The following is a 57,671-nucleotide window of genomic DNA, read 5'->3' on the forward strand; positions in this document are numbered from 1 at the left end:
CCAAGGATGCGACAGCAACCGCAACTGTAACGAACACTTATACCCAGGATAAGGGAAGCCTGACGGTAGCCAAGGCAGTTGCAGGATATACCTTTGATTCCAGCAAGACATTCACGATCTATGTAACAAACGCAAGTGGTGAATATGTTCTTGCAGATGGAAGCATAAGCGCAACCAAGACAGGAATCAGCGTACCGGCAAACGGAAGCGTAACAATCAATGACATCCCGGTAGGCACATATAACGTAAGCGAAGAGCAAACCGGAACAGCAATTACGAACTATGATCTGGTAGTTAGTGGTGAGGGTGATGTAAATGTAACAAAGGATACAGTTGTCAATGCAACCGTAACAAATACATATACATACCTGACTACATCCGTAACTGTTAAGAAAGAATGGAACGATAATAACAACAAGGCCAATAAGAGACCTGGATTTGTAACGGTACAGCTTTATGCCGGAACAACTATATCAGGAATTCCGGTACAGCTTGATGAAAGCAATGGTTGGACAAAGACTTGGGATAATCTTCCGAAATATGATGCAAACGGATTAATCCAGTATACGGTCAAGGAAGTAAATGTACCTAAGGAATATACCGACAGCATAACAACAGATCCTGCAACAGGTGAGATTACAATTACAAATACAAGAACCAGCACAAAGGGTAAACTTGTATTAACAAAGACCGTTGTTGGTGATGTCGATAAGGCAGAAGCTGAAAATGTGATCAAGTTCAAGATTACAGACGAAGCAGGTAATTCCGAGACATATGCACTGACTGATTTCCAGTATGATGTATCGACAAAGAAATATACATTAGAACTGGATAAGCCGGCTGTAACTTATACCATTGAAGAAATACAGTATGATATTGATGGATATGAAACAAGCAGCATCAAATACGTAGTAGGAACAGGCCTTCAGAAGGATGGTAAGTCAGCAGAAGCAACAGTAGTTGTAGATGAAACAGTAAATGTTGCATTTGTCGATACATATGATAAGACAACTACAACAGAGAATACGACAGAAGTTACAACTACAACGGAAGATACAACAGAGATTACAACCACGACGGAAGATACAACAGAGATCACAACCACGACGGAAGATACAACAGAGATTACAACCACGACGGAAGATACAACAGAGGTTACAACCACAACGGAAGATACAACAGAGGTCACAACTGAAACAGAAGATACAACTGAGACAGAAGGCACTACGGAGATCACGACAACGGAAGACAAACCTTCCACTCCACCGGATACACCAAAAACCGGCGATGATGCTCCACTTATGCCACTTGTAATCCTGTTTATGCTCAGTGCAGCAGGAGTTGTAACAGTGATTGTTGTAAAAAAGAAAAATGATCGTGCAGATCGTAAATAAAAAGAATCTATAAAAACAACAAGTAAAGGTCAGGCACTCTGGTATGCAGAAATGCATATCAGGGTGCTTTTTCCTGTTATTTATGTCGAAATATAGCGAATGAATTCTAACTGAAAAAAGAAATAGTTGCACAATGTCGAAATATCGGTTATAGTAATTGCAATGCTAGAGAGATCTTGATGGAAGAAAATCAGATAAGGTCTTTCGAAAAACGGAAAAAAGAAAAAGGGGGGACGGTCTCGAAGGTGAGACTATAAACGTATGAGTAAGATAACATATGTCAGAACGCAACGGGATAAAAAAGTTGCATTTCTATTATTTCTATTTAGTGCTATTCTGATAGCGCTTATTATCTGGGGTGGGAATGTATTTTCCAAATTTGAACAATATGTTGATATATCCAGTAAGAATACGATCGCAGCAATGATGGAACAGGTAGAACATTCCTATCAAATGCAGATTAATTCAATGTATGAAGAAACAGAACGTCTTGAGAACTATCTGTTTGATGGCAAAACGAGGTCTGTTGTACTGGCAGATTATGAAGATTATTTTATAGCTATGGAGAATGATTCTGTACGGGATATCGTATTCGTTGATCATACCGGAAAATATATCTGTGATGATGGCAAAACAGGAACATTGGATTTGGGTGATACAAAGGGCACTCTGTTTGATGTTGGCGGTCAGTCTGTCCAATATTGTACCTGGAGAAACGGAGAAGAAATATTTGTTGTAGCAAAAAAATATGAAGCGTTCTATGTAAATGAAAATGAATATGAAGTCATAGCGTTTATTTATAATACAAATAGGGTAAATGATCTGTTTATTGATTCCGCATACGGGGGACAGGCAAAACTCTATGTGACAAATGCAGACAGCATGGTAACATATGCGGATCTGGATAATAACGAGGGTATTGTGCGCAATTATAATATCCTTGATCACTATCTGGATGAGTCGGTGATCGGAGAGGAACAATATGCACAGATCACAGAGGATTTCAGCGAAGGCAGACAGAATTGTGTTACCCTATATAAAGGAAAAAATGCAGAATATTTCTATTACCAGCCATTAGAAGGAACGGAGTTCTTTCTCGTATTTCAGGCGCCGTGTGCAGTGGTACAGAGTGTATTGACGGATTATCAGAAGAAGGTGTCACGTTCATGGATGGTTACGGTTGTGATCATTGCATGTATCATGTTAGTGCTGGCAGTAGGTACGGTCGGAGCGATCCATATGAGGACCTGGTATGAATATGAGCGACAGACGGCTGATATGCACCGGGAAAATAATGTACAGTTGCGGCGTATGAATGCAGTGATGGAGGAAACCGTCCGGGAGTACCGGTTAGCACAGGAAGGGGCTTTGGAAGAAGAAACCGAAGAGGAAGCGGCTGAAAGAGCGGCGGAGGAAGAACGGGAAAAAGAAAGACAGATCCGTGAAGCACTTCCAAGGGTCGCATTCGTAGGCGAACGTTTTCTGCTGGTCGATGATAATGATATGGAAGGACTGCTTTTGCAGGAGGCATTGACCAAAAGAGGAGCGGAATGTACCATAGCAAAGAGCGGAGAGCAGGCATTGAAGATGTTTAAACGTTCAAAGCATGAAAAGTTCCAGTATATATTGATGGACGCTGATATGCCGGATATGGATGGCTATCAGGCAGCCAGAAGAATCCGGCTGATGGATCATCCGCAGGCAAAAACGATACCGATTCTGGCAATGACTTATCACGCAACACCAGAGGCTATGCGGATGGCAGCTATAACAGGTATGTCCGGTCAGGTTGAGAAGCCGGTTAAAATGCAGACGCTTGCTCTGATCATAACTAAACTGAAGAGTAAGAACAGGGTTCATCCAGGATATGATTATGACAGAAAATAGCAAGAAACCGAAAAAACAGTATTTGTATTTTCTGTTGAAGTGTAATGAAAAAACTATTATTTACATTTTCTATTGAGATGTTATACTAATGCTATATGCAGTTAGAGATGGATGATGTTTTATAGGACATATGATATTACGCTGCATATATTGATATTAGGAAACGAAATGGAGTAAGACTGGAATGGAATTTGAAAATGATGTAAAAGCAGTCGTTGCAGAAATGGCTGAGGCATTAAATAAGAATTATTCGGATCAGAAATTATTTGATCTGTCACTCGGAGAGCGACTTCCGCAAAAGGATGAGATCATTGATTTTGTGGATGAATTGCGGAAAGTAACATTTCCGGGTTTCTTCGGGAGAGAGAATATGGCATATGCTAATAAGGAGTATTTTGCAGGGCATAAGCTGTCATTGATATATGATAAATTATTCCGTCAGATCAAGGTGGCATTGAGCTATAAAAATGATGCTAAGAGCTATCAGGAGATTACAGAGGAAGCACAGGAGAAAGCTCTGGGCTTTATCCGTTGTATACCGGAGGTTCAGGCACTTCTTTGCAAAGACGTAGAAGCAGAATATAACGGAGATCCGGCCGCAAACAGCCGTGAAGAGATCATCTTCTCCTATCCGGGGTTATTTGCGATATTTGTATACCGATATGCACATGTGCTCTATCAGATGAAGGTGCCGTTTATTCCAAGGATCATGACAGAATATGCACATGGTGAGACAGGAATTGATATCAATCCGGGTGCCAATATTGGTGAATATTTCTTTATTGACCATGGAACCGGAATCGTTATCGGTGAAACAACCGATATTGGAAATAATGTAAAAATCTATCAGGGGGTTACCCTTGGTGCGCTGTCGACCAGAAAGGGCCAGCAGTTGTCCGGTGTCAAACGTCATCCAACCATAGAGGACAATGTAGTTATCTATGCGAACACAACCATTCTTGGTGGCGAGACCATTATTGGTGCAAATTCCGTAGTAGCGGGAAATACTTTCGTGACGAAGTCCATCCCTGCAAACACCAAGGTTGCCTCTACCATGCCGGAACTTGAAATCAAGACCTCAAACTAAATAGTTATAACAGACAAAACAGGTGGACGCTCTCTAACAGCCTGACTATAATTGACTCGCATAATTTCTATTCGCTGCACATGCCTGATTCGTAAATACTCCTGTGCCAACTCGTCCTTCGGACTCAAACAGGCACCCGTATTTACTGGCACTGTGCATCTCATTACGAAATTCTCGCTAATGTCAATGTATAGTCAGGCTATTGTAGATAGTCCACCTGTTTTTGTCTTGCATACAGATATAAAGTCTGCGTATCTGGCTGCTATATAATAAACAATGACATTCATGTAGTTTCGTGATGAGATACACTCTAGCTGTCAGCACCAAGCCCATGTCTGAACCCGTAAGGGTGAGTTTGGGCGACTGCTGACAAATGGACGAGTGTATCGAGTAGAAACGAAATGAGTCATGTGTTTATATAGCAACCGGGTATGCAGACTTTATATCGTCATGAAAGACATTACAAATAGCGGAACATTTCTTTGGCGTCCTCTTTTTTAGTGGAGTCGGCAATCATCGTTACCTCGACTTTGACGGTCTTGTTGCCGAAGCCGATCTCGATAACGTCGCCGACCTTCACATCAGTGGATGCCTTGGCAACCTTGTCGTTTATCATAACACGTCCGGCATCGCAGGCTTCATTTGCGATGGTTCTTCTTTTGATCAGTCGTGAAACCTTTAAATATTTGTCTAATCTCATTTGTATATCTCCTTTTGTATTTTAAATGATAGTGTTCCATATAGTCGTAAGAGTATTTTGTTGGAAGGCTTATGCCATTCCATTTACTGTTTTGTATTTGAAGAGCATTTCGGCGTGATTCTGCTCTTCGACCTGGATGTCAGCTAGAAGCTTACGGATCGCACTGTCACCAAATATGAATACATCACTGTTATATTCAGAGGATGCGAGCTTTTCGCTGGTGATACAGTCTGTTGCAAGAAAGGCATCATCCTTCTTATCCTGAGACTGTCCGAGCTGACTGTAGGTAGCTTTTGGGTCGTAGTCTCTGCCATCACTGTCATTGCAGTTGCAGCTTGGTACGGTTCCAGTCAGAACCTGCTCCAGACTGTCATAGTGCTTCTGTTCATTTCCCTTCAGCGTGGTAAATAATTCCTGTAACACAGGATCCTTTGCCTGGGCTGCATATTTGTCGTATTTGTCAATGCAGGCCTGTTCCAGTGTCTGAAGATCCTTGATCGCCTGTTTTTCCTTTTCTTTTAAGACCATAGTTATTGCCTCCTGCTTATTTAATGAATTGATACATATAACAGGTATGCAGGAACAACCGGCAGTACGCTGTTTTTGCATCTACCAGGAGTATTGCCAGAAGACAGTCGGGTTATTCCGCAAATAATCATATCATGCAAGACCGCGGTCAGATTATTCCGGAAAACAGACGGACTATTCCAGAAAATAGAAAAGCAAAAGGGATGCTGATTTATACGATGCAGCATCCCTTAAGTACTTGATTCGTTCTATAAAAACTAGTTAAGTGAATCCTTTAAAGCCTTACCAGCTTTGAATTTTGGAGACTTAGAAGCAGCGATTGTCATTGTTTCGCCTGTTCTTGGGTTTCTACCTTCTCTTGCTTCTCTTTCAGCAACTTCGAATGTACCGAAACCAACTAACTGAACCTTCTCACCCTTCTTTAATTCTTCAGCTACAACGTCTGTAAAAGCCTTTAAAGCCTTCTCAGCATCTTTCTTTGATAATTCTGTCTTTTCTGCCATAGCAGCAACTAATTCAGTCTTGTTCATCGAAAAAATCCTCCTAAAATACTCATAATATATTATCCTGGTGAGCTAAACCGGATAACTCCTGGCGTAAGTCACGCCCCAACATGTATATTTATACCTAAAATGCCAGTATTTGTCAAGGTTAGAACGCCATTTTGCCTTGAAAAACCTTGATTTTTCGCCATTTCTCAAGGCAAATGACATAGAATTAGTTCTCCATCTGTTTTCCGAGAAAATTAGCAGCAATGATCGCGGTTTTCTGTTCAGTTTCCCCGAAACGCATTTTGTCATCTTTGCTCAATACAATGACCGCTCCGATCGCGTCACCTTCACAGATGATCGTCTGGATCACCTGTCCGGCATAGTCAGTGTCATCGGAAGTGATGTTGACATATTTTGTATCACCGCGGCGGGCAATTATAGCTTCCCGGTCATTGATGACATCCTCCAGATCCTTGTGGATGGATTTGCCGACCAACTCTTTCTTTGGCATGCCGGCTACTGCAATGATCTGATCGCGGTCAGTGACGCATACCGGACAGCCGAGGATCTGTGAAATGGAATCTACATATTGCTGTGCAAAGGTTCCGAGCTCGCCGAGCGGGGAATATTTTTTTATGATAACTTCGCCGTCTTTTCCGGTAAAGATCTCAAGGGGATCACCTTCCCGGATCCGAAGCACACGCCGGATCTCTTTCGGAACAACGATCCTGCCCAGATCGTCGATACGTCTGACAATTCCTGTGGGTCTCATACTTATTTTTCCTCCAATACCCATATTTTGTAAGAATGTTTTTTGTAATAAAAAATACATCCTTTTTTGCTAGGTTTTAGCTTTAGAATTAGTATGTGGCAAATGTGGGGAATTATACTCTTACAAATACGAATGAATATAAATTTATGGCTAAGAGATAGTAAAGAACAAAAAATAAAAATCAGTCAAAACTGATCAATATCGGCAAGCTGGAAGAATTGTTTGTTGAGATATGGGATTGAGAACAGGTTCTACTGCAGGTATAAGCTTCATATACTGTTCTAACAGACTTAAGAAAGCTTCTGAAGGCTTTTTGGAAAAGGGGAATACATGGAGAAGGTACAGAGCACAGGAAATTCCGATGGACATAAACTGATCATGGATGCCAGAAAGGAAGCAAAGATAACCGGAGTGGAAAAGGTAATCTCGTTTGAACCGGATCTGGTATATCTTCTCACAAAGGCCGGAAAGATGAAGCTGACCGGAAAAGATATGCATATGACGAATCTGGATATTGACAAGGGCGTTCTTGACATGAATGGAAAGGTTGACTGTATTTGTTATATGACAGATAAAGAGGACAGAACATTTTCGCTTAAGAGGTTGTTTAAATAATGACGGAAATGATGGAACAACAGTCAACCGCGTTTGCCGTATGTGTGCTATGCGGCGTAATCATTGGTTTTCTGATAAGTTGTTTTTATGCTTTGAAAAAAGCGATAAAGATGCATGACGTCTGGATCGGTATTTTTGATCTGACGTTTTGGCTTGCATTATGTGCAATGGTTATTCTGGTGATGTTTTATTATAATAGCGGAGAGATTCGGCTGTATATTTTTTTAGGATTTTTTTCGGGAGCCGGGGTGTATTTTGCTACTATAAATTGGGTTGTTTCCAGACTGCTGGACTACATATTGTATGGGATAAAAATGGGGTTGAGAAAAGTGATTTTAAAGGCAAAAATGCTTGTTGACATAATTTGTTCGAGAAGGTAAAATTATGTCAATACACTTTGAAAGAACTGTTTTTATAGCAGAACAGGTCTGTTCGAAAAGAAGCAGGAAACAGGGGAAATGGACCATGGGTAGAAGCAATACCGGAAGAAAACAATCGAAGATCAGTACCGCTATTATTCTGATCACTCTTCTTTTACTGGTTGTTGTCGTGTTGGTGAAGTCGATTCAGTTAAGGGAGAAGAAGGCAGAGCTGCAGGTACAGGCAGCAGAGATTACTGCCCAGATTGAAGATGCACAGAACGAGCATAAGAAACTGGAAGAAAAAGAAGACTATATGAAGACGAAGAAATACGTTGAGGATGTTGCAAGAAATCAGCTTGGGCTGGTATATCCTGACGAAATAGTGATTCGCCCTGAAGAATAAACACAGAATTAAGAAAGAAATATAAAAAAGAGTCAAAGAAAAGTGATAGCTGTTTTCAGCTTTCGCTTTTTTTTTACGTTCAGTCTCCGTATAATGTCTGACACTTAAGGCAAAAAGGGAGGACATATATATGAAAGAAAAAAAGGTGAATCGGGTTTTGTTGTATCTGCTGGGCTTTCTGTGTGGCCATTCTGCGGTTGTTGGAATGCATCCGTTTATGGTTCCGATGCTGGCAGCAGTTTACAGCATCAGACAAAGTACGTTTGGGCTGTTTGCAGCCATGCTATTTGGCGGAACAGTTATGTATGGAATCGGCGGTTGGAATGCAGGAAGCTTTTTTCAGATGGGACCATATGTAATGGGGGAACAGCAGCTTCCGGTTACATATTTTCTGTTAAAATATAGTTTGATCCTGATCGGTGTTCTGGTCGGTCTGAACCTGACGGAGGGAGTTCGGAGAAACCTGTCCGAACACACAGACAGAAGTGGAAAAAAGACAAAACGAAAAGGTGTGAAACAATCATATGGAACCAATATCCGGTGGATTCTGGCTGGCATATGTGCCATACTTGTCTTTGGAATCAGTACGGTCTGTGGTCTGATGGTCGAACCGGTGCAGAATGCCCTGCCGGCTGCCGGCTGCGAGGCGGTGATCTCGACAGGATTGATTCCTGCATTCCGCAAAGGTCTGGAGGTTATCCTGCTGCATAAGAGGGAACGGGATCATTATAATGAAGAATTGCTTGGAATACTGATAGTAGTTACAGTATGTATATGGGGAATGCCATATAAAATAGGCGGAGTTGTTACCTGGCTGCTGATGACCGGTCTGTATCTGTCCTGGTATACGTTGCATCGGTTTGGGGCCGGATATGGAATGGCGGTAACGGGTGTATGTGGTCTGATCACAGCGATCAAAAGCGGACAAGCAGAATTTGTCGGAAGTTTTTTTATCTGTGCGATCCTGGTGCTTGCGGGCAGAGCACTGTCGGATAAGAAGAAAACAGGCACTATTGTGTCAGTGCTGCTTGCATGTGTATTGATCGGACTTACTTACGATCCGTATTTTCTGACACCTGAGGGGATAAAAAGTGCTGGCAGTGCCGTGCTGTTATTTGCAGCGACACCAAAATGGATGCTTACCGTCAGGGATGGATGGATCCAGTCGCAGTATAATTTTCAGACAGCAACGGAAATCAACCGGATAACGGCAGAGAAAATACGGGAATTATCCGGGGCATTTAAACGGATCGAATATACGCTTGCCGGATGTGGCCCGGCGGCTGCCAAGGTAGATCTGGGTGAGATCGGAGATATGATCGGAAGATTTTCCGATAATCTGGAAACGGCAGAACCGGTTCCGTTTAACCGGGAGGAGCAGTTGCGGACGCGCTTTCTGGAACAGGGGGTGATCATGACGCACCTTTCTTCGATGAAGAATGAAATGGATCATGTACAGTATTATATAACAGCCAGAACAAAGAATCAGAAAATCATGTTGTCAAAGGATGCAGCAGACATTCTTTCAGAGGTTTTTGATAAGCCGATCCGGGCATCCGAGGATACTTCAGCGATCATATCTGAAAATGACCGTGTGATCACATTTGAGGAATGTGCGAGGTATCGCTGCAGTTATTTTGTCAGAAGGATCAAGAAATATGGTTCCAATGTATCGGGAGACAATTTTTCGGTGAAGGAGCATGAGGATGGCAGACTTGTAATGATGATCTCGGATGGGATGGGAAGCGGGAGCCTTGCATCCTGCGAGAGTACGTTGATGATTGACACGATGGAAGAACTGCTGGATGCTGGCTTTGACCCTTCTTATGGAATTGCATTTTCCAATAATTGCATTTCCGAAAAAAACAGCGGACGGTGTTTTACAACCTTTGATATGGGAATCGTAGACCTGTACAACGGGGAGCTGACACAGTATAAGCAGGGGGCAGCACCGACATATATTATACATTCAGAGGGAATCGAGGTTCTTTGTGGGGCTTCACTTCCGATCGGAGTTCTGCCGGAGGCAGAATGTGATGTGATCCATCAGGAGCTGGAACCGGAGGATCGACTGGTGATGGTGAGCGATGGAGCATTTGGGGATGAAGAGGATATGTGTGAGATCCTGGAGAAACTGGATACGGAGGACTGCAAGGAAACGCTGGAGTATATCATTTCACAGGTGCTTCTGCGTTGTGAAGGCAGATTGGAGGATGATGTGACGGTGATCGTGGCAAAATTGGAAATAGCATAAACTTTCCGGGTTGTTACTTGAAATTTATAGCAGGCTTGTATTAAGATAACGAAGAAATGTATATGACAGATGTAAAATAACGAAGCTGCATATATCGGTGGATGCAGGATTTTAAAGAAACGTATATACAATATGCATACAAAGATACAGGTAATGAATATAGATGATCGAATATCCGAATCATAGAAGACGGACAGGTGTGGAAAACAGATGACAGAAAATACATTAGAAGAACAGATTTATCAATTTATAAAAGAAAAAAATTTGCTTAAAGCAGGAGATGTCTGCATCGTTGGTGTGTCCGGCGGAGCGGATTCCATCTGTCTGCTGACGGTTCTGGCAGGGCTTCGGGAGAAAATGGAGCTCAAGCTGTATGCTGTCCATGTTAATCATATGATCCGCGGAACAGAGGCAGATGCAGATGAATCTTATGTGGCAGAGTATTGTAAGAAGCTTGGAATACCATGTGACTGTTACCATATTGATGTGCCGCAGCTTGCAAAGGAACAGAAGCTGACGGAGGAAGAAGCGGGAAGAAATGCCCGGTATGAGGCATTTGCCCGGGCAGCGGACAAGTATGGCATCACTGATTATAAGGTGGCAGTTGCTCATAACAAAAATGATGTAGCAGAGACGGTACTGCTCAACATGGTAAGGGGAACGGGGATCGCCGGAATGGCCGGAATACCGGTAAAGCGAGACCGGATCGTGCGTCCGTTACTTTCATGTACCAGACAGGAGATTGAGGCTTATCTGGAACAGCAGGAGATACAGTATTGTACGGATTCCACAAATCTGGAAAATGATTATGCCAGAAATAAGATCCGTAATCAGGTGATTCCGGCACTTAATGAGATAAACACACAAGCAGCGGCACATATCAGTCAGGCAGCAGCCTATGCGGCTATGTATGATACCTATGTGACGAAGCAGGTAGGATATTTTCTGGATGAACATATGGAGATACGGAAACAGACCGGAAAAACAGATGCATATGTATTGGAAATCAGGAAGCTGCGGGAACAGGATGAACTGATCGAGGATCTTGTGATCTTAGAATTGATTGGCAGAGTCAGCGGCGGAAGAAAGGATGTCGGTCAGAACCATGTAAGAGAAGTGAAGAAGCTGTATCAGGCAGCTGCGGGAAGTCGGATCATGCTTCCGCATGATGGAATGGTATATCAGAATTATGGATACCTGTGTTTTGAGAAGACAGCAGAGGGCGCACGCGATGTCGACTGGCAGGAGATAGTTATAAAAGGTGCAGGTGAATATATCCTGCCCGGAATGGGAAGGATGAAGATTGAAATATTTGAGAAATCTGTTCATTTAGATTTAACAAAAAAAGAGTATACGAAGTTTGCAGATTATGATAGAATACAGAATGGCATTACTATCAGGAAATATATGGAAAATGACTATATGGTGATCGCATCAGACGGCTCAACGAAGAAGATAAACCGGTTATTTTCATCTTGCAAGATACCGGTGGCAGAGCGTTTGCAGATACCGCTTGTAGCTTCCGGACATGACATCATCTGGGCAGTGGGCGTCCGGTTGAGTGAGAAGTACAAGGTACGGCCTGATACAAAAAGAGTGATATGTTTAGAATATATACCAGAAGGAGAAAATGAAGATGAAAGAGCAGATCAAAGTCATGATATCTGAAACTGAAGTAGATAACAGAATCTCAGAGATGGCAGCAGCTATTGATAAAGCATATGCAGGAAAGACCGTTCATCTGATCGGAATATTAAAAGGAAGTGTATTCTTCATGTGTGAGCTGGCGAAGAAGATCACGGTTCCTGTAACCATGGATTTTATGTCAGTCAGCAGTTATGGAGATGATACGAAATCATCAGGAATTGTGAAGTTGAATAAGGATCTGGACGAATCAATAGAAGGAAAAGATGTGATCGTAGTTGAAGATATTCTCGATTCAGGAAGAACGCTGTCGTATCTGATCAAATTATTAAATAACAGAAAGCCGGCGAGCATGCAGGTAATAACTCTGCTTGATAAGCCGGAGAGACGTGTGATTCCGGTTGAATTATATATGACAGGATTTACGATCCCGGATCGTTTTGTAGTAGGATATGGACTTGATTGTGCACAGAAGTATAGGAACCTTCCATATATCGGAGTGATTGAACAGTAAATATCAGACTGTTTATATAAAAAGACAGACCAAGATGAAGGAGTAGACAATGAATAAGAAGAGAGCAAGAAGTGCTGTTGTGATCTATGCGATCATCCTTATTGTCGGATTCCTGCTGATCAACAAATGGCTGGGTGGCAGCAGTAATGTTGCGACCAATTACAGCTATACGGAATTTTCGGCAGATCTGAACGCGGGAAACATCGCAACGGTAGATATTACACAGAATACAAATGTGCCGACAGCAACCGTAGATGTGGAGTTTGTTTCCGGAAAACAGCTTACATTCTATGCGGCAGATGTTAATGAGATTATTAAGATCTATAATGACTATGAAGCAGCAGTTGATAAGAAGAATGCGACAGCTTCTGCAGAGGATCAGGTAAAACTGGCAAAGTATAATCTGTATGATGTGCAGAAGGAAAGCATGCTTGGCATGTGGATCCCATATCTGATCATTATGATCATTATGGTCATTATCATGACATTCATGATCGGACGAATCCAGGGTGGTGGATCCGGCGGACAGATGATGAACTTCGGAAAGAGTCGTGCCAAGAAGAATGAAGATATCGGAAAGACGGTTACATTTAAAGATGTAGCAGGGCTGGATGAGGAGAAAGAAGATCTGGAAGAGATCGTCAGCTTCCTTAAGAATCCGGGAAGATTCGTAAAGGTTGGAGCTAGAATCCCTAAGGGTGTTCTGTTAGTAGGACCTCCGGGAACCGGTAAGACATTGATGGCAAAGGCGGTTGCAGGTGAAGCCGGGGTACCGTTCTTCAGCATTTCGGGATCTGATTTCGTGGAAATGTTTGTCGGTGTCGGTGCTTCTCGTGTAAGAGATCTGTTTGACGAAGCAAAGAAGAATGCTCCATGTATTATTTTCATCGATGAGATCGATGCTGTTGCAAGACAGCGTGGTACCGGACTTGGCGGTGGACATGATGAGAGAGAGCAGACCTTGAACCAGTTACTTGTTGAGATGGATGGTTTTGGTGTAAATGAAGGAATTATCGTTCTTGCAGCAACCAACCGTGTGGATATTCTTGACCATGCGATCTTAAGACCGGGTCGTTTTGACCGTAAGGTATTCGTAAATCGTCCGGATGTCAAGGGCAGAGAAGAGATCCTGAAGGTTCATACAAAGAATAAGCCACTTGCAGAAGATGTAAATCTGAATGATATTGCAAGAACAACGGCAGGTTTTGCAGGTGCTGATCTGGAGAACCTGATGAACGAAGCTGCGATTTGTGCAGCGAAGGATAACCGTGCTTATATTGTAAAAGAAGATGTAGATAAATCATTTATCAAAGTAGGGATCGGTGGAGAGAAGAAGAGTCGTCTGGTACCGGAGAGTGAGCGCAGAATCACCGCTTATCATGAATCCGGTCATGCGATCCTGTTTCATCTGCTTCCTCATGTGGGACCGGTTTATACCGTATCTATCATCCCGACCGGAACCGGTGCAGGTGGATATACGATGCCGCTTCCTGAAAATGACAACGTATTCATGACAAAGGCAAAGATGTTAGAGGATATCAAGGTAAGCCTTGGTGGACGTATCGCGGAAGAACTGATCCTTGAGGATATCACAACAGGTGCTTCGCAGGATATCAAACAGGCAAGCCAGTATGCCAGAGCAATGGTTACCAAGTATGGTATGTCTGAGAAGCTTGGACTGATCAATTATGAAAGCGATGATCAGGAAGAAGTGTTCCTTGGACGTGATCTTGGTCACGCGAAGAATTACAGTGAGAAGGTTGCCGGAGCGATCGATAAGGAAGTTAAGCGCATCATCGATGAATGTTACGCAGATGCCAGAGCAATCCTTGAAGCACATGAAGACATCCTTCATAAATGTGCAGCGCTTCTCCTTGAGAAAGAGAGAATCGACCGGGCTGAGTTTGAAGCATTGTTTGATGATGTTCCAAATGCAAACTCTACTGCAAACGCAGAGCCTTCAACAATATAGACAATAGTAACACGAACAAATTGATTGAAAACCAATAAAAATTTATACATGTTGCACAAAAACGGCGTTTTTTGAATAATTTCAAAAAACGCCGCTCTCTGTTTTGCACAATAAAATTTTTAAAATAAAAAAATGTTTGGGCAGACTTTTAGAAGCATTTGTATATAATAATACTTGTAACCCCCCAATACATTATATAGTTTTGGCTACACCCCATAAGTAACAAAATACCTTCTCCAAAAGAGGCAGTCGTGCGTTGACTGTCTCTTTTATTTTTATGGCGGGCACTACTCATTCATCCTGACGGTCTGGGACTGCCTGTCTATCTGCATTATAAATAACTTTCTGCGGTTTCTGTTCACTGCACATGTCTGATTCGTAAATGCTCCTGTGCAACTCGCCCTTCGGGCTCAGACAAGCACCCGCATTTACTGACAATGTGCAGTAAACGATGAAATCCTCAAAAACATTATATTATAATACAGATAGACAGGCAGCGCCAGACCTATATGTCTTATCTTTTGCCTAGACAATTTTCATGGCAATAGTCCGTATAAAAAGCCCCACAGCATCCTCCACCGCTCCCCGGGGGCCTGCCCCTGTTATAAATACCATTGCGAGGCTTTCGTTATTGTTGAATCAGAGTAAGCTACACTAACCTCAAACTACGCTAGCGCTTGTTTTCGCTAAGTGTACTTACATGGCACGCACTAACCTCAGACTTCGCTTTAACGCTCGTCTTCACTAAGTGCTCCGCTCAGCCGAAGGCGAGTTAGCACAGGAGTATTTACGAATCAGACATGTGCAGTGAATAGAAAACGTAGCAAGGTATTTATAACAGGGGCAGGCCCCCGGGGAGCGGCGGAGGATGCTGTGGGGCTTAGTTTTTGCCATTGGTTGTCAGCATAAAAAGGTTGTCTATTTATTAAAAAAGTATTAGAATGAAAAGGCATAAACGAAAGGGAGAGTTTTGAATGTCCGACAAATACACGAACGCAGAAAGAATTCATGATTATATATATGATCTGAAGCCGGTTATCAATGTAGGGGGATTGTTTTCCGATGGTTCTGAATACTACAGAATACCGCAGGAGCCTGGAATCAATGACCAGGTGAAGGTTAGATTTCGAACATGTGCAGATAATGCCGATGAAGTTTATTTGATCTACAATGGCGAGCAACTCGTCATGTCTGTTGAAGAATCCGATGATTTATTTGATTACTATACGGCGGTGATCCCCGCCGGAGAGAAATATATATCCTATTATTTTGAGGTCCATTCGGGCTGTGTGACCTGTTATTATAATAGGATCGGTGTACAGAAGAATGTGAATCCGGACTATAACTTTGAAATCTGTCCGGGCTTTGATGTACCGGATTGGGCAAAGGGAGCTGTCTTTTATCAGATCTATGTGGATCGTTTCTGTAATGGAGATCCATCGAACGATGTACTAGACAACGAATACTGCTACATCGACAGTCCTACCAGACAGGTGAAGGACTGGTATGAATATCCGGCAAATATGGATGTCGGACGTTTCTATGGCGGAGATCTTCAGGGTGTTAAGGATAAGTTAGATTATCTGCAGGATCTGGGCGTAGATGTTATCTATTTTAATCCGTTATTTGTATCACCATCCAACCACAAATACGATATTCAGGATTATGATTATATTGATCCGCATTTCGGAAAGATTGTTGTGGACGAGGGCGAATGCCTGCCGGATGGCGTAAAAGAGAATAAAAGAGCAACAAAATATATCAGCCGTGTAACCGACAAACGGAATCTGGAAGCCAGCAATCAGTTTTTTGCAGAACTGGTGGAGGAGATTCACAGCCGTGGTATGCGTGTTATCTTAGATGGTGTATTTAACCATTGCGGTTCCTTCAACAAATGGATGGATCGTGAGTGTATCTATGAGAATCAGGAAGGCTACGAGAAGGGAGCATATGTATCCTGGAGCAGTCCGTATAAGTCATTCTTTAAGTTTTATAACGAAGAGGTATGGCCGTATAATACCACCTACGATGGTTGGTGGGGGCATGATACACTTCCAAAGCTGAACTATGAAGATTCCCCAAAACTGGTGGAATATATTTTGAATATAGCAAAGAAATGGGTGTCCCCTCCATATAACGTGGATGGCTGGCGACTGGATGTTGCAGCAGATCTCGGACATTCGGAGGAATATAATCACAAGTTCTGGAGAATGTTCCGTAACGCAGTCAAAGAGGCAAATCCAAATGCAATTGTACTGGCAGAGCATTATGGAGATCCAAAGCCTTGGTTAAAGGGCGATCAGTGGGATACCGTTATGAACTATGATGCATTTATGGAGCCGATTACCTGGTTTCTGACTGGTGTTGAGAAACACAGTGATGAGTTCCGTGGTGATCTGTTGGGTAATCCGGATACATTTATGGGAGCCATGAATTATCATATGGCGAGATTCCAGCGTCCATCCCTTGAGATTGCAATGAATGAATTATCAAACCACGATCATTCCAGATTCTTAACCCGTACAAACCGGAGAGTCGGACGTACGCATACGATGGGGCCGCAGGCGGCAAATGAGGGTATCGATAAGAGTATATTCCGTCAGGGCGTTGTATTCCAGATGACCTGGCCGGGAGCTCCGACGATCTACTATGGAGATGAAGCAGGACTTTGTGGCTGGACTGACCCGGATAACCGTAGAACGTATCCGTGGGGCAGAGAAGATATGGAACTGATCCGGTTCCATAAAGACATGATCTGTATCCATAAGAACTATGAGGCTCTGATCCGTGGCTCGGTTATGTTCTTGCATGGAGCACATAAGATTATCGCATATGGACGGTTCACAGATACGGAGCAACTGGTTGTGATCCTGAATACAAATTATGAAGACATCGATGTGAAGCTGCATGTCAGACGGATTGGGGTCAAGAATCATGAGATTATGCGTAGAGTGATGCTTACAAATGAAGAAGGCTACAGTCTGGAAACCTGTGACTACAAAGTAGAGCATAATATGCTTTATATGAAGGTGCCGAAGATGTCAGCTATGGTTCTTGTAAATGTGGGAAGAGATGTTTAAAAGAGGAAACTAAAGTCTTGAAAAGTGATTTTGAGAGAAAACGGTTCATACAACGATTTGCGATCCTGGCTGTAATATTGCTGGCAGTGGTTGGAATCGGTATACGGTTCCTGTTCAGTGGCGATGAAAAGAGAATTGCAGTTATTTTGCTGATGTTAGCGGTTGGGCTTGTAATTCTGTTTTTCATCAGTTATCGGGAGATCGACCATACTTATCGGGAGATTGAGCATGTGTCGGATGAGATGCTTCGTGTGCTTCAGGGAGAAGATGAGCTGCCGGAGGAAGAATACATGCAGGGCACGATCGGAATCTTATATACGAACTTTTATAAGATGGTGACATTTTTAAAAGAAAGCAAAGAGCGGGAAATGTCAGAGAAAGTATTCTTACGTGATATCATGTCAGATATCTCTCATCAGCTTAAGACACCGCTGGCATCCTTAAATGTATTCATCGATCTGCTGTTAGATGATTCCTTTACAGATGAAGAAAAACGGATGCGGGTGCTTAACGAATCAAAAAATCAGCTTACCAGAATGGAATGGATGGTATTATCTCTTTTAAAGCTTGCCCGGATCGAGGCGGGAGCAATCCAGTTTGACCGAAAAGAATGTGATCTGAAGCTGTTATTATTACAGGCAAGAGACAGCGTAACCTATCTGACGGAGAGCAGGGAACAGGAGGTTCATGTAATCTGTGAGGATGGCAGGAAGCTGGTCTGTGACGGAGACTGGCTCGTAGAGGCGATCATCAATCTTTTGAAGAATGCATCAGACTACTCACCGGAGAAGACAGAGATCACGGTTGAGGTAGAACACAATCCGGTCTTTACCAGGATCTATGTCAAGGATCATGGAATGGGAATCGCAGAGAAGGATCTCGGAAATATATTTAAACGATTCTACCGTGTACACCATGATGTGAATCCGAACAGTGTCGGAATCGGCTTATCCCTTACAAAATCTATCGTAGAAGGAATGGGCGGCAAGATCACGGTGCGGAGTGAAGAAGGAGCATATACCTGGTTTATCATTACATTTGTACATGTAGATTAAGCTGATTCTAAAAAGAATTCTAAAGAAATTAATGTGAAGCAATAACAGAAAATACTATGGTGATGGGAATTGATGTAGGAAATTATCTCTTTCTTACAATATTGTAAGAAAAGAATACACAGATATTCACGGGAATGTAAGATAGAAGTGAGAAGATAGATACAACGAAGAGGTATCTATCTTTTTTTTATATATATCACGGGGAGGTAATGAATGACAGATTATAAAAAACTTGCACTTTATTATCTAAAAGCAGGTAAAAGGCGATGTATCGTTACGATCGTTGGGGTGATGATCACAGTGGCGGTGCTATATACAGCATTGAATTTTGGATATTCGTATGTGCTTCAGACACGGCAGGAAGTGAGGAAAGAAGCAGATTATGAGATTGTTTTTTTGTCAGAAGATACAGACAGATTAGCGCAGATCGCAGCAGATGACCGTGTACTTCAGGCATATAGCGGGGCGTATTCCGGTGAAGAATATGTCAGCGATGAAGAAAGATTTGTAGAAGTAAATTATAAAAATGCTTTATATGCGAATATCAGACATCCTTATCGGATGGAGTCGGTCATGGAGGCCATGAAAGCGGATTACGGAGTGGATGCAAGGCTGAATAATGAATTGGCTGTGTTATATCTTCAGGATTCAGATGGTCTGCTTGGTGTTGTATTGATCCTTGTTCTGTTGGTTGCTTATATCTTTGCAATCTTTGCTGTCGGAATGATCAGAAATACGGTGCAGATGTTCACGTTAGAGCAGGTAAAGGATTATGGAATCCTGCGGTGCATCGGAGCAACCAAAGGACAGTTGAACCGGATCATATACAGGATGGGAGCGGGCATGGAACTGACAGGCATTGCAGCCGGTGTACTGCTCGGAACATTCGTCAGTGTGATCCTTGGCTTTTTAAAGAATGTAGATGTTGGATTCCATATCGGACCGGTTATTCCGATCCTGATCGCATATCTCGGGGATCTGTATTTTGTAATGCAGGAGTGTTCAAAGATTGTAACGAAGATGTCGCCGGTCAGTGCAGTCCGTGGAGAGTACCGGATCAAAAAGGAGAAGATCAAGGTCCGTGGCAATGGTCTGATGGGATGGCTGTTCGGTATGGAAGGAGCCTATGCAAGGAAAAGCGTATTGCGGAACAGCGGGCGGTTTGCAAAGACGGTAACTGCTATGATGCTCAGCATAACGGCGATCATTATATGCTTAAGTACCTGGGGTATGGTTCATGATACGAAAAAGAATGTTGATGATATGTATGGCAGGTATCTCGAAGAAGAAAGATGTCCTGTTAGTATATTTGGTGATGTGGAATCGATACAGAGTGATTATTTGTTCTCTGCCGAAGCAATCAAAGAAAAAGCTTTGCATTACTATGTAACAGAAGCCAAACTGATATATAGTGCCACAGGGAATCTGGTAGATCCGGAAACCTATTATGGCAAACTGAATCAGGACTATATAGAAGAGACAAGTAATGGAACCAATATTGAGATTACAATGCAGAAATGGAGGGAAAGGGATACAGAGGAATATCGTGATGGAACTGATGTAGAGTATAAAAAAGCAATTTTCAATCTGAATAGTTCATCTATAAGCATTGACGGCTGTGATCAGAACGATCTGGATTATCTGTCAGAGTTTATAAAGAGTGGAACAGCAGATCTGGATGACGATGGTATCCTGGTTATCGGTGGAGGAAGTGTAATGGATTATTCCTGGACGGGTGATGAAAAGCTGACATTGTATGATCTGGGAAAACATTTTGATACATATGATCTTCAGGTAGGAGATACGATCCAACTGGTCGATTACAGGGAATATAAAAAACGATATCAGGACGCTTATGAAAAAATGATGGCGGAAAGTGTTTTGGTCAGTTCTGAGAAAGATGCAGATGGTGAATATGTTTCGGAAGAACGGGCAACAAAAGAGGGAAGATCGACCGGACTGGAACAGTATGTGATCGCTGAACGCATCCGGCAGGAACTCATTGCGGAAGGATATTATCGGACTTATACGGTTCAGGGTGTTCTGGATTTTGGAGATCAGATAATTCCGGAATGGGCTGATATCTATATGAAAAGAGATTCTTATTTCGATCTGACCGGATTTGATGAACAGGATATGACGGGAGTAAAGTATGCGATCGATCTTGACAGTGTTCCGATATCCTATTTTGACATGCTATCGTCCGATCTTACGGATGTTTTGTATGGATATGCCTATGCCAGAAATGTAATGCGGTATGCGTTGGCGTTTGCTGCCTTTGTATTTATATTAAGTTCAGTGAATATCATTAATACCACAGCAGGAAATCTGCATATGAGGCGAAAAGAACTGGCGCAGCTCCGGGTACTTGGAATGTCCAGAAAGAGGTTGATCCATACGGTCATGTTAGAGGGAGTGATGGCAACTGCCTTATCGAATATTCTTGGATTTTTATTCGGTACGATATTTACAATATATATCTATGAATATCTCAGCATGCTTTTATATATAAAACCGACCATTGCCTGGTGGGCGTTTGGAGTCGGGCTTGCCGCATCTGCATTGGTAATCTGTGGAAGCATCTATGCATCACTTAAGGATCTTCCGGTTGATATTGTGGATGACCTGAAGCTTGAGGAATAAAAATTGATAATGATGAAGAGAGACCAAAGTTATCGGTGTGAAATAAAAAGGAGAGGTGAGAAATGACAGACTATAAGAAACTTGCAGCATATTATCTGAAAGCTAACAAAAAACGGTGTGTGATCACGATCATCGGTGTAATGATCACAGTAATAGTGTTGTATGCGGGACTGAACATTTTCTATTCTTATATGCTGCAGCAGCAAAAGGATGTAAGAAAGGAAGCGGACTATGAGATCGTGTTCCTGACGGATGATCAGGAAACCTTATCACAGATCGCGTCGGATGATCGTGTCACACAGGCATACACGGGAAAGTATGTGGTGAGTGAGTGGGAGACAATTAACGGAACGGATGGCAAATATGTAGAAAAGGTATATGACAATGCATTGTATGTAAATACCGGACATCCTTACAGGATGGCTAAGATCATGAATGAGATGATAGAAGATTATGGGGTGGATGCAGAACTCAACTGGGATCTGTCCACCTGGTATCTGCAGGATATGGAGGAAGGATTTGCTGTTATATTGATCGTGGTTCTGTTAGTTGCATATATATTTGCAATCTTTGCAGTCGGAGTTATTAGAAATACGATCCAGATGTTCACATTAGAGCAGGTGAAAGACTATGGAATCTTACGATGTATCGGAGCGACGAAAGGACAGTTAAGCGGCATCATCTATCGGATGGGAGCCATGCTTGAGATAGCCGGACTGCTTGCCGGCATTGTGATGGGCGGAATCGTCAGCATGATCCTTGGATTTATATTTAAGATCAGCGCAGGCTTCCATATCATTCTGATGATACCAATCCTGATCACTTATCTGGGAGATATGTATTTCGTAATGCGTGAGAATGCCAAGCTGGTAACGAAGATGACACCGGTCAGTGCGGTCCGTGGTGAATACAGGATCAAGAAAGAAAAGCTTCGTCGTCATGGCGGCGGACTGATGGGAAAGATATTTGGAATCGAAGGCGCATATGCCAGAAAGAGTGTCCTTCGAAATAAAGGAAGATTTATAAAGACAGTAACAGCCATGGTATTCAGTATATCAGCGATCGTACTGATATGCAGCTGTTGGGGACAGCTCAGAAAATACTGGAAGGATACAGATGAAAAATATGGGGAATATCAGTTTAATCTGACTTCGTATTCGTCTGCTACAACGAGTCTGGAAGAAGCGCAGAGCACTTTGCCGTCTGCGGAGGCATTCCGGGATCTGTCACGAAATAACAGTGTGGAGGCAGCAAAGAAAGTGTATGCCTGCAGGGCCGATCTGGTAGATGCGGATTCTTATACAGGAAAGATCACGGATGAATTCCGGACAAAGGTAACGCTGGGACATTATTATAGCCTTTATATGGATAAATTGAATGGCATAGGAGATACATCGGAAGATAAGGATCCGGAAGCTACCAGAGGTGTAGCGGAAAGCATGGTAAACAGTGCAGATGTGATCGGATGTGATGATTCTGATCTGAATGATCTGACGAAATATCTGAAAGCAGGAACAACGGAATTGCCAGAGAACGGTATTCTGGTTGTGGCAGGAGGAAGCTTTAACAGCTGGGATCTGGACGGAGATGCATATGGGGATGAGTTTGATACCTTATATGATAAGACCTACCATTTTGACACGTATCATTTTGAACTGGGCGATACGGTTCAGTTAGTTGATTTTGCTTTATACCAGAAGGAATGTCTGAAAGCAAAGGAGAAGATCGATCAGGAATATGAAAAGCTTCAGGAGACAGCGGTAATGGCAGAAGATGGAGACAGTGAAGGTAGTGCGATAAGAAATGAGGAAGACTGGACTTCCGTACGACAGGAATATGCAGAATATAAGAAGATCAAGGATAAGCTGATAGCAGAGGGACACTACAAGACCTATAAGGTAGAAGGTATTCTGGATCTTGGAACCCAGGTGTTTGGTGAGACCGGTGATCGTCAGATCTATATGCGTCAGAATGATTATTTTGACCTGACAGGATACGGAGAAAATGATATCGCCGGCATGAAATACAAGATCGATCTGGATCGTGTATCTGCCGGTTCTATAGTAGAATTGCTTGCCTATAACACTGATTCCTTATATGGAGAGTCTATGCAGATCTGTGTATACCTGAAAAGCTTTGTCCGGTATGCAGTTGCGGCAGTACTGTTTATCTTCGTATTAAGCTCGGTAAACATCGTGAATACGACAGCCGGAAACCTGCATCTGAGACGAAAAGAATTCGCACAACTCCGTGTGATCGGAATGTCCAGAAAACGCCTGCTAAAAACCGTTATGTTAGAGGGCGTTATGACCACGGTTGTAGCGAATGTATTCGGTTTTATTATAGGCGTTGGGTTATCATATGGTGTCTTTTACTATCTTAATATGGTGATCGAGGCAGGAAAGTCCATTGCCTGGTGGGCATTTGGAGTCGGGCTTGTGGCATCCGGTCTGATCATCTGCGGAAGCATCTGGTTGGGGATCAGAGATCTTCCGGTAGCCATGGTAGAAGATCTGAAGCTTGAAGAGTAGGCGTGAAAGGTAAGTTTGATACAGCAGATGAAAGGTGAAACGGAGTTGCTGTATTACAAGGTTAAAAAACAGAAATGCAATAAATATATAGATAAAAATTATAGATAGAAAGATCTGCGGGAAAGGCAGAGGAAAGAGGGTACACTATGGAAATCGTAAAAATGGAACATGTAACAAAGATATATGGAGAAGGAAATACCAGAGTATGGGCGCTTGATGATGTGAACCTGACAGTGAATAAGGGCGAGATCGTGGCGGTTGTCGGTGCATCCGGTTCCGGTAAATCCACCCTGCTTCATGTTATGGGTGGTGTGGATACTCCAAATGAGGGAAATGTCATCGTAGACGGAAAGGATATTACAAGACTGACCGATGAGGAGATGTCAGTCTTCCGTAGAAGAAAGATCGGATTTGTATTTCAGGCATATCATCTGATCCCGGTACTGACAGTAGAGGAAAATATCAAGATGCCGATCCTGCTTGATCACAGAAAGCCGGATCGCGATTACATCGATCATATCATAGAGATGTTAGGTCTGAAGGACAGACGGAAGCATCTTCCAAACCAGTTATCTGGTGGACAGCAGCAGCGTGCAGCGATCGCAAGAGCACTGGCAAATCGCCCGGCATTGATTCTTGCCGATGAGCCTACCGGAGCACTTGACTCCAAAAACGGAAATGAAGTTATCACTCTGCTTCAGGATTCTGTTAAGAAGCTGGATCAGACACTGGTACTTATCACACATAATATCGATCTGGCGAGAGAGGCAGACCGTATCGTGAGGATCACGGATGGAAAGATATCAGAAGGAGAGGAGATGTAGAGATGAAACGAATACTAACAATCTGTATGGCATGTGTACTTGGATTCCTTGCTGTATTTGGATATAAGGACACGATGGCTTTTGTATCAGCAGCGGAGCCAAAGGTTATGGTAACCGATTATAAGATCAAAGAGAATGAAGTGGTGGCAGGCGGAACCTTTACACTTGAGGTTACGATCAAGAATACCGCAGATAAAAAGATCAGTAATCTGAAAATGACAGTCGCTTCCGAGGGAGGCGAACTGATTCCGGCATCCGGAGCCGGAACCGGATATCTGGCAAGTCTGGAAGGCGGAGAGACTTATACATTTGAGTTCCCGATGCAGGCAGCAGCCAATCTGGAAGAAAAGGCTTATAAGCTGACAGTGACAGATGAGTATGAAGACCGCTATGGCAATCCATATACCGTGACAGATACGATCTATCTGCCGGTTACGATCAAACAGCGCGGTGAGATCACAGGCGTATATGCAGAGTCAGATGTGACACTCGGAGATTCTATCGAGATCATGGGAAGTGTCAGCAATCTGGGGGCATCTACTCTTTATAATGTAAAGGCAAAGATCGATACAAGATTTACATCTGAAGGTGATGTCTATATCGGCAATATCGAACCGGGTAAGAATGGCTCGATCGATATACTTGCAAACACAACGAAGACGACAGGCACCGGCGGTGAGATGGGAAAGCTGATCGTTACATATGAAGATAAGTCAGGAAATGTAACAACACTGGAAGAAAATTTCTCAATCAGCGTAAATGCACCTGTCTATACAGATATTGAAAAGGTAAAGGATGTACAGAAGAAAGATTACAGTAAGATGATCATAGAGATCGTTGTTGCTGTGGTTGTTGCAGCACTTATTGTTATCTGGATTATCCGCAGAAGAAAGAGGAAGAAAGAGATATTGGAGGAGTTCTAAATGGGTTGGATCAGTCATTTATGTTTGATGAATATGAAAAGACGAAAAACCAGAACCTTTCTAACCATACTTGGAGTTGTGATTGGTGTGATCTCTGTTGTGACCCTGCTTGCAGTTGGTATCGGCGTACGACAGGAAATGATCAATACCATGGTGGATAGTGAAAGTATTTGCCGGATTCAGGTGACCGGAGCAACCGGCGGCAAGCACAAAGACCGGATGATCATGGATCAGACCGTGAAAACTTTTCAGGAGCTTGAATATGTCAGTTCCGTATATCCGACCTATGAGATGTATGTGACCATCACAAATGGAAAATATTCTTATGATGGTGCGATTACCGGTATTCCACAGTCGGAGCTTGCGAAGCTTAAGTATACAAAGACGTCAAAGCAGACAACATCGAGCGTGAAGCCGGTGCTTATTATGGGAAATAAGGTCACATCCTTATTCTATAATCCGGAAACGGAGCAGACCTATGATGTGACAGAGAAGAAAAAAGCAGAGACATGGATCGGAAAAAAAGTGGATCTGTCCTTCTGGGATTCACAGGAGATGACACCGGTGAAGATAGAAGTCGGAGCGGTTATTGACAGTGGAGAAGATACATATAACAGAGACTCACAGAGCATTTACTGCGATCTGGATATGTTAAAGAGCTTTTTAGGCAGAGTATCCAGTGGGGGAACGCTGCCGGGACAGCCGCTTGATGCAAATGGAAATCCGTACAAGGATTTCGTATATTCCGGAGCGGTTGTGACTGTTGATAATATCGATCATGTCGATTCTACCGTGAAGAAGCTTCAGGATATGGGGTATACGACGGAAAATGAGAAAGAGTATCTGGATACGATACAGAAATATTTGAAGATGGTACAGCTTTTACTGGGTGGTATCGGAGCGATTGCACTGATCGTAGCGGTGATCGGAATCAGCAATACGATGACAACATCTGTATTTGACCGGATCAATGAGATCGGAGTATTAAAGGTGCTTGGCTGTGATCCGGATGAGCTGCAGATTCTGTTTCTGACAGAAGCAGGCATTATCGGGGCAGCAGGTGGTGTGGCAGGCGTTCTTCTGTCTTACGGGTTTAAAGGAATCGTGGATAAGATTGCTGTCAAAATGTTCGATCTGGCAAAGGGAACGCAGATTGCAATGATCCCATGGGAGCTTGCAGCCGGAGCCGTTGTCGGAGCCATTCTGCTTGCGATATGTGCCGGATATTTTCCTGCGAGATTTGCATCGAAACTGCAGCCGTTAGATGCTGTCAGAAACAGATAGAAAAAAAGGAAAAAAACGGAACAGTATTTTGTTGACTTTACTGTATCCATGCGTTATATTATAATCGTCCGCGGGGCAGTGAGATAAACATTTACTATATTTAGGAGGAATTATTAATATGTTCGATAAGGTAAAAGCTATTTTCGAAGAGCAGTTAGGAGTATCACAGGATGAGATGCAGCTCGATACTAACTTCAAAGATGATTTAGGAGTAGATTCATTAGATTTATATGAGATAGTAATGAAGATGGAAGATGAATTCGACGTTGAGATCCCTGCTGAGGAGCTTGAAGACGTTGCTACATTCGAAGACGTACTTAACTATCTTAAGAGCAAAGGTGTAGAAGAATAATTCACATCAGAAGCAGACAAGAGGCAGCGAAGATGTCTATATACCAGATTTGCCCAGCGCAGGTTGGTGGATGACAGACTGGCTGCTTCTTTTAGTATAGAGGAACAGACGATGACGACAGTCAAAGAGTGAATGATGTTCGGCCGTTGTCAGTAAATATAAAGAATAGACAGGTGAAAAGAATGGGTAAAACAGCAGTGATTTTTCCTGGCCAGGGTGCTCAGTATGTAGGCATGGCTAAGGATTTTTATGACAATTTTGAAGACAGTAAGGCAGTGATCGATACAGCAGACAGTGTACTTGACATTGATCTGAAGAAAATCTGCTTTGAGGAAAATGAAGATATCAACAAGACAGAATATACACAGCCTGCGATGGTGGCAGCAGAGCTTGCTATCTATGAGCATGTAAAGAATGCAGGATTGAAGGCAGATGTATTCGCAGGTCTGTCGCTTGGTGAGTACAGCGCACTGACAGCCTGTGGTGCGATGAAGCTTTCGGATGCGATCAAGACCGTAAGACAGCGTGGTATCCTGATGCAGAATGAAGTTCCGCTTGGTCAGGGTGCTATGGCAGCCGTTATTGCTACAGATGCAGAAGTGATCGCAAAGGTCTGTGAGGAGACTCCGGGCAATGTCCAGATTGCAAATTATAACTGTCCGGGACAGATCGTTATTTCTGGTGAGACAGAAGCCCTTGACAAAGCATGTGAAGCCCTTCAGGCAGCAGGAGCCAAGAGAGTGATCAAGTTAAATGTCAGCGGCCCATTCCATTCCAAGATGCTGGAACCGGCCGGTGAAAAGTTATATGCATACTTAAGAGATGTAGAGATCGCAGAAGATTTCCTTCCATATGTATGTAATGCCGATGCATGTTATGTAACAGATGCTTCAGAGGTTAAGACTTTACTGATGCGTCAGGTATATTCATCTGTCAGATGGCAGCAGAGTATCGAAGCTATGATCGCAGACGGCGTAGATACATTTGTAGAGGTTGGACCTGGAAAGACTCTGTCCGGCTTCATGAGAAAGATCAACAAGGAAATGAAATGCATCAACATCGCAACGGTTGATGATCTGAAGAAATTGGAGGAACTGAATGCTTAAGGATAAAGTAGCAGTCGTAACAGGTGCCGGACGTGGTATCGGCAGAGCCATTGCAAAGACATTTGCAGGATATGGCGCAAAGGTAGTTGTCAATTATAATGGCTCAGAGGAGCGTGCAAACAGTCTCGTAGCAGAGATCAAGGAAGCTGGCGGAGAAGCAGTTGCTTATAAGGCAAATGTAGCTGATTTTGCAGAAGCAGAGGGACTTATCAAGTTCGCACTAGAGCAGTATGGCAGAGTTGATATCCTCGTAAACAATGCCGGTATTACAAGAGATAATATCATGCTCGGTATGAAGGAAGAAGACTTCGATCAGGTTATCAATATCAACCTGAAGGGTGCATTTAACTGTATCAAGCATGTGTACAGACCGATGATGAAGCAGAAGTACGGCAGGATCATCAACATGTCATCCGTAGTCGGCATTGAGGGAAATGCAGGACAGATCAACTATGCTGCATCCAAAGCCGGAATCATCGGCATGACGAAGTCTGTAGCAAAGGAGCTTGGCAGCCGTGGCGTAACAGCAAATGCGATCGCGCCGGGATTCATCAAGACAGATATGACAGACGCAATGTCAGATAAGATGAAGGATGCGATGCTCGATCATATCACAGTTAAGAGACTGGGTGAGGTGTCAGATATCGCTGAGACAGCAGCATTCCTTGCATCCGACAAGGCATCTTACATTACAGGACAGGTTATCCGTGTAGACGGTGGCATGAGCCTGTAAGACGAAATAGAATATAGATAAAAGTAGACAATGCCGGATACAATTTTATATGTATCCGGCGTTGCCTCGTTATAGCATTTTTATTTTTCAAAATTTATCTTGCTTTTGTAATGGAATTATCATTAATATTGTTTTTTTATATTTGATATTGTAATATAAACATATAAAAGCAATACAATATATTGATATATCAATACAAATACAATACAACAGCAAGAATGAAGGAGGCACTATATGGCAAGTACAATTCAGGTTAGAGTAGACGATGAATTAAAAAGAAAATCAGATAGTTTGTTCAAGGATTTGGGAACAGATACTACGACAGCGATAAGAATCTTTTTGACACAGGCAGTAGCCGCAAATGGATTTCCATTTGAGATTAAAAGAAGTAACAACATATATCAAAGTATGTCCGAAGAAGATGTACTGAAAAGACTGGAAGATGCGAGGGAACACGCAGGGCAGGGAGCATGTATAGACGCAGATGCATTTGTGGCAGATATGAGGACAAAATATGGCATATAAGATTTTTATGACGATTGATGCAGCAGAGGAGTTGGAGAAGATTATTCAATATTTGATTGAAAAAAAGAGGAATCCACAGGCTGCGGCAAGTTTATTAAATGATTTTGCGAAATATTGATAAATAATTATAAACTTGTTTTCCTTTCTGATATCCGTTACAATCAAACTTGGAGAGACGGAGGCAATATACAAAGCTAAAATATGCATGTTATTCTGTTTTATCGGGAAAGGAGTTGAAATATGGATAACGAAATTGTATATTCCTCCAAGGCTACTGATCAGAAAGCACAGTATGATGCCAGTGCCAAGCGCTTGCTTGGACAGAAGATCATATTGGCGCATATACTGATCAGGGTAGTAGAAGAATTTAAAGGTATGGATGCAGATACGGTTGCATCATTGATTGAAGGTGAACCGTATATCAGCCAGGTTCCGGTAGAACCGGGATTAACGAACAAAGAAACGGTGGATGCCAGAACCGGTGAACGGATTGTCGGACTGAATACAGAAAGTTCCGAAATTGATGAGGGAAAGATATATTTTGATATTATCTTCTATGTACGGATGCGGGATGGACTGGCGAAAATGATCATCAATCTGGAAGCCCAGAAGAATGAACCGACGAAGTATCATATCTTAAATCGGGCAATCTTCTATACGGCAAGACTGGTGTCATCCCAGAAAGAGCGGGAATTTACAGGTTCTGATTATAATGAGATCAAACAGGTGTATTCCATCTGGATCTGTATGAATATGAAAGAGAACAGTCTGAGTCATATTCATATGGTAAAAGATGATTTACTTGGCGAACAGGATTGGAAAGGCAATCTGGATATCCCTAACATCGTGATGATCGGTCTGGCAAAGGAGATTCCACCAAAGGAAGAACAATATGAACTGCATCGATTACTTGGAACATTATTGTCGCAGACAATGACGGCAGAACAAAAATTGAAGCTTATGAAACAGGAGTATGACATACCGGTAGACAGAAATGGTATTAGAGATGAGGTGAAAGTCATGTGTAATCTGAGTGAAGGCGTAGAAGAAATGGGATATGCAAAGGGTGAAGCCGCTGGTAGAGCTGCTGGCATGGTCGCTGGCAGGTCAGAGGGCGAAAAAATAGGCGAAGCACGAGGCAAGACTATTGGAAAATCTGAGGTTATCCTGAAAATGCATAAGAAAGGCTATTCCTTAGAGCAGATCATGGATGTAACCGATATGAGTGAGACGGAAATCAAGACAATTATAGGATAAGAGCATAGGCAGAACAGGTAATATGTATATTTTAGCAGAAGTCCGGATATGGCAGAAATGCTCTATCTGGATTTTTTTTGAAGACTATGTTAAAACTTTTTTAGGAGTCATCCTGTCTATTATAGTAGATGCCTGACATTCATGATTATAAGTAAAGGAGAGATGATTATGGGAAAAATGAAAAGCAGATTAAAGCGGTTCGTTGTCTGGTGCATGGCGGCAGTCATGTTATGCATGAGCGGGCCATTTACAGCAAACGCGGCAGCATTGGAATGTGAGACACCGGAACTTGCGGCAGCAAAGACTGTAAAGATCAAAAATGCAAAAGTGGGAACAAAAGTCACGGTAGGGAATTATACCTACAGGATAACCGCACTGACCCCGAAGAAGAAAACGGTAGAGGTAACGGGATTTACCAAAAAAGCAAAAAAGAAGCGCACTGAGGTGATGGTGCCTGCCAGTATAAAGATTACATCGAAGACAGGAAAGTATAAGGGAACTTATAGTTTTAAGGTTACGTCTGTTGGGAAAAAAGCGTTTTACAATAACAAGAAAATATGGAAGGTCACATTGGGAAATAACATCCGTACAGTAAAAAAACAGGCATTTTACGGATGTACCAATCTTCTGACTCTTATTTTCTATGACGCATCCAATCTGAAGGTATTTGAAGCAGGAGCATTTCAGAATTGCAGAAATCTGTATGAAACGAATCTGGACAATCAAAATCTGATAATGAAAAAGATCGGAAAAAATGCACTTAAAAACACAGAGATAAAAAACAATCCATATTTTATAAAAACGAAGAAAAAAGCAAAAAAAATCGGTAACAATCAGATGGTCCTGTCAGAGTCGTATGATGAGGATGGCGAAAAGATCGTTGAGTTGAGCAACATGGGAGAAGGTGTTGTGAGCAAAACGAAAGGACTGATCATCTATTCCAAGAAACCGGTAAATCCAAGAAAGTTTATTGCCAAATACGGAGACACATATGGATATCGTGAAGCGGATCTGCCTGTGATCGATGGCTCTGGTGGAGCGACAACATATCTGCCAAATTATAAAGATGTAAAAGTCCTGTTCCGGACATACACCGGAAAACTTGAATCATCCGTCTGGGAAATCCTTGGAGATTATGGACTGGAATATTATAACATTGCGCCTTATATAAATGCAGGATATAACTATATGACCCGTATTTATATAGACAGCCTGGTAAAAGATCCTTATGATCTTGAGATCTATTATGGAAAAGAAAAAGTAACGACACTTAAAATGGAGGGCATCACAAAGGCAGAGAAAAAAACAGTTTTGAAGGAATCGGTTTATACCTGGGGAACGCTGGCGAATACTTTAAAAGTAAACAGATTGATCAAAGAGCTGAGAGCGGGCTATGAAAAGAAGTACAAGAAATCTGCAAAAAATCTTGATATGGGAGAGATGATAAGGTTGATGGATGCCTATATAGGTTCATTCCCATATAAAGAATATAATTGCGGGGCGGTCTGGTATATGGTCGAGGCAGCAAAATACTACGGAGCATATGGAATGGTTGTATACAATGATTCGGAAAAAGAATATTATCGAAATCTGCAGCCAACCATATATGGTTCGCTCAAGAATTATAATGCGGTTCATGATGAACATACAAAGATGTATTTTCACACGATCGGAATGGTGATCTATGAAGACGGCTATATGTTTGGAGAGCTAAATGGTAATATGGCGAATAATAAAAGTACATATTTGGAGTGCCTGCCGGAAGACTATCATAAGATTACAGAATTCAGAATGGATCAGACACCTTTGACAAGCGTTGATGAACATTGTATCCAGATCGCATCGTATAAAAGCACTGCAGATTTCTGGAAGAAGAATTATAAGATAGATGTGCATACATTTGATCCATATAACCCGGATACATGGTATTGATCCGGAGAAACGGCAAAACAATGGCATCAGGTACAGATGATCGAATTTATTTGTATCTGGTGCCGTTTTTTTACGCATCGTGATGGTAAAAAATGCGGATTAATGCTACAATAAAACGAATGGGGAAACGCTTTAGCAGATACGAATGAAAAGGCTGAATGAGATCATACGAGAGGAAACGAAAAAATGAACAAACGAAACCGGTTAAAAACCATTCGGCCGCAGAATGAACGTGCGGCAAGAGCATTCCGTAAGAAGCAGAACATGAAGGTAGAGCTGAATAAAAAGTGGCTGCCTGTTGTCTATGTGGTGATGCTCGGTATCTGTATTTTACTGAATGTGACAAATGATAGTCTGGATCCGGCAAATGTGCTGATCAGTGTCTGTATGTTTGGAATCGTGGGAGCGATATTTGTCTATGCATATAAGCATTTGAAGCATATCGACCAGATGGGGGAAGATTTTCGTATAGCCATCAGCTATATCAAGGGCGACTATGCAAAAGAAAAGAAGCTTCTTTGGGATCTGTATCGTACCGAGACCCGGTATGGTATCTTTAATGAGGAACATCTGAGAAATTCCTATGTAGATTATGTGGAAGAAATGAAACGTCTGGAGCAGGATGAGGAAGGAAAATATGCCTGCGATATCGAAGATTTTATCAATTACCAGCTGATCGATGATGCGGTTGAAAAAGGTCGTCTGAGTCTGGTGCCGGGTGCCATGACCGGACTTGGTATTCTTGGTACCTTTATCGGTCTGTCAATCGGACTTCAGGCATTTAACACTGGATCAGCAGAAGAGATCACGAACAGTATCGGACCTCTGATGGATGGTATCAAGGTTGCATTCCATACCTCTATCTATGGAATGATCTTTTCCCTGACATTTAATCTGATCTTTAAGACGGTTCTGGAACAGGCATATCATAAGCTGGATGAATTTGTAGCAGAGTTCAAACGGTATGTACGTCCGGATGCGACTTACGATAACGGTAATCTGGAACTGGATTTCCAGAAGAAACAGTTGGAAGCAACGATAGCAACACAGAAAGCCATCGAGGAGACATTGGCTTATCTGAAATCTATGCATGAGGACATCGGAGATATCCGTATCCTGACGAAAGATCAGAATGACATCTTCCGTGGCAGATTGAACCGCCCGAGAGCGATCGAACAGAGCAGCAGGGAGGGATAAGGCATGAGCAAGAAACGAAGAAGACCGGAGGAAGAAGAAACCTCCTACTGGCTGTCTTATTCTGATATGATGGCAGCACTCCTTCTGATCTTTATCCTGATCATTTCATTTACACTGATGCAGTCAAAGAGCCAGTACGAGAGCAAACAGGCAGAGCTTGATAAGCAGAAGGAGATCATTAAAGAGCAGGAACAGCTCTTAAAAGACCAGCAGGAGGAGCTTGACCGTATCGCAGGCATCCGAAGTGATCTGGTGGCGGCTCTCCGCGATGAGTTTGCAGACAGTTCGTTAAATGTAAAAGTTGACGAAAAAACCGGAGCGATCACATTTGATGCAAGCGTTTTGTTTGATGTAGCAGACAGTGATCTGAAGGAAGAAGGAAAGACGTTCTTAAAGGAATTTCTTCCCAAATATTGTAATGTACTGTTAGATGAAAAATATCGTGATTATGTATCGGAGATTATTATAGAAGGTCATACAGATACGAATGGATCTTATATTTATAATCTTGAACTTTCCCAGCAGAGAGCCTTTTCTGTTGCGAAGTATTGCCTGACCGAGAGCAACGGGATCATAAGCTCCACGGATGTTGAACTGCTCCGAAGTGTGCTGACGGCAAATGGAAAGTCTTACAGCAATCCGATTTATAAGGAGGATGGATCTGTCGATCTGGAAGCATCCAGACGAGTAGAGATTCTGTTCCGGCTTCAGGATGAAGAAATGATCGCTGAGATGATGGATATTCTGAAAGAGAAATAGATATTTTGAAAGAGAAACAGACCAACACTTGCGGTTTTAAAAACGAGATGGTACAATGAGCATTGCGATGGGATGTGTTTACACATACCAGCATAATGCGAAACCAACATTGAACCGACAGGTGAAATGGTACAATGAGCATTGCGACGGTACATGTTTATATGTACCAAATGGATAGATTGTCTTTTGAAAGGAAAACGAGATGAAAAGAGTAGTTGTAACAGGAATGGGTGCTGTAACCCCAATCGGAAATAATGTAGAAGAATTCTGGGATGGCATTAAGAAGAATAAAGTAGGTATTGGCGAGATTACAAAATTTGATGTATCCGAATATAAATGCAAAATGGGTGCCGAAGTAAAAGATTTTGATCCGAAACAATATATGGATCCAAAGGCAGCCAGAAGAATGGAGCCGTTCTGCCAGTATGCAGTTGCAGCTACAGGCGAAGCAATCAAGAATGCCGGTATTGATCTTGAGAAAGAAGATCTGACAAGATTTGGAACCTGTATCGGTAACGGACTTGGCGGTGTAGCTACGATCGAAAAGGAACATGCCAAGGTTATGAATGGTAAGGCAAACCGTGTCAGTGTAATGATGGTTCCTATGATGATCTCGAATATGGCAGCCGGAAATGTAGCGATCGCATATGGCTTAAAGGGCAAATGTACAGATGTTGTAACAGCATGTGCGACAGGAACAAACAGCATTGGCGAGGCATATCGTTATATTCAGGTCGGAGATGCAGATGTGATGGTAGCCGGAGGCGCTGAATCACCGATCTGTGAGACAAATGTTTCAGGATTTATCTCCATGACAGCTCTTTCAAGTGCAACGGAAGCAGATCGTGCGTCGATTCCGTTTGACAAAGACAGATGTGGATTCGTTATCGGTGAAGGAGCTGGAGTCGTAGTTCTGGAATCTCTGGAGCATGCGCAGGCAAGAGGAGCAAAGATCCTTGCAGAGGTTGTCGGATATGGTTCCACCTGTGATGCATTTCACATTACATCCCCTGCCGAGGATGGAGAGGGTGCAGCAAGAGCCATGACACTCGCGATCAACGAGGCTGGCATTACACCGGCAGACGTTGATTATATCAATGCACACGGAACAAGTACCCACCACAATGATCTCTATGAGACAAGAGCAATTAAGAAAGCATTTGGTGAAGATGCATATAATGTAAATATTAATTCTACAAAATCCATGATCGGTCATTTATTTGGCGCGGCCGGAGCAGTTGAATTTATTACATGCGTAAAATCTATCGAAGATGGATACATTCACCCAACAGTAGGTCTTCGTGAGACAGAAGGCGAGATCGACCTGAATTATACAAAGGGTGAGGGCGTTCATAAGGACATTACATATGCACTGAGCAATTCTCTTGGATTTGGTGGACACAATGCCAGCATTCTTGTAAAGAAATGGGAAGAATAAGATCCAGACAAAAACAGATATAAAAGAATTACACATCATAAATAATGTGAGCAAAAGTATTTGCACGAAAAAGTGTAAATTTACATGGAAAAGTGAAAATTTACATCAAAAAGTGAAAAAACGTATTGACATATTCCTTGTGTTATGGTAAAGTATCCCCCGATGAACTGCCGAAGACAGTAGGTGCCGGATGGCATAAGTTGAAAAACACCTACCGAGGAATATATCGTTAATATTATTTTAACTATATGCTCTCTGTCTTATCGACAGAGAGCTTTTCTTATTTTAGCAGAAGATGCTTTCTGTTAACTATGTGCAGTCATTAGTAAAACAAGGAGGCGCATTATGGCAAAGGTAGAGATTAAGAAGCCAGTAGTTGAAGAAATCAAAGCTAACTTAGATGGTGCTCAGACAGCAGTTGTAGTTGACTACCGTGGACTTACAGTTGAGCAGGACACACAGCTTCGTAAGCAGTTAAGAGAAGCTGGGGTTGTTTATAAGGTATACAAGAACACCATGATCAACTTCGCTATTGAAGGCACAGAGTTCGAGGGACTGAAGCCATGTCTCGAAGGACCTACCGGATTAGCTATCTGTAAGACAGATGCTACAGCAGCAGCCAGAATCCTGGCTAACTTCGCAAAGACTGCTCCGGCACTTGAGCTTAAGGGTGGCGTTGTAGAAGGTACATTCTACGATGCAGCAGGTATCGCAGTTATTGCAAACATTCCTTCAAGAGAAGTACTTATTTCCAAATTCCTTGGAAGTATCCAGTCACCTATTGCAAACTTCGCTCGTGTTATCAAGCAGATTGCAGAACAGAAGGAAGCTTAATTATTTGTGCATACAGGCACGTCGGCTTCTATTTAATAGAAGCAGCAATTATTAAACTATATTATATTAATGGAGGAAATAATAATGACAACTCAGGAAATTATTGAAGTAATCAAAGGTTTATCAGTATTAGAATTAAATGACTTAGTTAAAGCATGTGAGGAAGAATTCGGTGTATCAGCAGCAGCAGGTGTTGTTGTAGCAGCAGCAGGCGGAGACGCTCCAGCAGCAGAAGAGAAGGATTCATTCGATATCGAACTTACAGAAGTTGGTCCTAACAAGGTTAAGGTTATCAAGGTTGTTCGTGAGATCACAGGTCTTGGCTTAAAGGAAGCTAAGGATGCTGTTGATGGCGCTCCAAAGGTTATCAAAGAGGGAGCTTCAAAGGACGAGGCTGAGGAAGCTAAGACTAAGTTAGAGGCTGAAGGCGCTAAGGTTACATTAAAGTAATTTTATTCCTTGTATTTATGAATATCTTTCGACCTGGCGGGAGAATTACCTGCCAGGTCGTTTTTGTCAAAGTTCCGGCGAACTGATCATTTTTATCAATAAGAGCAGTTGAGACCGAATAAGTGATTTTAAGATTCTGAACACAGATACGACATGATATAGTCAGCGTTATGTATCTGTTCTGTAATAATACCGCTGCAGGCTGTTTCAAAAGAATGCAGAGGGGCATATAAATATGGATAAAAGTTCATATACAATTCTTTAATAAAAAATTCCGAATATTTCTTGACATATACCTTGAAAATGTGATATAGTGTAGGATGTCTATACTATGGGTTGGTTTGCGTTCAAACCAGACATATAATGACACGGCTAATATATTTCGGTTAAATGTAAGCATTTCAACAGAATATACGCTTAAAAATAAATTCCAAGGGGTGAATGTGTCGATGGAAAAAAACAGAATTAGTCCTGTTCAATCTGGTAAAGGTATCCGAATGAGTTATTCCAGACAGAAAGATGTACTGGAGATGCCTAACTTTATCGAAGTTCAGAAAAACTCATACCAGTGGTTCCTTACCGATGGTCTGAAGGAGGCATTTAAAGATATCTCTCCTATTACTGACTATACAGGACAGCTTAGTCTTGAGTTTGTAGATTTCCAGTTATGTAGAGATGATGTGAAGTACTCAATCGAAGAGTGCAAGGAAAGAGATGCAACATATGCTGCACCGCTTAAAGTAAAAGTAAGACTCCATGCAAATGACGCAAAGGAAATGTCAGAACATGAGATTTTCATGGGTGATCTTCCTCTTATGACCGAGACAGGTACATTTGTGATCAACGGTGCAGAGCGAGTTATCGTAAGCCAGTTGGTGCGTTCACCTGGTATCTACTATGATATTGCACATGATAAGATTGGTAAGAAGCTGTACTCCTGTACAGTTATCCCAAACCGTGGTGCATGGTTAGAGTACGAAACAGATTCGAATGATGTTTTCTATGTTCGTGTAGATAGAACCAGAAAGGTGCCTATCACAGTACTTATCCGTTCACTGGGAATCGGAACAAATGCAGAGATTATCGATCTGTTTGGCGAAGAACCAAAGATTTTAGCAAGTATTGAAAAGGATCCTTCTGAGACATATCAGGATGGTCTTCTTGAGCTGTACAAAAAAATAAGACCGGGTGAGCCTCTTGCAGTAGAGAGTGCAGAGAACCTGATCAATGCAATGTTCTTTGATCCAAGACGTTATGATCTTGCAAAGGTTGGACGTTATAAGTTCAATAAGAAGCTGGCATTCCAGAACAGAATCACAGGTCAGATACTTGCAGAGGATGCGATCGATCCGGCAACCGGTGAAGTGATCGCAGAAGCAGGCACGACACTTACAAGAGCACAGGCAAAGGATATCCAGGATGCTGCTGTACCATATGTTATGATCCAGACAGAAGAACGTAACGTAAAGGTGCTTTCAAATATGGTAGTAGATCTGTCCAAGTATGTTGGATTTGATCCTGCTGAAGTAGGTATCCATGAGGGTGTATACTATCCTGTTCTTGAAACCCTTTTAAATGAATATTCAGACGAAGAAGAATTAAAGGCAGCTATCGCAAGAGATGCATCTGACCTTGTTCCAAAGCATATAACAAAAGAAGACATTATCGCTTCAATTAACTACAACATTCACCTTGAATATGGTATTGGAACAAAGGATGATATCGATCACCTTGGTAACAGACGTATCCGTGCAGTCGGAGAACTTCTTCAGAATCAGTATAGAATCGGTCTTTCCAGACTGGAAAGAGTTGTAAGAGAGAGAATGACGACTCAGGACGTAGAGACGATCACTCCACAGTCTCTGATCAACATCAAGCCTGTAACAGCAGCAGTTAAGGAATTCTTCGGAAGTTCCCAGTTGTCACAGTTCATGGATCAGAACAACCCATTGTCTGAGCTGACTCATAAGAGAAGATTATCAGCCCTTGGTCCCGGTGGTTTGTCACGAGACAGAGCAGGATTCGAGGTTCGAGATGTACACTATACTCATTATGGTAGAATGTGTCCTATCGAGACTCCTGAAGGTCCTAACATCGGTCTGATCAACTCTCTGGCTACTTATGCAAGAATCAATGAGTATGGTTTTGTAGAAGCACCATACAGAAAACTGGATAAATCAGATCCTGCAAACCCTGTAGTTACAGATGAGGTTATTTATCTGACGGCAGATGAAGAAGATAATTACAGAGTTGCACAGGCAAATGAACCTCTGGATGCAGATGGTCATTTCGTAAATAACAACGTATCAGGAAGATACAGAGAGGATACAACAGAGTTCCCGAAATCAAGAGTTGATCTGATGGACGTTTCTCCTAAGATGGTATTCTCAGTTGCTACATCCATGATTCCTTTCCTTGAGAACGATGATGCAAACCGTGCTCTGATGGGATCAAACATGCAGCGTCAGGCAGTTCCGCTTATGCTTACCGAATCAGCCGTTGTAGGTACCGGTATGGAAGCAAAGGCAGCTGTTGATTCAGGTGTATGTATCGTTGCAAAGAGAGATGGTGTAGTTGAATATTCCACAAGTAAGGAAATCTGTATTAAGGCAGATGAAGATGGAACAAAGGATATCTACCACGTTATCAAGTTCGCACGAAGCAATCAGGGTAACTGTATGAACCAGAGACCTATCGTATTCAAGGGCGAGCATGTTAAGGCTGGAGAGGTTATCGCAGACGGACCATCTACTTCAGGTGGAGAGATCGCACTTGGAAAGAATCCTCTGATCGGTTTCATGACCTGGGAAGGTTACAACTACGAGGATGCTGTTCTTTTAAGTGAAAGACTTGTAAAAGATGATGTATATACATCTATTCATATTGAGGAGTACGAATGCGAAGCGAGAGATACCAAGCTCGGACCGGAAGAGATCACAAGAGATCTTGCTGGACTGTCTAATGATGCATTAAAGGATCTGGATGAGAATGGTATTATCCGTATCGGTGCTGAGGTTCGTGCCGGAGATATCCTTGTCGGTAAGGTTACTCCTAAGGGAGAGACAGAACTGACAGCAGAGGAAAGACTCCTTCGTGCCATCTTTGGTGAGAAGGCAAGAGAAGTAAGAGATACTTCCCTGAAGGTTCCTCATGGAGCATTTGGTGTCATCATGGATACCAAGATCTTCACAAGAGAAAATGGTGATGAACTTTCACCGGGTGTTAATAAATCAGTCAGAGTATACATTGCTCAGAAGAGAAAGATCCAGGTAGGAGATAAGATGGCTGGTCGTCATGGTAACAAGGGTGTAATTTCCCGTGTACTTCCGGTAGAAGATATGCCATTCCTTCCAAATGGCCGTCCGCTCGATATCGTGTTGAACCCACTGGGCGTTCCTTCACGTATGAATATCGGACAGGTTCTTGAAATCCATCTTGGTCTTGCTTCACAGGTTCTCGGATTCAAGGTTTCAACTCCTGTGTTTGATGGTGCAGACGAGTTTGATATCATGGATACTCTTGAGATGGCGAATGATTATGCAAATACTGAGTGGGAGAACTTCTACGAGAAATATAAAGATTCTGTTTCAGAAGAAGTAATGAATTACCTCTATGAGAACAGAGATCACAGAGAAGAATGGAAGGGCGTTCCGATCGACAGAACCGGTAAGGTACAGCTTCGTGACGGTAGAACCGGTGAAGAATTTGACAGCCCTGTAACAATCGGTTACATGCATTATCTTAAGCTCCACCATCTGGTTGATGATAAGATCCATGCACGTTCAACCGGTCCGTACTCATTAGTTACACAGCAGCCTCTGGGTGGTAAAGCTCAGTTCGGTGGACAGCGTTTCGGTGAGATGGAAGTTTGGGCACTGGAAGCATACGGTGCATCATATACATTACAGGAAATTCTGACTGTTAAGTCGGATGATGTAATCGGACGTGTTAAGACATATGAAGCGATCATTAAGGGTGAGAACATTCCTACACCTGGTATCCCTGAGTCATTCAAGGTACTGCTGAAGGAATTCCAGTCACTTGGTCTCGATGTCAGAGTTGTAAAAGACGATATGACAGAGGTTGATCTCGGTGAGACGATCGAAGCGTATGACGAGAATGTTAAGAGCATGATCGATGATGATAAACGGGAAGCTGATGGACGTGAATTTGAAGAAGCGGGCTTCAGCGGAACAGATGAAAATGATGAGCTGACATCATTATCAGACGGAGAATATCTGGATGATTACAGCGATGATTATGATGACAACTCAGATGATGAATTTTAGAAAGGAGATTTTGTAAGATGCCAGAATTTAACATGGAAACTCCAGAACAGGAACAGGCTTTAAGCTTTGACGCAATTAGAATCGGACTTGCATCTCCTGAAAAAATCAGAGAATGGTCACATGGTGAGGTTAAGAAACCTGAGACTATCAACTACAGAACATTAAAACCGGAAAAAGACGGTTTGTTCTGTGAGAGAATATTTGGACCTAGCAAGGACTGGGAATGTCATTGTGGTAAATACAAGAAGATCAGATATAAAGGTATTATCTGTGATCGATGTGGTGTAGAGGTTACAAAGGCCAGCGTTCGTAGAGAGCGTATGGGTCATATCGAGCTTGCAGCACCGGTATCCCATATCTGGTATTTCAAAGGTATTCCTAGCCGTATGGGACTGATCCTTGATATTTCTCCAAGAGTACTTGAAAAGGTATTATACTTTGCATCTTATATTGTTCTTGATCCAAAGGACACACCGCTTACTTATAAGCAAGTTTTGACAGAGCAGGAATACAGAAAGGCTGAAGAGGACTTCGGATACGGCTCCTTCCGTGCAGGAATGGGTGCTGAGTCCATTCAGGAGCTCTTAAGAGCAATCGATCTGGATAAAGAAAGCGAAGAATTAAAGGCTGAGCTTAAGAATTCAAGCGGACAGAAGAGAGCCAGAATCATCAAGAGACTGGAAGTTGTTGAAGCATTCCGTAATTCTGAGAATAAGCCGGAGTGGATGATCATGGATGTTATTCCGGTTATCCCACCGGATATCAGACCTATGGTTCAGTTGGATGGCGGCAGATTTGCTACATCTGACCTGAATGACTTATATAGAAGAATTATCAACAGAAATAACCGCTTAAGAAGACTTCTTGATTTGAACGCTCCTGACATCATTGTCAGAAACGAGAAGAGAATGCTTCAGGAAGCTGTTGATGCGTTAATTGATAATGGTAGAAGAGGCCGTCCTGTAACAGGTCCGGGTAATAGAGCATTAAAGTCTCTGTCCGATATGTTAAAGGGTAAGCAGGGACGTTTCCGTCAGAACCTTCTTGGTAAGCGTGTTGACTATTCAGGACGTTCTGTTATCGTAGTAGGACCGGAACTTAAGATTTATCAGTGTGGTCTTCCAAAGGAAATGGCAATTGAATTATTCAAGCCATTTGTTATGAAAGAACTGACAGCCAGCGGCAGAGCAAATAACATTAAAGCTGCTAAGAAGATGGTAGAAAAGCTTGAGCCGGAAGTTTGGGATGTACTGGAAGATGTAATCAAAGAGCATCCGGTTATGTTAAACCGTGCTCCTACACTTCACAGACTGGGTATCCAGGCATTTGAGCCTATCCTTGTAGAAGGTAAGGCAATCAAGCTTCATCCACTGGTATGTACAGCGTTCAACGCCGATTTCGATGGTGACCAGATGGCTGTTCACCTTCCACTTACAGTTGAGGCACAGGCGGAATGTAGATTCCTGCTCCTGTCCCCGAATAACCTTCTGAAGCCTTCAGATGGTGCTCCGGTTGCCGTTCCTTCACAGGATATGGTCCTTGGTATCTACTATCTGACAATGGAGAAGGATGGCGATATCGGAGAAGGCAAGTTCTTCAAGTCAAAGAACGAAGCACTGCTTGCATATGAGAACAAGGAGATCACTCTCCACTCTAAGATAAAGGTAAGAAGAACTGTTACAACAGAAGACGGAACAGAGGTTACAGGTATCATCGATACTACACTCGGTCGTTTGCTGTTCAACGAGATCATTCCTCAGGATCTTGGATATGTTGACAGAACAAATCCTGACAATATCCTGAAACTTGAGATTGATTTCCATGTTGGTAAGAAACAGTTAAAGCCGATCCTTGACAAATGTATCAATACACATGGCGCAACCAAGACTGCTGAAGTTCTGGATGACGTAAAGGCAATCGGTTACAAGTATTCAACCAGAGGTGCTATTTCAGTATCTATTTCAGATATGAAGGTGCCGGACGAGAAGAAGCAGATCCTTGCAGATGCTCAGACTCAGGTTGACAAGATCACAAAGATGTTCAGACGTGGCCTTATGACAGAGGAGGAGAGATACCTCGCTGTTGTTAAGGTTTGGGAAGAAGCCGATAAGGTTCTGACAAAAGCCCTTCTGGACGGACTTGATAAATATAACAACATCTTCATGATGGCAGATTCCGGTGCCCGTGGATCTAACCAGCAGATCAAACAGCTGGCTGGTATGCGTGGTCTGATGGCAGATACAACCGGACGTACGATTGAACTTCCAATCAAGTCGAACTTCCGTGAAGGTCTTGACGTTCTGGAGTACTTCATTTCAGCACATGGTGCTCGTAAGGGTCTGTCCGATACAGCGCTTCGTACAGCCGATTCAGGATACCTGACCAGACGTCTGGTTGACGTATCACAGGATCTGATCATTCGTGAGACAGATTGTTGTGCAGGAAAAGCAATTCCTGGTATGGAAGTAGAAGCATTCATGGAAGGCAAAGAAGTAATCGAATCCTTCCAGGAGAGAATTACAGGTCGTTACCTTGCAGAATCTGTATACGATAAAGATGGTAACCTTTTAGTTAAGGCAAACCACATGGTATCACCAAAGAGAGCTGCTCTGATCGTAAATCAGGGTGTAGATTCAAACGGTGTTCCGTTCCTTGATCCGGATACAGGTGTTACAAGACAGGATGCAAAGCTTAAGATCAGAACGATCCTGACATGTAAGTCACACCTTGGTGTATGTGCAAAATGTTACGGTGCCAACATGGCAACCGGACAGCCGGTACAGGTTGGTGAAGCTGCCGGAATCATCGCAGCTCAGTCAATCGGTGAGCCTGGTACACAGCTTACCATGAGAACATTCCATACTGGTGGTGTTGCCGGTGATGATATTACACAGGGTCTTCCTAGAGTAGAAGAGTTGTTCGAAGCAAGAAAACCAAAGGGACTTGCGATCATCGCAGAGTTTGGCGGTAAGGTTCAGCTTCGTGATAATAAGAAGAAGAGAGAAGTCGTTATCACAAATGACGAGACAGGTGAATCAAAGGCATACTTAATTCCTTATGGTTCCCGTATCAAGGTTCTGGACGATCAGGTTCTGGAAGCCGGTGATGAATTAACAGAAGGTTCTGTTAATCCACATGATATCTTAAAGATCAAAGGTATCCGTGCAGTTCAGGATTACATGCTTCGTGAAGTACAGCGAGTATACAGACTTCAGGGTGTTGATATCAATGATAAGCATATCGAGATCATTGTTCGTCAGATGTTAAAGAAGATCAGGATCGAGGATAACGGAGATTCATCCTACCTTCCGGGAACACTGGTTGACGTTCTTGATTTTGAAGATACAAATGAGCAGCTCATCGCAGAAGGCAAACAGCCGGCAGAAGGCTCACAGGTAATGCTTGGTATTACAAAGGCATCGCTTGCTACAGATTCCTTCATGTCAGCAGCGTCCTTCCAGGAGACAACAAAGGTTCTTACAGATGCAGCTATTAAGAGTAAGGTAGATCCACTGAATGGTCTGAAAGAGAACGTTATTATCGGTAAGCTGATTCCAGCAGGTACAGGTATGAAGCGTTATCGTTCTGTAAAGCTTGATACAGAGATGGATGAGATCAACTTCTTTGATGATGATGACGAGATCGACTTCGGAGATGATCTGGAAAGCACAGAGTTAGAAGATGCAGTTGATACCGATGCAGATGCAGAGGATGAGGCGGAAGAAAATGCTTCAGACTTGGAAACTGTAGAGGCAGAGACAACTGATAACGAATAAATAAATTTGAAAAGTGCTTGACACGAATAATTTCAATATATATAATGGTAAGGCATGCGTGAGAACGTATGCCTTATATTATTTTTTATTTTGAAAGTAGGAGGTGAAAACATGCCAACATTTAACCAGTTAGTTAGAAAGGGAAGACAGACAGTAGAGAAGAAGTCAACTGCACCAGCTCTTCAGAGAAGTTTCAACTCATTAAAGAAGAAGCCAACTGAGACAAGCTCTCCACAGAAGAGAGGAGTTTGTACAGCAGTTAAGACAGCTACTCCTAAGAAGCCTAACTCAGCTCTGAGAAAGATCGCCAGAGTTCGTTTATCAAACGGTATCGAAGTTACAAGTTATATTCCAGGTGAAGGTCACAACCTTCAGGAGCATAGCGTAGTTCTTATCCGTGGTGGTAGAGTAAAGGACTTACCTGGTACAAGATACCATATCATCAGAGGTACTCTTGATACAGCAGGTGTTGCAAAGAGACGTCAGGCTCGTTCTAAGTACGGTGCTAAGCGTCCAAAAGATGCTAAGAAGTAATTAAAACCGTATTATTGGAAACATTCCAAAAAAATGTGCTGGTTAGGCCATGTTTTTGCTATGAGATAAGGTGTTGATGCATAAAATGCAGAAAACATCAGATAGATAGAAGAGATGGAAGTAACAGCACGAACACATTTTATAATGTGAGTACCGAAGAATTAATAAATATTAAGGAGGGAAGAACCGTGCCACGTAAAGGACATATCGCAAAGAGAGACGTATTAGCGGATCCAATTTACAATAACAAGGTGGTTACCAAACTTATCAACAACGTAATGTTAGATGGTAAGAAGGGTGTTGCCCAGAAGATTGTTTACGGTGCATTCGACCGTATCGCAACTGAAACTGGTAAGGACGCTATCGAGGTATTTGAAGAGGCTATGAACAACATCATGCCATTACTCGAGGTTAAGGCAAGACGTATCGGTGGTGCAACATATCAGGTACCTATCGATGTAAGACCAGATAGAAGACAGGCTCTTGGACTTCGTTGGTTAACAACATTTTCACGTGCCAGAAGTGAAAAGACCATGGAAGAAAGACTTGCAAGAGAAATCATGGATGCAGCTAATAACACAGGTGCATCTGTAAAGAGAAAAGAAGATATGCACAAGATGGCAGAAGCAAACAAGGCGTTTGCTCACTACAGATTCTAATCTGTGCTGCCTACAGAATAATAAAAGGAGGACAATCCGTTGGCTGGAAGAGAATATCCATTGGACAGAACAAGAAACATTGGTATTATGGCTCATATCGATGCTGGTAAGACAACTCTTACAGAGAGAATCTTATACTATACCGGTGTTAACTATAAAATCGGTGATACTCATGATGGTACAGCTACTATGGACTGGATGGAGCAGGAGCAGGAAAGAGGTATTACAATCACTTCCGCTGCTACAACCTGTCACTGGACATTAGAGGATCATCACAAACCAAAGGCTGGTGCTTTAGAGCACAGAATCAACATCATTGATACTCCAGGTCACGTAGACTTTACTGTAGAAGTAGAGCGTTCACTTCGTGTACTTGATGGCGCCGTTGGTGTATTCGATGCAAAGGCTGGTGTAGAGCCTCAGTCAGAAAACGTATGGCGTCAGGCTGACACATACAACGTTCCACGTATGGCATTCATCAATAAGATGGATAAAATGGGTGCTGACTTTTTCTACTCAGTTCAGACAATTATTGATCGTCTGGGCAAGAATGCAATTCCAGTTCAGATTCCTATCGGTAAAGAATCCGATTTCATTGGTCTGATCGACTTATTTGAGATGGATGCATACTATTATAAAGATGATAAGGGTGAAGACATCGAGATCACAACGATCCCTGATGACTTAAAAGAGCTTGCTGACAAATGGCATGAGAATCTTGTAGAGAAGATCTGCGAGTTAGATGATGACTTAATGATGATGTACCTTGAGGGTGAAGAGCCTTCAATCGACGAAATGAAGAAAGTTCTTCGTAGAGCAACTATTGCTTGTGAAGCAGTTCCGGTATTCCTTGGTTCCGCATACAAGAATAAGGGTGTTCAGAAGATGCTTGATGGTGTTATTGAATATATGCCAGCTCCTACAGATATCCCTGATATCACAGGTGTAGATCCTGAGGGAAATGATGTAGTTCGTCATTCATCAGATGAAGAACCATTTGCTGCATTGGCATTCAAGATCATGACAGACCCATTCGTTGGTAAGTTAGCATTCTTCAGAGTATATTCAGGTACATTGAACTCAGGTTCATATGTATTAAATGCAACAAAAGACAAGAAAGAGCGTGTAGGACGTATCGTACAGATGCATGCAAATGCTCGTAAGGAAATTGATAAGGTTTACGCTGGTGATATCGCAGCTGCTGTTGGTTTCAAAGTAACAACAACTGGTGATACAATCTGTGATGAGCAGCATCCGGTTATCCTTGAGTCAATGGAATTCCCAGAGCCAGTTATCGAGCTTGCTATCGAGCCTAAGACAAAGAATGATCAGGGTAAGATGGGTGAGGCTCTTGCAAAGCTTGCTGAAGAAGATCCTACATTCAGAGCACATACAGATAAAGAAACAGGACAGACAATTATCGCCGGTATGGGTGAGCTTCACCTTGAGGTTATTGTTGACCGTCTGCTTCGTGAGTTCAAGGTTGAGGCTAACGTAGGTGCACCTCAGGTTGCTTACAAAGAGACATTTACCAAGGCTGTTGACGTTGATAGCAAATATGCTAAGCAGTCAGGTGGTCGTGGTCAGTATGGTCACTGTAAAGTTAAGTTCGAGCCAATGGATCCAAACGGCGAAGAGACATTCAAGTTCGAATCCACAGTTGTTGGTGGTGCTATTCCTAAGGAATATATCCCAGCAGTTGGTGAAGGTATCGAAGAAGCTGCTAAGGCTGGTATTCTTGGTGGATACCCGGTACTTGGTGTTCATGCAAATGTATACGATGGTTCATACCATGAAGTCGATTCATCAGAAATGGCATTCCACATCGCTGGTTCTATGGCTTTCAAGGATGCTATGGCTAAGGCAAACCCAGTTCTTCTGGAGCCTATCATGAAGGTTGAAGTTACAATGCCTGAGGAATACTTAGGTGATGTAATCGGAAGCTTAAATGCTAAGAGAGGTCAGATCGAAGGTATGGATGATATCGGCGGTGGTAAGATCGTCAGAGCATTCGTTCCACTTGCAGAGATGTTCGGTTACTCAACAGAGCTTCGTTCATCTACACAGGGACGTGGTAACTACTCAATGTTCTTTGAGAAATACGCTCAGTGTCCAAAGAGCGTTCAGGAGAAGGTTATCGCTGAAAAGTCAAAATAATAGTTTGACAACTCAGAAAGGCATTTTGCCGTGCCTTTCGACTTAAAAGAGTAAAATAAATCATATCAGCAGGTAAAAAGGTTGAAAATCCTTATGCCTGCTGGTATAAAGAGATAAAAAAAGGTTGAAAATCTTTTATATATTCTATATAATGAGTTTTAGCCAAGCATAGCCCTTAGGGGTACGAAATTTAAGGAGGATATTAAAAAATGGCAAAGGAAAAGTTTAATAGAAGTAAGCCACATTGTAACATTGGTACAATCGGTCACGTTGACCATGGTAAAACAACATTAACAGCAGCTATCACAAAAGTTCTTTCAGAGAGAGTAGCTGGTAACGCAGCTGTTGATTTCGCTAACATTGATAAGGCTCCAGAAGAGAGAGAAAGAGGTATCACTATCTCTACAGCTCACGTTGAGTACGAGACAGAGAAGAGACATTATGCTCACGTTGACTGTCCAGGACATGCTGACTACGTTAAGAACATGATCACTGGTGCAGCTCAGATGGATGGTGCTATCCTTGTTGTTGCTGCTACTGATGGTGTTATGGCTCAGACAAAGGAGCACATCTTACTTTCACGTCAGGTTGGTGTACCTTACATCGTTGTATTCTTAAATAAGTGCGATATGGTTGATGATGACGAGCTTATCGAACTTGTAGAGATGGAAGTTACAGAACAGCTTGAAGAGTACGGATTCAATGATTGCCCAATCGTTAAGGGTTCAGCTCTTAAGGCTCTTGAAGATCCAATGGGACCTTGGGGAGATAAGATCATGGAACTTATGGATACAATAGATTCATACATTCCAGATCCTCAGAGAGATACAGATAAGCCATTCATCATGCCTGTAGAGGACGTATTCACAATCACAGGTCGTGGTACAGTTGCTACCGGTAGAGTAGAAGCTGGTGTTATCCACTTAAATGATGAAGTTGAAATCGTTGGTATTAAGCCAGAAATCCAGAAGACAACTGTAACAGGTATCGAGATGTTCAGAAAGCTCCTTGATGAAGGACAGGCTGGTGATAACATCGGTGCTCTTCTTCGTGGTATCAAGAGAGAAGATATCGTAAGAGGTCAGGTTCTTTGTAAGCCAGGTTCAATCACATGTCATACAAAGTTCACAGCTCAGGTTTACGTTCTTACTAAGGACGAGGGTGGTCGTCATACACCATTCTTCAACAACTACCGTCCACAGTTCTACTTCAGAACAACTGACGTAACAGGTGTTTGTAACCTTCCAGCAGGTACAGAAATGTGCATGCCTGGTGATAACGTAGAAATGACAATCGAACTGATTCACCCAATCGCTATGAGCCAGGGTCTTACTTTCGCTATTCGTGAAGGTGGACGTACTGTAGGATCAGGACGTGTTGCTACAATCATCGAGTAATACAATCTGAATATAGATTTGTTATCGCAAGATAACGTTGTGTCCAAACGTAAGATACCCGTAGAACTTCGGTTCTACGGGTTTTTCTGTTACCTAGAAATATGTAAAAAGAGCAGTAAAGAATAACGAACAGTATAGAAAAACGGTTGCCGGGAGAGTATCCTGACAACCGTTTGTGATAACAGAATGATAACAAAATTTATATTTGATAATATGTAAAAGTATAAAAAAAGCAAGAGAAACATACACTTAAGATGTTTGACTTGCTTTTTTCCTCCTGTGTTTCGCAATAACAATAATCATCGGATTTCTCTCAATAATCACATACTGTAAATTATCTCCACCTATGGAATGATTTATTGTTCTACTATTATATGAAATTATAATCAAAATGTCAATAGGAAATTATTGCTATTTTAATTCGAAGTTGAATTTAACTGTGTTAATTGCTCTAATAATTCGTTGTATCTTTCCTGTAAATCATGTTTTTCTTTAGTTATTTTAGTCAGTTTACGATTGAGACGATTGCGTTCGGTTTTTAAATTATTATATGATTTTTTCAGTTTTTTTAATTCTACTATATTCTTTTGGTTTTCGGTAACATCTGTAGGAAGAATACGAACACCCCAACATGCCCGCAAATCTTCTTGAGTTAGGTCATGATTGCCATTATAAGCAGCATGATGAATTCGTTTCATAAATTCTGTTCGTTCGTTATCGGTACGAGTGTACCATTTGATATAATTGAATGCAATAAAGTCCGCTAATTGCAATCCAGCGTGATTATCCTTTTTGGTTACAATATTAAAAAATCTTATTCGATTATAAATTGTACGATTAGTTAAATAAGAAACGCCCTTTCCGTTTACCTTTACTTTGCAAAAATTATGAAACATCTTGTTATCAAGCGAATTACTTCTTGTGTTAGATGAATTGGTACGTGCTTCATAGATGATAGATCCAGCACCATTTACTTTGCATAAAAAATGTGTATATGCCTCGAGAATTTCTTGCATAGCAATATCATACCAATCATCTATTAATCTTGGTTCGTTTGGCAGTGCATAATATGATCGGAACTTTTTACGATCAATAATGCAACATAGAGTAGTAATCTCTTGATTTTTCATTAACAATGAAAAACTTTTATAAACATTTTGATAGCAGTCTGCAATTTCCTCTTTTGTTTTAGTGTTGAATACAGTATATGCACCGTTGGTAAACCTTGAAATTTGAGAATTATTGCGGTTTTTATAAGCAATGTTTAATTCTGTACTATGTAATATTGGCGATAAAGAAGAAATTTCAGTAGGTGTCCAGATAAGTTGTTTTATAGATTCTATCTCGTTGGAGATAATATTTAAATCAGAATTTTTAATTATACAACCGGCGATACAAAATAAATCAGTATTATCATCGTAACTTTCATCAAGAAATAAGGTATATTCTGTCATCTTTATACTCCTTTGTTCTTTGAATTTTATTTAGGTTAAATCATAGGATTTAATAAGGTGTTTTTCGGTTCCTTTTTTAATAACAGTATGGCATCCTATCGTTGTTCCCATAGCACGCAATTTCCATTCTTCTTGGGTAGCGTTCAGTTTATCCAGTTCTTCCTGCCTCTTATCTTCATCTTCAATAGCTAATATTTCAGCTTTTTCCTTTTCGTAGACATTTTTAAACTGACACCATTTCTTAAAGAAATCCTGCATTGTAGGATTATCAAATGTCATTGCAATATTCTGATCTGAGGTCTCTGAGAGAGAAAGATTTACAGAGTCATCGATTGCAAATAGGATGGAGAGTACATCTCCAACTGTCTCAATATTGAAATCAAGAAAAACACTTACATTTAATCCCAGTGCAGTTGCTATCTTTTCTAACTGGTCCGGTTTTGGATTCCGGATTCCAAGTTCATATTTTCTGATCGTTCCTACGTTAATGCCGGACAGCTCGGCTAACTGTATCTGACTGTATCCTCTAAATTCCCGGAACGCCCGGATTTTTTTACCTACCATAATGTGCTGCCTCCTTAATAATATTTGTGCTTTTATTCTAGCACAAAAGTGAATGATGCGAAAGAGGTTGATTTTCGTAGAGCCTCAAAATGTAGAATGGAATATAAAAATAAAATTCGCAAAAGGTTATTGACAAAGTCACAAAAGTGAATTATAGTATGAAACATCAAAAGAGTCACAAAAGTGACTGGAAAGGAGGACGCTATGAGAACTAATTATATGATGACTGTTGATGATGTCATGGAAGAATTAGGTGTGAAACGCAGTAAGGCATATTCCATTCTGAAGCAGCTTAATGATGAACTGGCAAAGGAAGGATATGTTGCAGTTCGTGGGAAGATACCACGTCCTTACTGGGAAACAAAATTTTATGGATGCTCTCAGAGAGCAGTATGAAGGAGGGTTTAAGATGTCAGCTTACAAAGACAAAACACAGGGAACCTGGTATGTGAGCTTCCGTTATATTGACTGGACAGGAAAGAAAATACAGAAGCTGAAAAGAGGGTTCAAGACAAAGAAAGAAGCATTGAATTATGAAAAGGAATTCATAAGAAAAACTGCGGCGGATATGAAAATGGAGATGAACAGTTTTATTCAGGTCTATTTTGAAGATAAAAAGAATGAATTGAAGGAAAATTCAATCCGTAACAAGCAGCACATGATGAACAAGCACATTGTTCCGTATTTTGGAACAAGAAAAATGAATGAGATCACACCGGCAGAGATTATCCAGTGGCAGAACACCATTCAGGAAAAAGGTTACAGCAAGACTTATGAGCGTATGATCCAGAATCAGTTAAATGCACTGTTTAATCATGCACAGAAAATTTACAATCTGAAGGAAAATCCATGTAAGAAAGTAAAAAAGATGGGGAAATCGGATGCAAATAAGCTGGAGTTCTGGACGAAAGCAGAATATGACAGATTTATCGCTGGGATTGAGCTGGGGAGTGAAGATTATCTGATATTTGAAATTCTGTTCTGGACAGGAATTAGGGAAGGAGAGCTTCTAGCATTGAGTCTTTCGGATTTTGATATGAGTGGAAATCTCTTGCATATCAATAAGACCTATAACCGGATCAAGAAAAGAGATGTGATTGATACTCCAAAAACAGAAAATTCGGTCCGTACTATTGATATTCCCAATTTTCTTAAAGAAGAGGTGCAGGAGTATGCGAAGAAACATTATGGATTTCCGGAAAATCAGCGGTTATTTCCGATTGTGGCGAGAACACTGCAGAAACGGCTTAAGAAATATGAAGCATTGACCGGTGTAAAACCAATCAGAGTGCATGATATCCGTCACAGCCATGTAGCATATCTGATTTATCAGGGTGTAGAGCCACTGATCATCAAGGAAAGACTGGGGCACAAAGATATTCAGATGACATTAAACACTTATGGTCACCTGTATCCGTCACAGCAAAAAAAGGTAGCTGAGATGTTGGACAACAAACGTTAAATATGGAGGAAAAGACACATGAAAACAAAGAAAGTAGTCAGAAAAATATTTGATACGCTCAATTATAGTAAGAAGCTGAAGATAAGTTCCATTTTACCGGATCGAGATTCGGATTATGCGATTCTTCTTGAATTAGAGGATGGAAGTAAATTTGAAATTATCATTATCCCAACAAGGAGATTCGTATAAGGAGTGGAGCTATGACTACTGACAGACAAAAAGAAAAAGCCCAGACAAAAAATCTGAGCAAGTTCTCTGATAATCAGATTCACTGATATACCATCTTGGCAGATTAAGTATATCACGAATTGAAAGATACAACAATTCCCGAATATCTGTTCATCAGAGGCTTGCCCGGAGGGGCAGGAGGTAGAAGTGACATTATTTGAACAGGTAAAAGAATGTGTGACAGCCAGACAGGCTGCGGAGCATTACGGGATAAAAGTAAAAAGAAATGGAATGGCGTGTTGTCCGTTTCATAAAGACCGACACCCAAGTATGAAGGTAGATAAAATATATCACTGCTTTGCATGTGGAGTGGGCGGTGATGCGATAGATTTTACAGCAAGGCTATTTGGAATGTCACAGTATGAAGCAGCGAAAAAGATGATAGAAGATTTTGGACTGGATATAAAAATCGAAGACAGAAACAAATACAAAAGGACGCACCAAAGCAGGAATACTTTGATATCAAAGAAACCTAAAGTTGTGATGATTAGAGAAAAACTGGAACAGTGGTTGAAACATGCAACAGACGTGCTGATTAGATATCTGAAATGGATTCAGTTCTGGAAAGAGTTTTACAGACCAGAACCGGAAGAAGAATGGCACGAATTATTTACGGAGGCATTGGCAAATGAAAGAAAGATAAATGACTATCTGGACGTGCTGATGTTTGGAACAGGAGAAGAGATTGTAGAGTTTTTCAAGATGAAGAGAAGGGAGGTTGAAAAAATTGAAGAAAGAATTAACGAATATCAGCGAGAACTCCTTGATGGAATTAGAAGATATTGTGAACGAGGAAATGCTTACAACAGAAGATGTCAATAATATGCTGGAGCATACGGATAAAGGAAGAACAAAGCAGACAATTAGAAATTGTGTAACCGTACTTCAAAATGATCCGGTATTGAAAAAAGCGATTAAACGAAATGAACTTTCTGGAAGAATGGATATTGTAAAAGAGGTTCCTTGGGAGCGGAGGAATAATAGTCCTACGGTTACAGATACTGATGAAAATAATCTGAAGATGTATCTGGAAGAAAATTATGAACTGACAAGTGAGCGTGTGATCAAAGCAGGAATAGATATTGTTTCCAATGAAAATAAATATCACCCAATTAGGGATTATCTGGAGAGTCTGGTCTGGGACGGAATTCCAAGAATAGAAAATATGCTTCCACATTTTCTGGGAGCAGAAAAGAGCAAATATACAATCGGAGTAATGAAAATGCACATGCTGGCAGCGATTTCAAGAATTTATGAACCGGGAATAAAATATGATATTATGTTGTGTTTGGTTGGGAGTCAGGGAGCCGGAAAGTCCACATTTTTCAAATATCTAGCGATAAAAGAAGAATGGTTCAGCGACAATCTGGATCATTTGGATGATGAAAATATTTACAGAAAACTGCAAAATCACTGGATTATCGAAATGGGAGAAATGAAGGCAACTATCACAGCAAAGAATATTGAACAGATAAAATCGTTTCTGAGCAGACAGAAAGAAACTTATAAAGTACCTTATGAAGTTCATCCGGAAGATAGACCGAGACAGTGTGTATTTTGTGGTACTTCAAATGATTTGAATTTCCTTCCGCTGGACAGAACCGGAAACAGAAGATTTGCTCCGGTGATGACAGATATGTCGAAAGCAGAAGTTCATATTCTGCACAATGAGGCAGAGAACAAAGCCTATATCGAACAGGCCTGGGCAGAGGCAATGGTACTGTATCGACAGGGAAATGTGTTCTTAGGATTTACAAAGGAAATTGAGGAAGAGGCAAAGCGTCTGCAGAAAGAATTTATGCCGGAAGATACCAATGCCGGAATCATACAGGCATTTCTTGATGACTACGATGACGATTATGTATGTACAAGAATTCTGTTCGATGAAGCGCTACATCGAACCGGAGAAATGAAACAGTGGGAAGGTAAAGAAATTGCCAATATTATGAACAATGCGATTGTAGGCTGGAAACCACATGGTACACATCGATTCGGAAAGGAATATGGAATACAGCGGTCATGGAAACGGATGAAAGATTCGGTGAAGAAAGATAAAGACGGATTTATAGAAGTACCGGAACAGTTGGAAATACCGTTTGAGTAAAGATTATTGTAAACGATGTAAACGGAACTTGAAGAAAAAACTTAAAACGTTAACTTTTAAAATCTTTTGAACTCCGTTTACAAATTCCGTTTACAGACTGGAAAGGAGCAGAAAATGATGAAACAGGGAAGATTAGGATATAACAGCAGCAATGGAAGATATGGATTATTATCATCAGATTTATGGATTGATACAGGATTTCACTGCGGAGAAGGACTGGAAGTGCTGGTAGATGATGAATGGGTACAGACCAGAATGGAGATGAATCTGGCAAGAGAATGGTATCTGGTGGGAACGCCTTATTGTGGAGATTTGGAATATGTGCAGGCGAGGATACCAGAATAAACAGATCTATGATCCACTTCGGTCGGTGCAGAACAGACGTCCATAAGGACGTTATGCCCCCGGCAGGGCGCAAGGGGACTTTTGATGGACGGTACGGCTGTCGAAAGTGCTTTTGCGTTACTTTTGACAAAAGTAACAAAACCGCCGTATCCGGCGAAAATTTCTTAAATATCGCCATAACTGGTGTAAATAAAAATTATGTGCCATGTCAGGCACTCGAGTAGAAAAGAGGTGAGAAAATTTATGATGAAACGGACAATCAGCGGCATGATCGGAGCCGGTTCGCTGGCTCATAACAGGCGAGATTTTATAGCAGAAAATGTAGATTCAGACAGAGTACAATTGAACATTTGTTATAAGAATGAGAATCTGAAAGAAGTTTATAAAGAGCTGTTTGACAATGCTGTGGAGAGATACAATGTCGGGAAAAGAAAGGATCGGCAGATTACAAATTACTATGAAAAAATCCGGCAGGGAAAACAGGAGAAGCTGTTCCATGAAGTGATTTTTCAGATAGGAAATCGTGAGGATATGGCAGTTGGTACGGCAGAAGGAAATCTGGCTGTAAAGGTACTGGACGAATATGTGAAAGACTTCCAGAAGCGGAATCCGACACTTCGGGTATTTAGCTGCTATCTGCATCAGGATGAAGCTACTCCACATCTTCATATTGATTTTGTACCTTATGTGACTAACTGGAAGGGAAAAGGAATGGATACCAGAGTTTCATTGAAACAGGCATTGAAAAGTCTTGGATTTCAAGGTGGAAATAAGCATGACACAGAACTGAATCAATGGATAAATCATGAAAAAGAAGTGCTGGCTGAAATCGCAAAACAGCATGGAATTGAATGGGAACAGAAAGGCACACATGAAGAGCATCTGGATGTTTACAATTTCAAGAAAAAAGAACGCAAAAAGGAAGTGCAGGAACTGGAACAGGAAAAAGAAAATCTGACATCAGAGAATGAAGGATTGACTTCTCAGATTGCAGAAGCAAGGGCAGATATTAAGCTATTGGAAGAAGAAAAAATTCAGTTCCAGAAAGATAAAGAGATAGCGGAAAAACGTGCGGAGAAAGCAGAAACAGAATTGAGAAAACTGGAGGACAGAAGAGAATTCCTGCAACCGGTGATGGATAATGTCAGTAAGGAAA

At 41.8% G+C, this 57,671-nt stretch carries 48 protein-coding genes and 1 other annotated feature (1 of these 49 running past the window's edge); of the genes, 42 read left to right on the top strand and 6 right to left on the bottom strand.

Translation table 11 applies throughout. The features are described from left to right. The 3 genes from DXB77_RS00005 to epsC form a co-directional block, all read left to right on the top strand. Nucleotides 1-1,394: Cna B-type domain-containing protein (locus DXB77_RS00005; protein WP_118662375.1), on the top strand; the 1,394-nt coding region annotated here is incomplete at its 5' end. A 261-nt stretch (nucleotides 1,395-1,655) separates the two neighbouring features. Next, entirely contained in the window at nucleotides 1,656-3,281 is a 1,626-nt protein-coding gene (locus DXB77_RS00010) for a response regulator (protein WP_117822305.1), read from the top strand. Nucleotides 3,282-3,465: 184 nt separating this feature from the next. Beyond that, the gene (epsC, locus tag DXB77_RS00015) at nucleotides 3,466-4,368 is read left to right on the top strand and encodes a serine O-acetyltransferase EpsC (RefSeq protein ID WP_021943530.1); all 903 of its coding nucleotides are present in this window, start codon (nucleotides 3,466-3,468) and stop codon (nucleotides 4,366-4,368) included. Nucleotides 4,369-4,828: 460 nt separating this feature from the next. On the opposite strand, the gene DXB77_RS00020 is transcribed toward epsC, so the two are convergent. The 4 genes from DXB77_RS00020 to spoVT all read right to left on the bottom strand — a co-directional run bounded on the left by DXB77_RS00020 (nucleotide 4,829) and on the right by spoVT (nucleotide 6,859). Then, nucleotides 4,829-5,068, bottom strand: coding sequence for an RNA-binding S4 domain-containing protein (locus tag DXB77_RS00020; RefSeq protein ID WP_008402549.1), 240 nt, complete (start codon nucleotides 5,066-5,068; stop codon nucleotides 4,829-4,831). 69 nt (nucleotides 5,069-5,137) lie between these two features. Then, nucleotides 5,138-5,596 carry a ferritin-like domain-containing protein gene (locus DXB77_RS00025; RefSeq protein WP_117808143.1) on the bottom strand — a complete coding sequence of 153 codons (459 nt, stop codon included), beginning with the start codon at nucleotides 5,594-5,596 and terminating at the stop codon, nucleotides 5,138-5,140. A 257-nt stretch (nucleotides 5,597-5,853) separates the two neighbouring features. Further along, nucleotides 5,854-6,126: an HU family DNA-binding protein gene (locus tag DXB77_RS00030; protein ID WP_008402552.1), complete on the bottom strand. Its 273-nt coding sequence runs from the start codon at nucleotides 6,124-6,126 to the stop codon at nucleotides 5,854-5,856. 187 nt (nucleotides 6,127-6,313) lie between these two features. Next, nucleotides 6,314-6,859, bottom strand: a complete 546-nt coding sequence (gene spoVT, locus DXB77_RS00035; protein WP_117822303.1) for a stage V sporulation protein T — start codon at nucleotides 6,857-6,859, stop codon at nucleotides 6,314-6,316. Nucleotides 6,860-7,189: 330 nt separating this feature from the next. Here spoVT and DXB77_RS00040 point away from each other — a divergent pair, with 330 nt between their 5' ends. The 32 genes from DXB77_RS00040 to tuf all read left to right on the top strand — a co-directional run bounded on the left by DXB77_RS00040 (nucleotide 7,190) and on the right by tuf (nucleotide 50,358). Then, on the top strand, nucleotides 7,190-7,474 hold the full coding sequence (locus DXB77_RS00040) for a YabP/YqfC family sporulation protein (RefSeq protein ID WP_117785865.1): 285 nt from the start codon (nucleotides 7,190-7,192) through the stop codon (nucleotides 7,472-7,474). Further along, a complete protein-coding gene (yabQ, locus tag DXB77_RS00045; protein WP_117822302.1) occupies nucleotides 7,474-7,854 on the top strand; it encodes a spore cortex biosynthesis protein YabQ in 381 nt (126 codons plus the stop codon). The genes DXB77_RS00040 and yabQ overlap by 1 nt, the downstream gene beginning before the upstream one ends. 85 nt (nucleotides 7,855-7,939) lie before the next feature. After that, complete coding sequence (locus DXB77_RS00050; RefSeq protein ID WP_117808147.1) at nucleotides 7,940-8,239, top strand: septum formation initiator family protein; 300 nt, start codon at nucleotides 7,940-7,942, stop codon at nucleotides 8,237-8,239. Between the two features lie 130 nt (nucleotides 8,240-8,369). After that, complete coding sequence (locus tag DXB77_RS00055) at nucleotides 8,370-10,493, top strand: SpoIIE family protein phosphatase (protein ID WP_118662376.1); 2,124 nt, start codon at nucleotides 8,370-8,372, stop codon at nucleotides 10,491-10,493. Nucleotides 10,494-10,703: 210 nt separating this feature from the next. Beyond that, nucleotides 10,704-12,161: a tRNA lysidine(34) synthetase TilS gene (gene tilS, locus DXB77_RS00060; protein ID WP_118662377.1), complete on the top strand. Its 1,458-nt coding sequence runs from the start codon at nucleotides 10,704-10,706 to the stop codon at nucleotides 12,159-12,161. Beyond that, nucleotides 12,130-12,651 (top strand): hypoxanthine phosphoribosyltransferase, encoded by a 522-nt coding sequence (gene hpt, locus DXB77_RS00065; protein ID WP_117808150.1) that lies wholly within the window; start codon nucleotides 12,130-12,132, stop codon nucleotides 12,649-12,651. Before tilS ends, hpt begins: the two co-directional genes overlap by 32 nt. A gap of 49 nt (nucleotides 12,652-12,700) precedes the next feature. Next, a complete protein-coding gene (gene ftsH / locus DXB77_RS00070) occupies nucleotides 12,701-14,623 on the top strand; it encodes an ATP-dependent zinc metalloprotease FtsH (protein ID WP_118615366.1) in 1,923 nt (640 codons plus the stop codon). A 974-nt stretch (nucleotides 14,624-15,597) separates the two neighbouring features. Beyond that, nucleotides 15,598-17,703, top strand: coding sequence for a glycoside hydrolase family 13 protein (locus tag DXB77_RS00075; RefSeq protein ID WP_117808152.1), 2,106 nt, complete (start codon nucleotides 15,598-15,600; stop codon nucleotides 17,701-17,703). Nucleotides 17,704-17,720: 17 nt separating this feature from the next. Continuing rightward, nucleotides 17,721-18,758, top strand: a complete 1,038-nt coding sequence (locus DXB77_RS00080) for a HAMP domain-containing sensor histidine kinase (protein ID WP_118662378.1) — start codon at nucleotides 17,721-17,723, stop codon at nucleotides 18,756-18,758. A 213-nt stretch (nucleotides 18,759-18,971) separates the two neighbouring features. Continuing rightward, entirely contained in the window at nucleotides 18,972-21,401 is a 2,430-nt protein-coding gene (locus tag DXB77_RS00085) for an ABC transporter permease (protein WP_118662379.1), read from the top strand. A gap of 62 nt (nucleotides 21,402-21,463) precedes the next feature. Next, nucleotides 21,464-23,932, top strand: a complete 2,469-nt coding sequence (locus DXB77_RS00090; RefSeq protein ID WP_118662380.1) for an ABC transporter permease — start codon at nucleotides 21,464-21,466, stop codon at nucleotides 23,930-23,932. Between the two features lie 146 nt (nucleotides 23,933-24,078). Further along, a complete protein-coding gene (locus DXB77_RS00095) occupies nucleotides 24,079-24,756 on the top strand; it encodes an ABC transporter ATP-binding protein (RefSeq protein WP_008402588.1) in 678 nt (225 codons plus the stop codon). A gap of 2 nt (nucleotides 24,757-24,758) precedes the next feature. Continuing rightward, nucleotides 24,759-25,679: a hypothetical protein gene (locus DXB77_RS00100; protein WP_243100112.1), complete on the top strand. Its 921-nt coding sequence runs from the start codon at nucleotides 24,759-24,761 to the stop codon at nucleotides 25,677-25,679. Then, nucleotides 25,680-26,963 carry an FtsX-like permease family protein gene (locus DXB77_RS00105; protein WP_118662381.1) on the top strand — a complete coding sequence of 428 codons (1,284 nt, stop codon included), beginning with the start codon at nucleotides 25,680-25,682 and terminating at the stop codon, nucleotides 26,961-26,963. It begins immediately after the preceding gene. Nucleotides 26,964-27,081: 118 nt separating this feature from the next. Further along, complete coding sequence (acpP, locus tag DXB77_RS00110) at nucleotides 27,082-27,315, top strand: acyl carrier protein (protein ID WP_008402591.1); 234 nt, start codon at nucleotides 27,082-27,084, stop codon at nucleotides 27,313-27,315. A gap of 182 nt (nucleotides 27,316-27,497) precedes the next feature. After that, nucleotides 27,498-28,421, top strand: a complete 924-nt coding sequence (gene fabD, locus DXB77_RS00115) for an ACP S-malonyltransferase (protein WP_118662382.1) — start codon at nucleotides 27,498-27,500, stop codon at nucleotides 28,419-28,421. Beyond that, on the top strand, nucleotides 28,414-29,154 hold the full coding sequence (gene fabG, locus DXB77_RS00120; RefSeq protein WP_021944607.1) for a 3-oxoacyl-[acyl-carrier-protein] reductase: 741 nt from the start codon (nucleotides 28,414-28,416) through the stop codon (nucleotides 29,152-29,154). The genes fabD and fabG overlap by 8 nt, the downstream gene beginning before the upstream one ends. A 234-nt stretch (nucleotides 29,155-29,388) precedes the next feature. Continuing rightward, a complete protein-coding gene (locus tag DXB77_RS00125) occupies nucleotides 29,389-29,679 on the top strand; it encodes a type II toxin-antitoxin system RelB/DinJ family antitoxin (RefSeq protein ID WP_118662383.1) in 291 nt (96 codons plus the stop codon). Further along, nucleotides 29,669-29,797: a hypothetical protein gene (locus tag DXB77_RS13360; protein ID WP_279220221.1), complete on the top strand. Its 129-nt coding sequence runs from the start codon at nucleotides 29,669-29,671 to the stop codon at nucleotides 29,795-29,797. The genes DXB77_RS00125 and DXB77_RS13360 overlap by 11 nt, the downstream gene beginning before the upstream one ends. A gap of 122 nt (nucleotides 29,798-29,919) precedes the next feature. Then, nucleotides 29,920-30,936 carry an Rpn family recombination-promoting nuclease/putative transposase gene (locus tag DXB77_RS00130; RefSeq protein ID WP_243100113.1) on the top strand — a complete coding sequence of 339 codons (1,017 nt, stop codon included), beginning with the start codon at nucleotides 29,920-29,922 and terminating at the stop codon, nucleotides 30,934-30,936. Nucleotides 30,937-31,104: 168 nt separating this feature from the next. Continuing rightward, nucleotides 31,105-32,868 (top strand): leucine-rich repeat domain-containing protein, encoded by a 1,764-nt coding sequence (locus tag DXB77_RS00135; protein ID WP_182439407.1) that lies wholly within the window; start codon nucleotides 31,105-31,107, stop codon nucleotides 32,866-32,868. Nucleotides 32,869-33,054: 186 nt separating this feature from the next. Then, entirely contained in the window at nucleotides 33,055-34,065 is a 1,011-nt protein-coding gene (locus DXB77_RS00140; RefSeq protein ID WP_118662385.1) for a MotA/TolQ/ExbB proton channel family protein, read from the top strand. 3 nt (nucleotides 34,066-34,068) lie between these two features. Further along, entirely contained in the window at nucleotides 34,069-34,824 is a 756-nt protein-coding gene (locus tag DXB77_RS00145; RefSeq protein WP_117822288.1) for an OmpA family protein, read from the top strand. A gap of 202 nt (nucleotides 34,825-35,026) precedes the next feature. Beyond that, the gene (fabF, locus tag DXB77_RS00150; protein WP_117785714.1) at nucleotides 35,027-36,262 is read left to right on the top strand and encodes a beta-ketoacyl-ACP synthase II; all 1,236 of its coding nucleotides are present in this window, start codon (nucleotides 35,027-35,029) and stop codon (nucleotides 36,260-36,262) included. A gap of 152 nt (nucleotides 36,263-36,414) precedes the next feature. Then, nucleotides 36,415-36,552 (top strand) — a sequence feature (ribosomal protein L10 leader region). A 55-nt stretch (nucleotides 36,553-36,607) separates the two neighbouring features. Further along, the gene (gene rplJ, locus DXB77_RS00155; RefSeq protein ID WP_008402032.1) at nucleotides 36,608-37,096 is read left to right on the top strand and encodes a 50S ribosomal protein L10; all 489 of its coding nucleotides are present in this window, start codon (nucleotides 36,608-36,610) and stop codon (nucleotides 37,094-37,096) included. A gap of 84 nt (nucleotides 37,097-37,180) precedes the next feature. Beyond that, on the top strand, nucleotides 37,181-37,546 hold the full coding sequence (rplL, locus tag DXB77_RS00160) for a 50S ribosomal protein L7/L12 (RefSeq protein ID WP_021944598.1): 366 nt from the start codon (nucleotides 37,181-37,183) through the stop codon (nucleotides 37,544-37,546). 449 nt (nucleotides 37,547-37,995) lie between these two features. Then, entirely contained in the window at nucleotides 37,996-41,835 is a 3,840-nt protein-coding gene (locus DXB77_RS00165) for a DNA-directed RNA polymerase subunit beta (protein WP_118483189.1), read from the top strand. A 17-nt stretch (nucleotides 41,836-41,852) separates the two neighbouring features. Beyond that, nucleotides 41,853-45,611: a DNA-directed RNA polymerase subunit beta' gene (gene rpoC / locus DXB77_RS00170; RefSeq protein ID WP_118662386.1), complete on the top strand. Its 3,759-nt coding sequence runs from the start codon at nucleotides 41,853-41,855 to the stop codon at nucleotides 45,609-45,611. Nucleotides 45,612-45,722: 111 nt separating this feature from the next. Beyond that, a complete protein-coding gene (rpsL, locus tag DXB77_RS00175; protein WP_044945751.1) occupies nucleotides 45,723-46,145 on the top strand; it encodes a 30S ribosomal protein S12 in 423 nt (140 codons plus the stop codon). Nucleotides 46,146-46,333: 188 nt separating this feature from the next. Continuing rightward, a complete protein-coding gene (gene rpsG / locus DXB77_RS00180; RefSeq protein ID WP_044945754.1) occupies nucleotides 46,334-46,804 on the top strand; it encodes a 30S ribosomal protein S7 in 471 nt (156 codons plus the stop codon). 39 nt (nucleotides 46,805-46,843) lie between these two features. Further along, complete coding sequence (fusA, locus tag DXB77_RS00185; RefSeq protein ID WP_118483193.1) at nucleotides 46,844-48,961, top strand: elongation factor G; 2,118 nt, start codon at nucleotides 46,844-46,846, stop codon at nucleotides 48,959-48,961. Between the two features lie 209 nt (nucleotides 48,962-49,170). Next, entirely contained in the window at nucleotides 49,171-50,358 is a 1,188-nt protein-coding gene (gene tuf, locus DXB77_RS00190; RefSeq protein WP_008402040.1) for an elongation factor Tu, read from the top strand. A gap of 416 nt (nucleotides 50,359-50,774) precedes the next feature. On the opposite strand, the gene DXB77_RS00195 is transcribed toward tuf, so the two are convergent. Together DXB77_RS00195 and DXB77_RS00200 are read right to left on the bottom strand one after the other, a co-directional pair. Beyond that, a complete protein-coding gene (locus DXB77_RS00195) occupies nucleotides 50,775-51,812 on the bottom strand; it encodes a DUF3800 domain-containing protein (protein WP_118662387.1) in 1,038 nt (345 codons plus the stop codon). Between the two features lie 30 nt (nucleotides 51,813-51,842). Continuing rightward, nucleotides 51,843-52,376 carry a helix-turn-helix transcriptional regulator gene (locus DXB77_RS00200; protein ID WP_118662388.1) on the bottom strand — a complete coding sequence of 178 codons (534 nt, stop codon included), beginning with the start codon at nucleotides 52,374-52,376 and terminating at the stop codon, nucleotides 51,843-51,845. 204 nt (nucleotides 52,377-52,580) lie between these two features. On the opposite strand from DXB77_RS00200, the gene DXB77_RS00205 reads away from it, so the two are divergent. From DXB77_RS00205 to DXB77_RS00230, 7 genes are all read left to right on the top strand, one after another. After that, the gene (locus DXB77_RS00205; RefSeq protein ID WP_009243123.1) at nucleotides 52,581-52,772 is read left to right on the top strand and encodes a helix-turn-helix domain-containing protein; all 192 of its coding nucleotides are present in this window, start codon (nucleotides 52,581-52,583) and stop codon (nucleotides 52,770-52,772) included. 13 nt (nucleotides 52,773-52,785) lie between these two features. Then, nucleotides 52,786-53,838 carry a site-specific integrase gene (locus tag DXB77_RS00210; protein WP_118662389.1) on the top strand — a complete coding sequence of 351 codons (1,053 nt, stop codon included), beginning with the start codon at nucleotides 52,786-52,788 and terminating at the stop codon, nucleotides 53,836-53,838. A gap of 18 nt (nucleotides 53,839-53,856) precedes the next feature. Then, entirely contained in the window at nucleotides 53,857-54,027 is a 171-nt protein-coding gene (locus DXB77_RS12965) for a hypothetical protein (protein ID WP_165854697.1), read from the top strand. 186 nt (nucleotides 54,028-54,213) lie between these two features. Then, nucleotides 54,214-54,888 (top strand): CHC2 zinc finger domain-containing protein, encoded by a 675-nt coding sequence (locus tag DXB77_RS00215; protein ID WP_118662390.1) that lies wholly within the window; start codon nucleotides 54,214-54,216, stop codon nucleotides 54,886-54,888. Then, nucleotides 54,863-56,170, top strand: coding sequence for a virulence-associated E family protein (locus tag DXB77_RS00220; RefSeq protein WP_347559462.1), 1,308 nt, complete (start codon nucleotides 54,863-54,865; stop codon nucleotides 56,168-56,170). The genes DXB77_RS00215 and DXB77_RS00220 overlap by 26 nt, the downstream gene beginning before the upstream one ends. A gap of 117 nt (nucleotides 56,171-56,287) precedes the next feature. Then, nucleotides 56,288-56,515, top strand: a complete 228-nt coding sequence (locus tag DXB77_RS00225; RefSeq protein ID WP_055066584.1) for a DUF5348 domain-containing protein — start codon at nucleotides 56,288-56,290, stop codon at nucleotides 56,513-56,515. Between the two features lie 243 nt (nucleotides 56,516-56,758). Next, a protein-coding gene (locus DXB77_RS00230) for a plasmid recombination protein (RefSeq protein WP_347559457.1) crosses the window boundary here: on the top strand, nucleotides 56,759-57,671 show its 5' portion. 503 nt of this gene lie beyond the right edge of the window; only the first 913 of its 1,416 coding nucleotides appear in the window; it begins with the start codon at nucleotides 56,759-56,761; the stop codon falls past the right edge of the window.

It is taken from the genome of Clostridium sp. OM05-9, assembly GCF_003481465.1.
Taxonomy (GTDB): domain Bacteria; phylum Bacillota; class Clostridia; order Lachnospirales; family Lachnospiraceae; genus Coprococcus; species Coprococcus ammoniilyticus.

Coding starts and splice junctions, on each gene's coding strand:
- DXB77_RS00010 (WP_117822305.1), top strand. CDS start 1,656: ATGAGTAAGATAACATATGTCAGAACGCAACGGGATAAAAAAGTTGCA.
- epsC (WP_021943530.1), top strand. CDS start 3,466: ATGGAATTTGAAAATGATGTAAAAGCAGTCGTTGCAGAAATGGCTGAG.
- DXB77_RS00020 (WP_008402549.1), bottom strand. CDS start 5,068: ATGAGATTAGACAAATATTTAAAGGTTTCACGACTGATCAAAAGAAGA.
- DXB77_RS00025 (WP_117808143.1), bottom strand. CDS start 5,596: ATGGTCTTAAAAGAAAAGGAAAAACAGGCGATCAAGGATCTTCAGACA.
- DXB77_RS00030 (WP_008402552.1), bottom strand. CDS start 6,126: ATGAACAAGACTGAATTAGTTGCTGCTATGGCAGAAAAGACAGAATTA.
- spoVT (WP_117822303.1), bottom strand. CDS start 6,859: ATGAGACCCACAGGAATTGTCAGACGTATCGACGATCTGGGCAGGATC.
- DXB77_RS00040 (WP_117785865.1), top strand. CDS start 7,190: ATGGAGAAGGTACAGAGCACAGGAAATTCCGATGGACATAAACTGATC.
- yabQ (WP_117822302.1), top strand. CDS start 7,474: ATGACGGAAATGATGGAACAACAGTCAACCGCGTTTGCCGTATGTGTG.
- DXB77_RS00050 (WP_117808147.1), top strand. CDS start 7,940: ATGGGTAGAAGCAATACCGGAAGAAAACAATCGAAGATCAGTACCGCT.
- DXB77_RS00055 (WP_118662376.1), top strand. CDS start 8,370: ATGAAAGAAAAAAAGGTGAATCGGGTTTTGTTGTATCTGCTGGGCTTT.
- tilS (WP_118662377.1), top strand. CDS start 10,704: ATGACAGAAAATACATTAGAAGAACAGATTTATCAATTTATAAAAGAA.
- hpt (WP_117808150.1), top strand. CDS start 12,130: ATGAAAGAGCAGATCAAAGTCATGATATCTGAAACTGAAGTAGATAAC.
- ftsH (WP_118615366.1), top strand. CDS start 12,701: ATGAATAAGAAGAGAGCAAGAAGTGCTGTTGTGATCTATGCGATCATC.
- DXB77_RS00075 (WP_117808152.1), top strand. CDS start 15,598: ATGTCCGACAAATACACGAACGCAGAAAGAATTCATGATTATATATAT.
- DXB77_RS00085 (WP_118662379.1), top strand. CDS start 18,972: ATGACAGATTATAAAAAACTTGCACTTTATTATCTAAAAGCAGGTAAA.
- DXB77_RS00090 (WP_118662380.1), top strand. CDS start 21,464: ATGACAGACTATAAGAAACTTGCAGCATATTATCTGAAAGCTAACAAA.
- DXB77_RS00095 (WP_008402588.1), top strand. CDS start 24,079: ATGGAAATCGTAAAAATGGAACATGTAACAAAGATATATGGAGAAGGA.
- DXB77_RS00100 (WP_243100112.1), top strand. CDS start 24,759: ATGAAACGAATACTAACAATCTGTATGGCATGTGTACTTGGATTCCTT.
- DXB77_RS00105 (WP_118662381.1), top strand. CDS start 25,680: ATGGGTTGGATCAGTCATTTATGTTTGATGAATATGAAAAGACGAAAA.
- acpP (WP_008402591.1), top strand. CDS start 27,082: ATGTTCGATAAGGTAAAAGCTATTTTCGAAGAGCAGTTAGGAGTATCA.
- fabD (WP_118662382.1), top strand. CDS start 27,498: ATGGGTAAAACAGCAGTGATTTTTCCTGGCCAGGGTGCTCAGTATGTA.
- fabG (WP_021944607.1), top strand. CDS start 28,414: ATGCTTAAGGATAAAGTAGCAGTCGTAACAGGTGCCGGACGTGGTATC.
- DXB77_RS00125 (WP_118662383.1), top strand. CDS start 29,389: ATGGCAAGTACAATTCAGGTTAGAGTAGACGATGAATTAAAAAGAAAA.
- DXB77_RS13360 (WP_279220221.1), top strand. CDS start 29,669: ATGGCATATAAGATTTTTATGACGATTGATGCAGCAGAGGAGTTGGAG.
- DXB77_RS00130 (WP_243100113.1), top strand. CDS start 29,920: ATGGATAACGAAATTGTATATTCCTCCAAGGCTACTGATCAGAAAGCA.
- DXB77_RS00135 (WP_182439407.1), top strand. CDS start 31,105: ATGGGAAAAATGAAAAGCAGATTAAAGCGGTTCGTTGTCTGGTGCATG.
- DXB77_RS00140 (WP_118662385.1), top strand. CDS start 33,055: ATGAACAAACGAAACCGGTTAAAAACCATTCGGCCGCAGAATGAACGT.
- DXB77_RS00145 (WP_117822288.1), top strand. CDS start 34,069: ATGAGCAAGAAACGAAGAAGACCGGAGGAAGAAGAAACCTCCTACTGG.
- fabF (WP_117785714.1), top strand. CDS start 35,027: ATGAAAAGAGTAGTTGTAACAGGAATGGGTGCTGTAACCCCAATCGGA.
- rplJ (WP_008402032.1), top strand. CDS start 36,608: ATGGCAAAGGTAGAGATTAAGAAGCCAGTAGTTGAAGAAATCAAAGCT.
- rplL (WP_021944598.1), top strand. CDS start 37,181: ATGACAACTCAGGAAATTATTGAAGTAATCAAAGGTTTATCAGTATTA.
- DXB77_RS00165 (WP_118483189.1), top strand. CDS start 37,996: ATGGAAAAAAACAGAATTAGTCCTGTTCAATCTGGTAAAGGTATCCGA.
- rpoC (WP_118662386.1), top strand. CDS start 41,853: ATGCCAGAATTTAACATGGAAACTCCAGAACAGGAACAGGCTTTAAGC.
- rpsL (WP_044945751.1), top strand. CDS start 45,723: ATGCCAACATTTAACCAGTTAGTTAGAAAGGGAAGACAGACAGTAGAG.
- tuf (WP_008402040.1), top strand. CDS start 49,171: ATGGCAAAGGAAAAGTTTAATAGAAGTAAGCCACATTGTAACATTGGT.
- DXB77_RS00195 (WP_118662387.1), bottom strand. CDS start 51,812: ATGACAGAATATACCTTATTTCTTGATGAAAGTTACGATGATAATACT.
- DXB77_RS00200 (WP_118662388.1), bottom strand. CDS start 52,376: ATGGTAGGTAAAAAAATCCGGGCGTTCCGGGAATTTAGAGGATACAGT.
- DXB77_RS00205 (WP_009243123.1), top strand. CDS start 52,581: ATGAGAACTAATTATATGATGACTGTTGATGATGTCATGGAAGAATTA.
- DXB77_RS00210 (WP_118662389.1), top strand. CDS start 52,786: ATGTCAGCTTACAAAGACAAAACACAGGGAACCTGGTATGTGAGCTTC.
- DXB77_RS12965 (WP_165854697.1), top strand. CDS start 53,857: ATGAAAACAAAGAAAGTAGTCAGAAAAATATTTGATACGCTCAATTAT.
- DXB77_RS00220 (WP_347559462.1), top strand. CDS start 54,863: ATGCTTACAACAGAAGATGTCAATAATATGCTGGAGCATACGGATAAA.
- DXB77_RS00225 (WP_055066584.1), top strand. CDS start 56,288: ATGAAACAGGGAAGATTAGGATATAACAGCAGCAATGGAAGATATGGA.